Source organism: Ascidiimonas meishanensis, assembly GCF_037782385.1.
Taxonomy (GTDB): domain Bacteria; phylum Bacteroidota; class Bacteroidia; order Flavobacteriales; family Flavobacteriaceae; genus Ascidiimonas; species Ascidiimonas meishanensis.
The window spans coordinates 115,343-173,013 of the sequence record NZ_JBBEXD010000003.1; the positions used below are offsets into that span (position 1 = coordinate 115,343).

General features: G+C 34.7%; 54 protein-coding genes (2 of these 54 running past the window's edge). 32 read left to right on the forward strand and 22 right to left on the reverse strand.

All coding sequences use genetic code 11. The features are described 5' to 3' along the window. From WBG07_RS05570 to WBG07_RS05615, 10 genes are all read left to right on the forward strand, one after another. Positions 1-2,930, forward strand: the 3' portion of a protein-coding gene (locus WBG07_RS05570) for an FG-GAP-like repeat-containing protein (RefSeq protein ID WP_340199531.1). Its footprint begins 3,454 nt before the window's first position; only the last 2,930 of its 6,384 coding nucleotides appear in the window; its start codon lies beyond the left edge, outside the window; it ends in the stop codon at positions 2,928-2,930. A 14-nt stretch (positions 2,931-2,944) separates the two neighbouring features. Beyond that, the gene (locus WBG07_RS05575; protein WP_340199532.1) at positions 2,945-3,145 is read left to right on the forward strand and encodes a hypothetical protein; all 201 of its coding nucleotides are present in this window, start codon (positions 2,945-2,947) and stop codon (positions 3,143-3,145) included. 232 nt (positions 3,146-3,377) lie between these two features. Beyond that, positions 3,378-3,590 (forward strand): hypothetical protein, encoded by a 213-nt coding sequence (locus tag WBG07_RS05580; RefSeq protein WP_340199533.1) that lies wholly within the window; start codon positions 3,378-3,380, stop codon positions 3,588-3,590. Positions 3,591-3,699: 109 nt separating this feature from the next. After that, a complete protein-coding gene (locus tag WBG07_RS05585; RefSeq protein ID WP_340199534.1) occupies positions 3,700-4,344 on the forward strand; it encodes a hypothetical protein in 645 nt (214 codons plus the stop codon). 172 nt (positions 4,345-4,516) lie between these two features. Then, positions 4,517-5,608 (forward strand): RHS repeat-associated core domain-containing protein, encoded by a 1,092-nt coding sequence (locus WBG07_RS05590; RefSeq protein WP_461781913.1) that lies wholly within the window; start codon positions 4,517-4,519, stop codon positions 5,606-5,608. Between the two features lie 7 nt (positions 5,609-5,615). Beyond that, positions 5,616-5,981, forward strand: coding sequence for a hypothetical protein (locus WBG07_RS05595; RefSeq protein ID WP_340199536.1), 366 nt, complete (start codon positions 5,616-5,618; stop codon positions 5,979-5,981). A 90-nt stretch (positions 5,982-6,071) separates the two neighbouring features. Beyond that, positions 6,072-6,437, forward strand: a complete 366-nt coding sequence (locus WBG07_RS05600) for a hypothetical protein (protein ID WP_340199537.1) — start codon at positions 6,072-6,074, stop codon at positions 6,435-6,437. Further along, a complete protein-coding gene (locus WBG07_RS05605) occupies positions 6,424-6,624 on the forward strand; it encodes a hypothetical protein (protein WP_340199538.1) in 201 nt (66 codons plus the stop codon). Before WBG07_RS05600 ends, WBG07_RS05605 begins: the two co-directional genes overlap by 14 nt. Before the next feature lie 79 nt (positions 6,625-6,703). Further along, positions 6,704-7,294 carry a hypothetical protein gene (locus WBG07_RS05610; RefSeq protein WP_340199539.1) on the forward strand — a complete coding sequence of 197 codons (591 nt, stop codon included), beginning with the start codon at positions 6,704-6,706 and terminating at the stop codon, positions 7,292-7,294. Positions 7,295-7,299: 5 nt separating this feature from the next. Continuing rightward, the gene (locus WBG07_RS05615) at positions 7,300-7,761 is read left to right on the forward strand and encodes a hypothetical protein (RefSeq protein ID WP_340199540.1); all 462 of its coding nucleotides are present in this window, start codon (positions 7,300-7,302) and stop codon (positions 7,759-7,761) included. Here the strand turns inward: WBG07_RS05615 and WBG07_RS05620 are convergent. The 10 genes from WBG07_RS05620 to WBG07_RS05665 all read right to left on the reverse strand — a co-directional run bounded on the left by WBG07_RS05620 (position 7,755) and on the right by WBG07_RS05665 (position 17,067). Further along, positions 7,755-8,915 (reverse strand): iron-containing alcohol dehydrogenase, encoded by a 1,161-nt coding sequence (locus tag WBG07_RS05620; protein ID WP_340199541.1) that lies wholly within the window; start codon positions 8,913-8,915, stop codon positions 7,755-7,757. The genes WBG07_RS05615 and WBG07_RS05620 overlap by 7 nt on opposite strands. Before the next feature lie 74 nt (positions 8,916-8,989). Further along, entirely contained in the window at positions 8,990-9,574 is a 585-nt protein-coding gene (nadD, locus tag WBG07_RS05625) for a nicotinate (nicotinamide) nucleotide adenylyltransferase (protein ID WP_340199542.1), read from the reverse strand. A gap of 3 nt (positions 9,575-9,577) precedes the next feature. Then, on the reverse strand, positions 9,578-10,180 hold the full coding sequence (gmk, locus tag WBG07_RS05630) for a guanylate kinase (protein WP_340199543.1): 603 nt from the start codon (positions 10,178-10,180) through the stop codon (positions 9,578-9,580). Between the two features lies 1 nt (position 10,181). Continuing rightward, positions 10,182-11,039, reverse strand: a complete 858-nt coding sequence (locus WBG07_RS05635; protein WP_340199544.1) for a YicC/YloC family endoribonuclease — start codon at positions 11,037-11,039, stop codon at positions 10,182-10,184. Positions 11,040-11,320: 281 nt separating this feature from the next. Next, the gene (locus WBG07_RS05640) at positions 11,321-12,127 is read right to left on the reverse strand and encodes a 3-keto-disaccharide hydrolase (RefSeq protein WP_340199545.1); all 807 of its coding nucleotides are present in this window, start codon (positions 12,125-12,127) and stop codon (positions 11,321-11,323) included. Between the two features lie 13 nt (positions 12,128-12,140). After that, positions 12,141-13,193 (reverse strand): sugar phosphate isomerase/epimerase family protein, encoded by a 1,053-nt coding sequence (locus WBG07_RS05645; RefSeq protein WP_340199546.1) that lies wholly within the window; start codon positions 13,191-13,193, stop codon positions 12,141-12,143. A gap of 17 nt (positions 13,194-13,210) precedes the next feature. Next, a complete protein-coding gene (locus WBG07_RS05650) occupies positions 13,211-14,353 on the reverse strand; it encodes a Gfo/Idh/MocA family protein (protein ID WP_340199547.1) in 1,143 nt (380 codons plus the stop codon). 5 nt (positions 14,354-14,358) lie between these two features. Continuing rightward, positions 14,359-15,582 carry a nucleoside permease gene (locus WBG07_RS05655; protein ID WP_340199548.1) on the reverse strand — a complete coding sequence of 408 codons (1,224 nt, stop codon included), beginning with the start codon at positions 15,580-15,582 and terminating at the stop codon, positions 14,359-14,361. 16 nt (positions 15,583-15,598) lie between these two features. Next, the gene (locus WBG07_RS05660; protein ID WP_340199549.1) at positions 15,599-16,042 is read right to left on the reverse strand and encodes a DinB family protein; all 444 of its coding nucleotides are present in this window, start codon (positions 16,040-16,042) and stop codon (positions 15,599-15,601) included. Between the two features lie 23 nt (positions 16,043-16,065). Continuing rightward, positions 16,066-17,067 carry a sugar phosphate isomerase/epimerase family protein gene (locus WBG07_RS05665; protein WP_340199550.1) on the reverse strand — a complete coding sequence of 334 codons (1,002 nt, stop codon included), beginning with the start codon at positions 17,065-17,067 and terminating at the stop codon, positions 16,066-16,068. Positions 17,068-17,215: 148 nt separating this feature from the next. On the opposite strand from WBG07_RS05665, the gene WBG07_RS05670 reads away from it, so the two are divergent. Then, positions 17,216-18,925 (forward strand): GMC oxidoreductase, encoded by a 1,710-nt coding sequence (locus tag WBG07_RS05670; protein WP_340199551.1) that lies wholly within the window; start codon positions 17,216-17,218, stop codon positions 18,923-18,925. A 9-nt stretch (positions 18,926-18,934) separates the two neighbouring features. Beyond that, positions 18,935-19,585: a gluconate 2-dehydrogenase subunit 3 family protein gene (locus tag WBG07_RS05675; protein WP_340199552.1), complete on the forward strand. Its 651-nt coding sequence runs from the start codon at positions 18,935-18,937 to the stop codon at positions 19,583-19,585. A 242-nt stretch (positions 19,586-19,827) separates the two neighbouring features. Here the strand turns inward: WBG07_RS05675 and WBG07_RS05680 are convergent, their stop codons facing one another. From WBG07_RS05680 to WBG07_RS05695, 4 genes are all read right to left on the reverse strand, one after another. Beyond that, positions 19,828-20,310, reverse strand: coding sequence for a c-type cytochrome (locus WBG07_RS05680; protein ID WP_340199553.1), 483 nt, complete (start codon positions 20,308-20,310; stop codon positions 19,828-19,830). Between the two features lie 40 nt (positions 20,311-20,350). Further along, positions 20,351-21,316: a YheT family hydrolase gene (locus tag WBG07_RS05685; RefSeq protein ID WP_340199554.1), complete on the reverse strand. Its 966-nt coding sequence runs from the start codon at positions 21,314-21,316 to the stop codon at positions 20,351-20,353. Between the two features lie 294 nt (positions 21,317-21,610). After that, positions 21,611-22,138, reverse strand: a complete 528-nt coding sequence (locus WBG07_RS05690; RefSeq protein WP_340199555.1) for a DUF1543 domain-containing protein — start codon at positions 22,136-22,138, stop codon at positions 21,611-21,613. 140 nt (positions 22,139-22,278) lie between these two features. Beyond that, on the reverse strand, positions 22,279-23,115 hold the full coding sequence (locus tag WBG07_RS05695; RefSeq protein ID WP_340199556.1) for a helix-turn-helix domain-containing protein: 837 nt from the start codon (positions 23,113-23,115) through the stop codon (positions 22,279-22,281). A gap of 364 nt (positions 23,116-23,479) precedes the next feature. Here WBG07_RS05695 and WBG07_RS05700 point away from each other — a divergent pair, with 364 nt between their 5' ends. Together WBG07_RS05700 and WBG07_RS05705 are read left to right on the forward strand one after the other, a co-directional pair. After that, positions 23,480-23,704 (forward strand): hypothetical protein, encoded by a 225-nt coding sequence (locus WBG07_RS05700; protein ID WP_340199557.1) that lies wholly within the window; start codon positions 23,480-23,482, stop codon positions 23,702-23,704. A gap of 72 nt (positions 23,705-23,776) precedes the next feature. Beyond that, positions 23,777-24,259: an acyl-CoA thioesterase gene (locus WBG07_RS05705; protein WP_340199558.1), complete on the forward strand. Its 483-nt coding sequence runs from the start codon at positions 23,777-23,779 to the stop codon at positions 24,257-24,259. A 259-nt stretch (positions 24,260-24,518) separates the two neighbouring features. On the opposite strand, the gene WBG07_RS05710 is transcribed toward WBG07_RS05705, so the two are convergent. Both WBG07_RS05710 and WBG07_RS05715 read right to left on the reverse strand, forming a co-directional pair. Beyond that, complete coding sequence (locus WBG07_RS05710; protein ID WP_340199559.1) at positions 24,519-25,430, reverse strand: DMT family transporter; 912 nt, start codon at positions 25,428-25,430, stop codon at positions 24,519-24,521. Continuing rightward, positions 25,423-25,776, reverse strand: a complete 354-nt coding sequence (locus WBG07_RS05715; RefSeq protein WP_340199560.1) for an arsenate reductase family protein — start codon at positions 25,774-25,776, stop codon at positions 25,423-25,425. Before WBG07_RS05715 ends, WBG07_RS05710 begins: the two co-directional genes overlap by 8 nt. Before the next feature lie 125 nt (positions 25,777-25,901). Between WBG07_RS05715 and WBG07_RS05720 the strand changes: the two genes are divergently transcribed. Beyond that, positions 25,902-26,378, forward strand: a complete 477-nt coding sequence (locus tag WBG07_RS05720) for a DinB family protein (protein WP_340199561.1) — start codon at positions 25,902-25,904, stop codon at positions 26,376-26,378. On the opposite strand, the gene WBG07_RS05725 is transcribed toward WBG07_RS05720, so the two are convergent. Continuing rightward, positions 26,362-27,093: a DUF3298 and DUF4163 domain-containing protein gene (locus WBG07_RS05725; protein ID WP_340199562.1), complete on the reverse strand. Its 732-nt coding sequence runs from the start codon at positions 27,091-27,093 to the stop codon at positions 26,362-26,364. The genes WBG07_RS05720 and WBG07_RS05725 overlap by 17 nt on opposite strands. A gap of 150 nt (positions 27,094-27,243) precedes the next feature. Between WBG07_RS05725 and WBG07_RS05730 the strand changes: the two genes are divergently transcribed. Then, complete coding sequence (locus WBG07_RS05730; RefSeq protein ID WP_340199563.1) at positions 27,244-28,386, forward strand: cystathionine gamma-synthase; 1,143 nt, start codon at positions 27,244-27,246, stop codon at positions 28,384-28,386. A 165-nt stretch (positions 28,387-28,551) separates the two neighbouring features. Here the strand turns inward: WBG07_RS05730 and WBG07_RS05735 are convergent, their stop codons facing one another. Then, complete coding sequence (locus WBG07_RS05735) at positions 28,552-29,328, reverse strand: THC0290_0291 family protein (protein ID WP_340199564.1); 777 nt, start codon at positions 29,326-29,328, stop codon at positions 28,552-28,554. A gap of 243 nt (positions 29,329-29,571) precedes the next feature. Here WBG07_RS05735 and gdhA point away from each other — a divergent pair, with 243 nt between their 5' ends. The 6 genes from gdhA (at position 29,572) to WBG07_RS05765 (ending at position 38,887) form a co-directional block, all read left to right on the forward strand. After that, entirely contained in the window at positions 29,572-30,912 is a 1,341-nt protein-coding gene (gdhA, locus tag WBG07_RS05740; RefSeq protein WP_340199565.1) for an NADP-specific glutamate dehydrogenase, read from the forward strand. Positions 30,913-31,040: 128 nt separating this feature from the next. Next, entirely contained in the window at positions 31,041-31,757 is a 717-nt protein-coding gene (recO, locus tag WBG07_RS05745; protein WP_340199566.1) for a DNA repair protein RecO, read from the forward strand. Positions 31,758-31,761: 4 nt separating this feature from the next. Further along, positions 31,762-34,164 (forward strand): TonB-dependent receptor plug domain-containing protein, encoded by a 2,403-nt coding sequence (locus WBG07_RS05750; RefSeq protein WP_340199567.1) that lies wholly within the window; start codon positions 31,762-31,764, stop codon positions 34,162-34,164. A gap of 120 nt (positions 34,165-34,284) precedes the next feature. After that, positions 34,285-37,710 carry an isoleucine--tRNA ligase gene (gene ileS, locus WBG07_RS05755; protein WP_340199568.1) on the forward strand — a complete coding sequence of 1,142 codons (3,426 nt, stop codon included), beginning with the start codon at positions 34,285-34,287 and terminating at the stop codon, positions 37,708-37,710. Positions 37,711-37,714: 4 nt separating this feature from the next. Next, a complete protein-coding gene (locus WBG07_RS05760) occupies positions 37,715-38,095 on the forward strand; it encodes a TraR/DksA family transcriptional regulator (RefSeq protein WP_340199569.1) in 381 nt (126 codons plus the stop codon). Positions 38,096-38,257: 162 nt separating this feature from the next. Then, complete coding sequence (locus tag WBG07_RS05765) at positions 38,258-38,887, forward strand: lipoprotein signal peptidase (RefSeq protein ID WP_340199570.1); 630 nt, start codon at positions 38,258-38,260, stop codon at positions 38,885-38,887. Here WBG07_RS05765 and WBG07_RS05770 read toward each other — a convergent pair whose 3' ends face one another. The 4 genes from WBG07_RS05770 to WBG07_RS05785 form a co-directional block, all read right to left on the reverse strand. Next, positions 38,888-39,310, reverse strand: coding sequence for a response regulator (locus WBG07_RS05770; RefSeq protein WP_340199571.1), 423 nt, complete (start codon positions 39,308-39,310; stop codon positions 38,888-38,890). Beyond that, positions 39,310-39,933 carry a hypothetical protein gene (locus WBG07_RS05775; protein ID WP_340199572.1) on the reverse strand — a complete coding sequence of 208 codons (624 nt, stop codon included), beginning with the start codon at positions 39,931-39,933 and terminating at the stop codon, positions 39,310-39,312. Before WBG07_RS05775 ends, WBG07_RS05770 begins: the two co-directional genes overlap by 1 nt. 191 nt (positions 39,934-40,124) lie before the next feature. Beyond that, on the reverse strand, positions 40,125-40,688 hold the full coding sequence (locus tag WBG07_RS05780; protein ID WP_340199573.1) for a 5-formyltetrahydrofolate cyclo-ligase: 564 nt from the start codon (positions 40,686-40,688) through the stop codon (positions 40,125-40,127). A gap of 2 nt (positions 40,689-40,690) precedes the next feature. Beyond that, a complete protein-coding gene (locus WBG07_RS05785; RefSeq protein WP_340199574.1) occupies positions 40,691-40,870 on the reverse strand; it encodes a hypothetical protein in 180 nt (59 codons plus the stop codon). Between the two features lie 285 nt (positions 40,871-41,155). Here WBG07_RS05785 and uvrC point away from each other — a divergent pair, with 285 nt between their 5' ends. The 10 genes from uvrC to WBG07_RS05835 all read left to right on the forward strand — a co-directional run. Continuing rightward, a complete protein-coding gene (uvrC, locus tag WBG07_RS05790; RefSeq protein WP_340199575.1) occupies positions 41,156-42,943 on the forward strand; it encodes an excinuclease ABC subunit UvrC in 1,788 nt (595 codons plus the stop codon). 13 nt (positions 42,944-42,956) lie between these two features. After that, the gene (locus WBG07_RS05795) at positions 42,957-45,179 is read left to right on the forward strand and encodes a patatin-like phospholipase family protein (RefSeq protein WP_340199576.1); all 2,223 of its coding nucleotides are present in this window, start codon (positions 42,957-42,959) and stop codon (positions 45,177-45,179) included. A gap of 188 nt (positions 45,180-45,367) precedes the next feature. Next, complete coding sequence (locus WBG07_RS05800) at positions 45,368-46,528, forward strand: homogentisate 1,2-dioxygenase (RefSeq protein ID WP_340199577.1); 1,161 nt, start codon at positions 45,368-45,370, stop codon at positions 46,526-46,528. A gap of 30 nt (positions 46,529-46,558) precedes the next feature. Then, on the forward strand, positions 46,559-47,698 hold the full coding sequence (gene hppD / locus WBG07_RS05805) for a 4-hydroxyphenylpyruvate dioxygenase (RefSeq protein WP_340199578.1): 1,140 nt from the start codon (positions 46,559-46,561) through the stop codon (positions 47,696-47,698). A 310-nt stretch (positions 47,699-48,008) separates the two neighbouring features. Next, positions 48,009-48,791 (forward strand): DUF3108 domain-containing protein, encoded by a 783-nt coding sequence (locus WBG07_RS05810; RefSeq protein WP_340200070.1) that lies wholly within the window; start codon positions 48,009-48,011, stop codon positions 48,789-48,791. Beyond that, positions 48,791-49,759: a tryptophan 2,3-dioxygenase family protein gene (locus tag WBG07_RS05815; protein WP_340199579.1), complete on the forward strand. Its 969-nt coding sequence runs from the start codon at positions 48,791-48,793 to the stop codon at positions 49,757-49,759. Before WBG07_RS05810 ends, WBG07_RS05815 begins: the two co-directional genes overlap by 1 nt. A gap of 3 nt (positions 49,760-49,762) precedes the next feature. Beyond that, entirely contained in the window at positions 49,763-51,025 is a 1,263-nt protein-coding gene (locus WBG07_RS05820) for a M23 family metallopeptidase (RefSeq protein ID WP_340199580.1), read from the forward strand. A gap of 4 nt (positions 51,026-51,029) precedes the next feature. Next, entirely contained in the window at positions 51,030-52,676 is a 1,647-nt protein-coding gene (pgi, locus tag WBG07_RS05825) for a glucose-6-phosphate isomerase (RefSeq protein WP_340199581.1), read from the forward strand. A 154-nt stretch (positions 52,677-52,830) separates the two neighbouring features. Next, positions 52,831-56,046, forward strand: a complete 3,216-nt coding sequence (locus WBG07_RS05830; RefSeq protein ID WP_340199582.1) for a TonB-dependent receptor — start codon at positions 52,831-52,833, stop codon at positions 56,044-56,046. A 146-nt stretch (positions 56,047-56,192) separates the two neighbouring features. Further along, positions 56,193-57,671, forward strand: partial view of a M61 family metallopeptidase gene (locus tag WBG07_RS05835; RefSeq protein WP_340199583.1) — the 5' portion only. Its footprint extends 327 nt past the window's final position; only the first 1,479 of its 1,806 coding nucleotides appear in the window; its start codon is at positions 56,193-56,195; its stop codon lies off the right edge, out of view.

Here is a 57,671-nt window from a genome sequence, read left to right on the forward strand (position 1 = left end):
CCATATATTCACCCGATGGAGGAATGAGTACCGAAACCTTTAACGCTTTTGGGTGGACCTTAGAAACCACTGGATTAAGTCTGCATCAAAAACAGATCAAGCAACAATTTAACTATGATATTCAAGGAAAAGTATTAGAAGAAAGTGAACCCTATTTTAGCAATGGAAGTGCCAGTCAATGGAACCGGAATACCTATGATTTGTATGGACGATTAATTTCCCATCAAAGCTATACCGGTAAAATAATAACCACTACCTATAATGAAAAAACGGTTACCGTAGATGATGGCACCAAAGTAAAAAGTACTACGGTAGACGCTATAGGGAATGTGGTACATGCCACCGACCCCGGCGGCACCATCAATTACACCTACCATCCCAATAACCAATTAAAAACCGCCAGTTACAACGGAAATGTGGTGTCGATTTTAATTGACGGTTGGGGACGTAAAACCCAGTTAAACGATCCTTCCGCAGGCATCTATACCTATCAATACAATGCCTATGGCGAGTTGATACAAGAAACCACCCCCACCGGAGTCACTGATTATACCCTAGACCCCAACGGGAAAACCCTCCAAAAGAAAATCATCGGGAATGAAACCCACATGACCCTCAACTATACCTACGATGGCAGCACCAAAATGCTGAGCCAAATCTCCGGTACCGATGCCCATTTCGGAAAAAGTTATCAATATACCTATGGCTATGATTCCTATCAGCGTCCCATTTCCATTATAGAAAATAACGATGCTGCTATTTTTGAAACCCACACCACCTTTGATGCCTTAGGCAGAGCCCAAAGCACCGAATACAAAACCCTGCACAAGGCCACCAACACCCAGAACAACGTGCGAATTCGCAATGTGTACAGTACCGAAGGAATACTTCACGAACTCAAAGACTGGAGCAGTGGCACCAGCCTCTGGAAGCTTACCGATCAAAATCATCGAGGCCAACCCTTAACGATTCAGCTGGGCAACGGATATACCAAGACCAGACAGTACGACGCCTTTGGCTTGCCTACCCAAATATGGGATCATAAACCCAATACCGCTTTGCGAGCCTTAAAAATGACCTATGACTTTAATGCACAACGAGGCATTTTAAACAGTCGTACCAATCACGGGTTTAGCTGGAATGAAGGATTCACTTACGACAGTCAGGATCGGCTTACCCAGATCAGCGGTTCCATTACTCTAAATCAGCAGTACGATGCTGAAGGTCGCTTTACCAACAAATCCAATGTAGGCGGGTATAGCTACGATCAAGCAAAAAAATACCGCATTGCAGCACTAGACCTCAACACCACCGGAGACGCCTGGTTTCAAAACCACCCGTTACAACAAATCACCTACAACGCCTTTAAAAACCCCGTAGAAATACAAGAAGAAGGACATGGCAGGGTAAGTTTTGAATACCACCCCATGATGGGCAGAAGCCATGCCTACTATGGCGGTAATCAAACCGACAAACACCAAAGAACCTATCACAAACACTATTCCTCCATTTCCCCCGTAGAAATAACCACAAACACCCAAACCAATACCACAAAAATTACTACTTTTATTGGCGGAGATGCCTACACCGCACCCATCATGCACATCCGGCAAGTAGGGAACGGTGCGTTTAACGCCTACCATTACCTACACCGCGACTATCTGGGGAGTATTCTGGCGATAACAGACTCGTCTGGAACCCTAAGAGAACAGCGGCAGTTTGGCGCTTGGGGTACGGCAGACCAATTTGTAAACAACAACAACAATACCCAGTTTGGGTATGAAAGTTCTTTGATAAACCGTGGCTTTACAGGGCACGAACATTTCTTCGGGGTAAACCTCATCCACATGAACGGACGTATGTACGACGCTGTTTTGGGCAGGTTTTTATCGCCCGATAACTATGTACAAGACCCCTACAATACCCAAAGTTTTAATAGGTATGGGTATGTTTGGAATAATCCCTTAAGTTATAATGACCCGAGCGGGGAGTTTTTACTAGGCGCAATTTTAGTGGGAGCAATCATAGGGGGCACAGCGGCAGCTTTCAAAAGTGGCGCGAATTTTGGTAGTATTCTTATAGGAGCTTTTATTGGAGGTGTTGCTTCAGGAGTAGGAGCTGGATTTAGTAATGTAGCTTTGGGAGGCTCTTTTTTTGGGAGTGCTGCCTTATCAGCTACAGGTTTTACAGCAGGTTTTACTGCGGGCGCTATAGGTGGGCTTACAGCTGGTTTTGTTAGTGCGTCTTTAACAGCTTGGACGCAGGGCAGTAGTTTTTTAGGTGGAATACGTGCTGGTATTTACGGGGGTGCTATTGGAAGTATAAGTGGTGGAATTATTGGCGGAATTAGTGGAGGTTTGAGAGCACAAAGACAGGGTTTGGACTTTTTCCATAATTCTAGCTTGGGTGTCAAGTCAGCAATTGTAGATTCAGATATACTAAAAAGGAAATTGGAAGCTTCCATACTTCAAAAGATGAAACCTTTGAAAGCTTCAGCATATGCAGAAGGCACCTATGACGATTGGGTGAAGCCAAGAACAGCTACTATTACTTTATATAGAAGAGTATTTGATGCCAGAACTACCTTTTTTGAAAATGCAATTACTTTTTCAAGATTTGCACAAAAGGCAGGAGATGGAATGTCCTATGCTGGATATGCCTTGACTTTAAGTGTAGTTGGGGCTGAAGTTGGAGTGCCTTTGGCACAAGTAGGTGGTTGGACATCATTTGGAGGTTCAGTAACGGAGAGCATATTAACTGATCAGTACAACAGAACTTCCACTTCACTTGCTGTTAAAACTATAGATATTGCAACCGACGTATTAATAAAAAAAGTTCCGGGAAGTACTCAATTAGGACAAACTATTCTTAGACAAAATAAATCTTTAAAATTGTCTTTAATAGAGAAAGCTATTAACAATGATTTTTAACTAAATTATGTAATATGGAAATATTTAAGGGAATAGGCTTAATAACTTTAGGAATTTTATATTTTATTTTTTTCAATAAAAAACTACATGAAGATTCTGATCCTCAATATATTAAATTTGATCATAAATCAAGAAGAATTATGGGTTTTGTGGCCGCATCTGGTTGTATTTTGATGGGGCTGTTTTTTATTTTCATGGAATTAAAGTTGTTATAAGATATTTGAATTGAATGGAAATTATAAAAAGGAGTTGCCTTATTAGGCATAAGTATTTCATATTTTATTGATTTTAAGTTGGATAGGGAGATTTTTATTGAAAAACATAAATGAAAGAATTAATTACAATTGGAAAAGCATTCTTGTAGTTCTCTCAGTATAATTTGCTGATAAAGTAATAAATGGGGAGAATTATAATATTGAATTTTTATCATAGGGCATTTTATGCTTATTGACAGGACTTGGTGCATCTACTCTAAAAGAACATTATGGGATAAGAAGATGGGAATACTATCAGGCAGACGCATGGAATTGGAATGCAAGAAAGTTTTATGATATTTGGGTAGGTTCTTCTTATCGATATTATAGTCCAAGCCTTCACCATGAAAATTTCACTAATAATGTTTTTAGGATTATCAAAAATCGTCCTGTTTTACCAAGATGAAAAATTTTTGGAAATAGATATAACTTGGTTTAATTCTTAACATATTGCAAATAATTTTATTAATAAAATAGTTATGATTATAAAAAAATGCTTTTTCCTTCTAACATTTTTGTTCATAGTTTATACTTATGGCCAAGATAAGAGTTATAGAGGATACCTTGCCTTTCAGAATTATGACAACAAGAAATTTCCAGTCAATAAATTAAATCAATTATACGGAGAGGCGCTACATTTTTTCTCTGATAAAATTGTTTTAAAATACAACAAGTTTCCAGGAACCTGCTTAAGTCCTACTTCTCGTTTATACAATTTTCTTATTGAGGAAGATGTAATTTCTGGATACGTAGATATTTATGAAAAAGAAAAAATCCCAAATAGCAAAGGGTATCTAAGTAGAGAAGATTTTGTTAAAGATCTAAAAAAGGAGGTAAAACTTTATTTTGTAGGCAGCGTAGCTCACGATACACGATATAAAGCATACATTTTTAAATATTATAAAAAAATTGGAGGTTTAACTATTTTAAAAGAATTGATGGTTAATATTAAAGATAATCATGTTACGTCTATTTTAGTTTTTGCAAAAACTTGTCTTTCAGATTTTGGTTATAAACAATTTACAATCTTTTTAGGAGAAAATGAGTTTATTCACAAAGTAAAAACATTGTATTCAGATGTTATTGGTGTCGAAGAAGTAGAAGAAGAACCTATATATTTTAGAATTAATTCGGAAGGTTTTGTTATCGTACAGGAATAGTTTAAGGCAAAAAACATTTAACGAATAAAAAGAAGTACAAATATTTGTTGAAAGAAAAAATTAATATTTTCATTAAACTAGAATAAACGATACCCAGTTTGGGTATGAAAGTTCTTTGATAAACCGTGGCTTTACAGGGCACGAACATTTCTTCGGGGTAAACCTCATCCATATGAACGGCAGAATGTACGATGCTGTTTTGGGCAGGTTTTTATCGCCCGATAATTATGTACAAGACCCCTACAATACCCAAAGTTTTAACAGGTATGGATATGTTTGGAATAATCCGTTAAATAACTCAGATCCTAGTGGTGAATTTTTGGTTTCTGCATTGATAGGAGCAGCTATTGGTGTAATTACTAATGGTATAAGTAATTTAGTCAATAACCGTGCATTTTTTGAAGGGGCTGGTTCCGCTGCATTGTATGGAGCAATTGGAGGAGCAGTATCATTTGGTATTGGAGAAATTACAAAAGGTATATCCAATGCATTTCTAAGTGGAGTTTTTCAGATTTCTGCTCATGGATTAAGTGGCGGTATTTTGGCTAATGTTCAAGGAGGTAAATTTGGTGCAGGATTTTTAAGTGGATCTATAAGCTCTATTATATCTACAAGTGTAAGTTCTGTGAAGCTAAATTCTAATTTTTGGTCTGTGAGTGTAAAAATTACCTCCTCTGGACTTTCTGGTGGATTGGGAAGCTTACTGGGAGGAGGTAAGTTTTTAGATGGTGTTAGACAAGGATTAATTTCAGGCATTCTAAACCATGGTGTGCACAGCGGTTGGTTTGGTATAAACATGCAAGCTGCAGTTATAACAGGAAGAATAAGGCATCTATTTGGACCAGATGCAACAATTTTATCTGGCTCTGCTGCTGCTGGTTTTGGTTTAGGTCTTAAAGGAGAAAAGGGAGCTTTGTTTATAGAACGTGGTAAAGATAAATATCAGATATTTGAAGTAGATGATGTTGGTGTTGGTGGATCTACACCTTCTGCTTCTGCTGGTGTCAGTATTACTAGGTTATATTATTCAGGCAACGCTAATTTTGATCATACAGTTTTTCTGGGAAATAGGTGGGAAACAAATATAGGTGTTGATGCTTTAATCGGAGTTGGTGTTTCTGCTATATATTCGGAAGTTCCAAATTCTGGAGGTAATTTTGTTATAGGGGTTGGTATAACAGGTGGAGTAGGAATAAGCTTGACAATCTTGGACATTAATATTAATTTAGGAAAAACAACAAGAACTAATCCTTGGAAAAAGTAACACAAGAATGAAGTATAGAATAATTTTGATCCTGTTTTGTTACAGCTGTTTTAATTGTCAAAGAAATGATATTTATACATCCATAGATTTCCATTTTGAAAAAAAGATAGAAGTAAAGAAATATACTAATGAAAGAGGAACGTCTATTCTTAATAACAAATACGCTTTGCATTCAGCTTCTCCTCTCCTTAATAAAAAGCCAGATTGGTTGATAGAAAGAAATCCTGCTGAATACAGTTTTCGGAAAACACCGTTTCAGCCTACAATACATGACATTGAGCCTCCATATCTGTTTATCAAGAAAGCAGAATCTGATAAATTTTGGGTAATCAAAAATAGTGATACTCTTGTATTTCATCTGGAGAAATATTAACTTTTGGATGGGCATATGTACAAAATGAACCGTTATATTGCACTAAAAACAGAGCGCATAGACCAGATTATATGCTTTAAATGGATCTACATGGTAGTTAAAAAAGCTTTTAATGATACCATAATAATCATTAAAAACACAGATACTTTAAATTTACATCCATTGAATAAAAAAATAGGCGGCCTACGTGTCGGAATAAAAAATGCTACTTGGCCTTTTGCAAGTCTAAGTGCTTCAGGCGGTCAACTTGTAATTAGCAGCATTTATGGCACTTATAAATTTAATGAAAATGAAATCTTAGATTTATCTGAATATGTGCTAATCCCACTGCTTGGTCAGGGAATTAAAATATCACATACCAAAAAAGAATACCCTTCACAAATTATTTTTTGGTATTTTGGAAAACTTGAAAAATTAATCAAAGAAATAAAGACGCATCTCAATGAAACTAAATAAAACCCTAACGTTTCTCCTTATTTGTAATCTGGGCATATTTTGTGTTTGTAGTGCTCAGAATTTTGGAGCCTTTAAAAATGAAAAATTTCCAGTAAATGCAATTTCAGAAAAGATCATTGAAAAAAGAAACCTGAAAGAAAAAATGGAAACGCTGTCAACTTGTGATTGGAGAAATATTGAGTTTTAAACCTTGGTAAACGCAGGCAATATAATGCTAATAAAATACTAGTAACAATTAAATTAAAGTAAAGTAAAGTATGAGAAGTATGATCACTAACACCCAATTTTTATTGCTTTTTTTCCTACTATCGCTGCCTTTATGGAGCGTTGCACAAGACACCATACCTTCTAGTAATGAGGAAAACAAAAATGCCATTATCTATATAGTGAGAACTTCTCCTATGGCTTCTGCCATTAACTTTCGGTTTTTTGTAGATGGAAATTATGTGGGAAAGTTTCATCATAATGGATATCTTAAACTCTATGTGTCTCCTGGGAGACATGTGATAAGTGCAAAAGCAGAAAATCTTTTTGTTATGGAAGCTCAATTAGAACCTGGTAAGGTGTACGCCATTGATGCGGCAGTACAGATGGGTGCATTCTATGCAGCGGTTCAGCTTGTTCCCGTAAAGGTAGAAAGAGAACGTCATTTTACGAGAGTACAAAAAAGACTAGCAAAGAGTTCCAGAAAGACGTTTAATAATGATGAACTCAAAAAGAAAACGCTTGAATATACAGAAATCATTAAAAAAGCATCGCATAAATATTATAAGAAAAAGAAAAAAGGAAAAGACATTCCTGTTTTAAGCGAAGCAATTGATGAGGAATTATTACTAAGTTACCGAACTAAATCCTGATAATTATGGCATTTTATCGCCGCTCCATTACTTCTTGGGAACTGAGAATCTTAAAAACAGTAATACCTTTAATGTTATTACTATTTATAGGTCTAATGGGTTATAGTATGCTTAAGCCATCACCTTACATACGTTTAACGTACTCATCTGAAGTTACTATGAAAGTCATAAAGATGACCCACTATAAAGGGACGGTGATTTTAAATGATTCCATTGTGATACCCTACAACTGTCCAGAAATAGTGCTGGAAAATCAAAAGGTACCCAATTCTTATCGGTTAGATACCATAAGAAAATTTAAAATTGGTGCAAACTTTAGACCGCCCTTTCAAATAATTAAACCAAAAGATTCTGAGATGCTCTGCACTATAGATGGATGGGATACCGCATACTTTAGACTTAATGGCGCCAAAGAACCTTTAAATTGGCTTCAACTCCTTCGCAAATCCCTATACGATTCTCAATAACTCATCTCTACTATTTCTTTTACCTTTTCTGGGCTTACACTTTGGTTTTCGCCCAATCCTTTCCAGCCGCGTTTTTCAAAACGGGTTTTAATAAAATCTGCGGTAGTGTGGTAGTCTTCAGTATATTCAGAAAGTTTGGTTTGTACGCCTAAGTAATGAAAGAAATCTACGGTTTTTTCAATGGCTTGTCTGGCAATTTCTTCATCAGTATCGCCTTGTAAATTCCAAACCTCACGGCCATATTGTGCCAGCTTCTCTTTTTTCTCGTTAAACATCACCTTATAAAGGTTAGGGCCAACAATGGCAAGTGTTCTTGCATGGTCTATTTCGTAAAGCGCGGTGAGTTCATGCCCTATCATATGCGTAGCCCAATCAGACGGGACACCTTTTTGTATGAGTCCGTTAAGTGCCATAGTGCAGCACCACATAAAATTACTGGCAGCCGTGTAATCGTCTGGTTTTAAGATCACATCTGGCCCAATCTGGATTAATGTTTTAAGGATACTCTCACTAAAGCGATCTTGTAAATACGCATCGTGTTTATAGGTAAGGTATTGTTCCATTACATGCGTAAAGGCATCAATTACTCCGTTTTGTAATTGTCTTTTAGGCAAGGAAGCAATAACAGTAGGGTCGCAAACCGAGAATTTAGGAAAAAGTGCACCACCACCAAAGGGTAATTTTTCTTTAGTGGCCTCAATGGTCACTACGGCGCCTGAGTTCATTTCACTTCCAGTGGCGGGCAGTGTAAGCACTGTGCCAAAAGGAATGGCGTTTGCCTTGATACTTTTTCTCTTGAGCAGGATCTCCATGGGAATACCAGCATAATTAACCGCAGCACTTATAAACTTTACGCCATCAATCACACTACCACCACCTACGGCTAGAATAAAATCTACTTTTTTCTCTTTTACCAGCGCCACTGCTTTTATTAAAGTTTCGTATCGCGGATTGGGTTCTATCCCTGCAAATTCAAAGACTTTGTTATTTTTCAGAGCGTTTTTTACCTGATTGTAGATGCCATTTTTCTTGATGCTACCGCCTCCGTAGCAAAGGAGAACACGAGATTTTTCAGGGATTTCACCTTCAATTGCGGAAATCTGACCCTTGCCAAAAATCAGTTTTACAGGATTATATAATTCAAAATTATTCATAACACTAGTTTGTTTAGCAAAGGTACGAATGTGCCTACGGCTTCTGTATTAAGGGAATATTAAAGCTTCGCTTTTTATTTGTAAAAATTCATTTCGTCCAGATATTTCCAGACTGCTTCGGGAAGCATGGGGCGGATATTTTTACCTTCAGAGATTGCCTTTCTGATAAAGGTAGAAGAAAGTTCCATTATAGGAGCATTAATAGCATGTATTTTTGGATGCCCTTTAAACTGATGTTCTACTTGACCTTCAGATTTTCGGGGATATACATAGATGGAATGATTCTCTAGGATCACCTCATAATTTTTCCACTTGTGAAAGCTTTTTAGATTGTCCTCCCCCATGATAAGGGCAAATTCCGTATCCGGATATTCTTCTTGAAGATGTGCAAGTGTTTTTACGGTGTAATTAGGCTGCGGTAATTTAAACTCTACATTGCTAGGTTTAAGTTTAGGATAGTCTTTGGTAGCTTCAAAAACCATTTGATACCGGTGGTGATCGTCTAATAACGTACGCTTATTTTTATGTGGGTTATGGGGTGTAACTACTAGCCAAATAGCATCAAGATCACTGTATTCTGCCAGATGGTTAGCAATAATAAGGTGTCCCACATGAATGGGATTGAAAGTTCCAAAATAGAGACCCACCTTTTTCTGCATGGCTTAGGATTCTTTTTGCAGTCCTATAAAATCAGCAACCAAATCATAGGCTTCCTGTTTGGCAGTAGCCAAATCATAATTTTTTATGATTTTATCAAACTGAGGCGCTGTAGCCAATTCAACAGAAGCTTTTGCAATGCGCATATTGATCTTGTCTTCACTTTCTGTTTTACGCTGCTTTAAACGTATTTTAAGTTCGTCTACACTAGGCGGCTTCACAAACACTGCCAATGTTTGTTCTGGAAATTTCTTCTTAATTCGGAGTCCCCCAGAAACATCAATATCAAAGATTACGTTTTTGCCTTTAGCCCAAATACGTTCTACTTCACTGTTGAGGGTACCGTAGAAGTTATCTCTATACACCTCTTCCCATTCTACAAAATCTCCATCTTTAATATGCTGTTTAAAGTCTTTGAGGGATAAAAAATAGTAATGCTGCCCGTCTTTTTCTTCTCCTCTGGGTTCTCTTGTAGTGCAGGATACGGAGAATTCAAGATTTAATTCAGGATATTTAAGCAAGTGCTTTACGATGGTTGTTTTACCACTGCCAGAAGGTGCAGAAAAAATGAGTAATTTACCTCCAAAGTTTTGTTTTGGACTTTCCATCTTATAATACGTTGAGGCTTTGTTCTTTTATTTTTTCAAGCTCGTCTTTCATTTGAACCACAAGCTGCTGCATAGGCGCATAATTGGCTTTGGAACCTAAGGTATTAATTTCACGACCAATTTCCTGAGTGATAAAAGCCAGTTTTTTACCATTAGAATCATTAGATTTTAGGGTCTCAAGGAAATAGTTGAGGTGATTCTCCAACCGAACTTTCTCTTCCGTCACATCAAATTTTTCTAGATAATAGATGAGTTCCTGTTCAAAACGATTGGCATCTACATTTTCTTTAATTTCAGTAACTGCTCTTTCTAAACGTTCACGTACCTGCTGCATCCGTTCAGGATCAATTTTTTTTACCTCTTCTAACAGCTGTCCTATATTTTGAATACGTAGTATCATATCTTTTTCCAATACCAATCCTTCCGTACTTCGAAACGTATTGATAGCAGTTAAAGCTTCTTCCAAACCTTCAAGAATAGACTTGTACTCTTCTTCATCTATTTCATCCCTTTCGGTTTTTAAAGCATCTGGAAGACGCAGCGCCATTTGCAATAACTCGGCATCAGAAGCATCTGCAAGGCTATTTAATTGTTTCATATAAGCTTTAAGAACGCTTTCATTTAGTTGAGTTGAGGTCTCTTCACCGTTCATTTCAATATAGAGGCTGAAGTCAATTTTTCCTCTGGTAAGCGACTTTGCGATGATATTTCTAAGTGCCAGTTCCTTCTCTCTGTAAGCAGATGGCATACGGGCATTAAGATCAAGTCCTTTGCTATTTAGGGACTTAAGTTCGATTGTTATTTTTTTGGAGGGAAGTTGAATAATCTTTTTCCCAAAACCAGTCATCGAATGTATCATTTGTGCATATTAAAGTTGTGCAAATGTACATAAAACCCAAGGTTCTTAAAAGATACTATTTTAAACCTGGTTAAGAACTATAATTTGTGGGTTATGGTGTTGATTTGTATGAGACACTACAATATAGTTTAGTAAAAAAAGGAGTATTGAAAAATCCCTTTCAAAATATATGCTGAAAGGGATTTTAGTTATTCAAAGTTTTGATAAAGATAGTATACCTCTTAATGTTAAATACGATTAGTAAGGAACAAGACGTGTTTAATTTTTCTTTAAAACAAACACTATAGGTTTCTAATCCAGATATTTCTAAAGCTTACCCCGCTATTGTCATTATGATCTTGAAGTTTTAAAGGGGCTTTTCCATGTGCTTTGTTTTTAGGCCAACCAATGTATTCTGTGCTGCCTAAGAGTTCCACATGGTCTTGAACTAATATTCCATTATGCAAAACAGTAAGTGTTCCTGATTTTATTTTAGTACCCTCTGCATCAAATTCAGGTGCATGAAAAATGATGTCATAGGCTTGCCATTCACCAGAGGGTTTTCCAGCATTTACTAGCGGAATATGCTGTTTATAAACAGAAGCTGCTTGTCCGTTAGCATACGTTCGATTGTCATAGGTATCCAATACTTGCACTTCATAAAGCTCTTGTAAAAAAACACCACTATTTCCTCTGTTTTGACCATCGGCTCTAGGTGTTTCAGGATTTCGCCATTCAATATGAAGTTGAACGCTTCCAAAATCTTCTTTGGTTTTGATATCACCAGATCCGCTCTTCACCGTCATGCTGCCATCCTCATTAATAATCCATGGGGCTTCTTCACCTTCTTCTTTTGCACTTTCCCAAGCGTTTAAATTACTTCCATCAAATAATACAATTGCATCTGAGGGAATGCTATTTTCATTTAAACTTACTTTGGATGGAATGGGTTCCCAAACCTCTGTTTCTTCAGGCGTGGTAGGTTCTTCTGGTTGTGGTTTTGGCGAATAGGCCATTTTTGTTTCAGTCTTTTTTTCCTGAACAGGTGTGGTTTTATTGCAGCTAACCATTAATGTTAGCACGCAGAAAAGTATGCTGGAGGGCTTCATAAAATTGAGTTTATTATAATCCTAGTATTTGTTTTAGTTTTTCTTTGTCAATATCTGCTCCTGCAAAGTCGTCAAAGGCTCTTTCCGTAGCTTCAATGATGTGATTTTTAATAAAGGGGGCACCTTCTCTGGCTCCTTGTTCTGGACTTTTAATACAGCATTCCCATTCCATTACTGCCCAAACATCGCAGCCGTATTGTGTGAGTTTAGAAAAGATAGTTTTAAAGTCTATTTGGCCGTCACCTGGGGAACGGTATCTTCCTGCCCTGTCTCCCCAATTATTATACCCTCCAAAGGCACCTTTTTTGCCCGTAGGATTGAATTCAGAATCTTTTACGTGAAAGGCTTTAATAAACTCATGATAGTGATCTATATATTCAATATAATCCAATTGTTGCAATACAAAATGGGAGGGATCATATAAAATATTAACACGTTTATGATTGCCTGTGGCTTCTAAAAAGCGTTCAAATGTATCTCCGTCATGAATATCTTCACCTGGATGCACTTCATAACATACATCTACTCCCTGCTCATCAAAAACGTTGAGAATGGGCATCCATCTTTTGGCCAATTCTTCAAATCCCATTTCTACTAATCCGGGAGGACGTTGAGGCCAGGGGTGAAACGTATGCCAAAGTAGCGCACCAGAAAAAGTAGCATGCACATCTAGCCCCAATCTTCTGCTGGCGATGGCTGCTTTTTTAACGGTATCTACTGCCCATTCTGTACGGGCTTTTGGGTTATTCTTTACCTTGTCTGGAGCAAAATTATCAAACATGATATCATAAGCAGGGTGTACAGCTACTAATTGCCCCTGTAAATGTGTGGAAAGCTCTGTAATTTCTAGTCCGTATGAATTAATTTTCCCTTTAAGTTCATCACAATAATCTTGACTCTCTGCCGCCTTATCCAGATCAATAAGAAAATGCTCCCAGGTAGGAATTTGAATGCCCTTATAACCTAAGTCTGCTGCCCACTTGCAGAGTCCGTCAAGGCTATTAAAAGGCGGTTTATTATCTATAAATTGAGCTAGAAACACCGCGGGTCCTTTAATGGTTTTCATGTTATTTTTATTTTAATTTATAAGGTAGTCCAGGCAGCATTATTTGCATCACTCTTTACAGCCTGATGAATAAACCTAACCCCTCTTACCCCATCTGAAACTGTAGGGAAGTCTTGATTTTCTGGTGTTTTTCCTTCTAATCTTGCTTGTAAACTTTCTGCAAATGCTTTGTAAATATTCGCAAATGCTTCTAGGTATCCTTCTGGATGTCCTGATGGAATTCTGGAAGCCGTCATTGCTTCTGAGTATAAGTTGTTACCACCAGGGGTATATACTTTCTTGGTTTTATCTAACCAGCGGGTAGTAAGCTCATTTGGATTTTCCTGATGCCATTCTAAGCTTCCTTTTTCACCGTACACACGAATGGCAAGATTGTTTTCTTCTCCAGTTGCAATTTGAGAAAAAGATAGGGTGCCTTTTGCACCATTTTCCATTCGTAATAAAACGTTTCCATCATCATCTAAAACTCTGCCTTCTCCAAATCTACCAAGATCTGCTGCTAGTTCTTTTATTTTGAGTCCAGTGATATATTCAGTAAGATTCTCTGCATGCGTACCAATGTCTCCCAAGGCACCGCCAACGCCTGATTTTTTAGGATCTATTCTCCAAGCCGCTTGTTTTTGTCCGGTTTTCTCAATTTCTGTAGCTAGCCATCCCTGTAGATACTGGATTTGTACTTTTCTGATTTTACCAAGGTCTCCTTTAGCAATCATAGTGCGAGCCTGTTTTACCATGGGGTATCCCGTATAATTATGGGTAAGCGCAAATTCAAGACGCGTTTCTGTAACGAGTTTTTCTAAAATTTCTCCCTCCTCAACCGTAAGCGTCATAGGTTTATCACATACCACGTGAAATCCGTTTTCTAAAGCTAATTTTGCGGGTTCAAAATGCATATGATTAGGCGTAACTATAGCTACAAAATCCATACGTTTATCTGCGGGTAACTCTTTTTCTGCCGCAATCATTTCTTTAAAATTACCGTAACAGCGTTCTTCTGGCAGATAAAGATCTCGTCCAGATTGTTTTGATTTTTCTGGGGTACTGCTAAAAGCCCCACATACTAATTCTATTTGGCCGTCAATAAAGGCAGCTTTTCTATGCACATCTCCAATAAAAGATCCGGCACCACCGCCTATCATTCCCATTCTAAGTTTTCTCATGAATGTTATGCTTTGTATTCTACTTTTTCGTTTTTGAAAAAAATAAGGAAAAGAACCATCACCAATAAGGCAAAACCTGCTGGGTATACCCATATAGCCTTCCAGAGATGTGTTCCATCTGGTCTTGCAAACTGATCTGTGATTTTTCCGGCAATCCAAAAACCTATAAGCATCCCTACACCATATGTAGCTAAGGTTATAAGTCCTTGTGCTGCACTTTTATATTTTTCACCTGCTTTGCTATCGGTATAAATCTGGCCAGAAACAAAAAAGAAATCGTAACAAATACCGTGTAATGCAATGCCTATAATAAGCATAAAGGCCATTTCACCAGAATTTCCGTAGGTAAACAAAAGATATCTTACGGCCCAGGCAAGCATTCCTACCAACAAGGTCTTTTTAAAGCCAAACTTCTTAAAGAACCAAGGTAATAGTAGCATAAAAATAACCTCTGAAGCCTGACCTATCGTCATTTTTCCAGCAGGTTCTTCTACTCCTATTTCGCCCAAAAATTGTCCCGCATGTTGATAATAAAATGCAAGAGGGATACAAATAAGTACTGATGCTATAAAGAAAACTAAAAAGTTCCTGTTTTTAAGTAAACCAAGTGCTTCAAGCCCTAAGATATCTGAAATGGTTATTTTTTCATCTTTGCTGACTTTAGGCGGTGTTTTGGGTAAAGTAAAGCTAAATAACCCTAAGATAGCTGAGGCCACTGCCGTCATTAAAAATGTGTTTTTAAGTAACATTCCGGAGGCATCTGCATCCCATTTAAAAATATAACTAATGGCAAGTCCTGCAGCAATCCACCCAATGGTTCCCCATACTCTTATAAATGAAAATTCTTTGGCAGGGTCTTTCAATTGATTAAAAGAAACTGAATTTACCAATGCCAGTGTAGGCATATATAAAATCATATATCCTAAAATATAAGGATAAAAGACTTCAAAATCTGTAGCGTTCGCCATTTGATACATAAAAAATGCGCCTGCAAGGTGTAAAAAGCCTAAAATTCGCTCTGCATTAAAAAATCTATCTGCAATTAAACCAATAATAAAAGGAGCAATAATAGCTCCCCACGATTGTGTAGAATATGCCATAGCGGTTTCGGCTCCAGATGTTTTCAAAGCACTGGGAAGATAGATTCCTAAAGTGACAAACCAGCCGCCCCAGATAAAGAACTCTAGGAACATCATAAACGACAATTGAATTTGTATTTTTCTGTTCATGTAAGGTTAGTTATTGTTAGTTTTTATAATAAGTATAATCGGTTGCAATAGGTTCTATATTTTGAGTTCTCATTAAAGTAGCAATTTGCCCTCTGTGATAAGTAGAATGATTAATGATATGAAACAGTATTTTTTTTAAAGAACTTTGAAGCACCTCATTTTCCGTATTTGTAAATACAATTTCTTCTTCAAAATCATTCTTGTCTGTAAGAATTCCAAAAGTGGTTCTTTGGTTGTCATAGTGTATTTCTTCCCAGTTTATGGGTTCATTACGTTGCCAGAAATTAGAAGGTGTTTCTGTATGGAGAATTCTTGCATTCCAAATTTGATGTGCATTTAATATGTGATTAAATAAAACCGCTGCTTTATCTGGAAATTTAGGATGTTCCAAAGCGGCTTCAATAATAAGTTTGTTGCAATAATAATTATAGTCAAATAAATCATTAAAAAATGAATTCATGGTTGTTTTTTAGATTTCTAACGCTACTTTATTGCTTTTGAAGCTTTAATCAGTAGATCTTTGGTTGCAATAATACCCATTTCTTCGTTAAGTCTGCTTCCTTCATATTCTACACCAATATAGCCATTATAGCCAGCATTTTTTACAATTTGGAGCATTTTTACATAGTCAATAGTTGTTTCATTGCCATTTTCGTCAAAATCATAAGATTTTGCGCTTACTGCTTTTGCAAAAGGCATGAGTTCTTTAACCCCCAGATATTTGTCGTATTCTTTTACACAAGGTGCCTGCCATCTTTCGCCCCCTTCTCGCTCCAAGCAAAAGTTTCCAAAATCAGGGAGTGTTCCGCAATTTGGTTTGTTTACTTCTTGCATAACTTCTACTAATAATTTTGCATTTGAAGATAACCAACCATGATTTTCTACTAATACATTTATATTAGACTTTACACTGTATTCCGAAAGACGATTTAGTGCATCTATGGAGGCCGCTTTCCAAACTTCAGCATCTTTGGAACCAAAAAGATTAACCCTAATAGAATGACATCCTAGTGCTGCTGCCGCATCTACCCATTTATAATGATTTTCTACCGCTTGTATTCGCGATGCTTCATCTGGAAATCCAAAGTCACCTTGGCCATCTATCATAATGATAAGGTTTTCAAGGCCATTGTCTTCACTTCGTTTTTTCAATTCTTTTACCAAATTGTCCATAGCCATAGCACTATTGGTGTTTTTTTCCAATTCTTTACTGTATAAATGATTTACATATTCCAACCCTTCAAAACCCCAGTTTTTAGCTTTGGCTGCAAATTCAAAAGGACTCAATCCTCCATCCAGAATCATTTTATGAATAGACCATTGTGCTAACGATAATTTAAAGAAAGAGGCATGAGAGGTGTTTGGGATAGCATCTTTTTGTGTTTCTTCTTTATTGTTTTGTTCTTTTTTACAGGATGCAAGTCCCAAAAGAGAGAGTGCAAAAGTGGCTTGAGCGGTATTCCAAATAAAGTTTCTACGATGCATATTCTTACGGTTACGAGTTGATTTTATTACGTTTTTATTATTTTAAAGTCTTTTTGTTACGATATTCTTATTTAAGAAGCTTTAAATTTATAAAAAATTAATTTCTATATTTGAAAATACGTTAACTTAATTCCAACTATTCTCAAAAATGTTATACTACAACAAACCTCCTGAGGAATTTGATGCTATTGTAATTGGTACAGGCATCAGTGGTGGCTGGGCTGCCAAAGAGCTTTGTGAAAAAGGCCTAAAAACACTCGTGTTAGAACGCGGGCGCATGGTAAATCATATTGAAGATTATATTACCGCACATTTAGATCCATGGGATTTTAAATACAAGGGTGAAATACCACAAGAAGAGCTCGTAAAGCAATTTAAGCAGCATAGAACTGGATATACGACTGATGAACCTCATAGACATTTCTTTGTAAATGATTTAGAACATCCATATAATGAAGAGAAGCGTTTTGATTGGATGAGAGGGTATCATGTTGGTGGGCGTTCTCTAATGTGGGGAAGACAAAGCTATCGGGTAGGAGATGTAGATTTTGAAGCAAATGCAAAAGAAGGTATAGCAGTAGATTGGCCTATTAGATATAAGGATTTAAAACCTTGGTATGATTATGTAGAAAATTATATTGGTGTAAGTGGGGAAAATTTAGGACTTCCACAGTTACCAGATGGGCAGTTTTTAAAGCCTATGGAATTAAATTGTGTAGAAGATCATTTAAAAAATTCCATTGCTAAAAACTATACAGACCGTTTGTTGACTATAGGGCGTACCGCTCATATAACGGAAGGCACAAAACCTGGACTTGGCAGATCTACCTGTCAATATAGAAACAGATGTATGAGAGGTTGTCCTTTTGGAGCTTATTTTAGTAGTAATTCTTCTACACTTCCTGCCGCGGAAGCTACTGGAAATATGACCTTAAGGCCGTATTCAATAGTTCATGAAATAGTATATGATAAGGATGCAAAAAGAGCAACTGGAGTAAGGGTTATTGATGCAGAAAGTAAAGAAACCATTGAATTTAAGGCTAAGGTGATTTTTGTTTGTGCTTCAACAATTGGCACAACCTCCATTCTGATGCAATCAAAATCAGATCGTTTCCCTAATGGTTTGGGGAATGATTCTGGTGAATTGGGGCATAACCTAATGGATCATCATTTTAAAGCAGGCGCTTTTGGAAAGTATGACGGGTTTGATGACAAATATTATATAGGAAGAAGGCCTAATGGCATTTATATTCCTCGATTTAGAAATTTAGGAGGGGAAACAAATTCAAAAGATTTTCTTAGAGGATATGGTTATCAAGGAGGTGCAAGTCGTCAAGACTGGAGTGAAAGTATTAGGGAATTAAGTTATGGGAAAGACCTAAAAGAAGCCATTTTGACTCCCGGTGGTTGGCAAGCCGGATTAATGGGCTTTGGTGAAACCCTTCCGTACCATGAAAACAAAATGTACTTAGATTATAATAAACCAGACCAATGGGGTTTACCTACGGTTACCTTTGATGCAGAGTTCAAGGAAAATGAACTAAACATGCGTAAAGATATGATTGCACAGGCTATGGACATGTTAGAGAAGGCTGGTTTTAAAGAAGTAGAAGAATGGGATGATATTGGAGCTCCTGGTCTTGGAATTCATGAAATGGGAACAGCGCGAATGGGCCGAGACCGTAAGACTTCCGTATTAAATGGGAATAACCAAATCCACGATGTTCCTAACGTATATGTTACTGATGGCGCTGCAATGACCTCTGCCGCTTGTCAGAATCCTTCATTAACGTATATGGCCTTAACCGCAAGAGCTGCTAATCACGCAGTGGAAGAACTCAAAAAAATGAATATTTAAAGTCATACCATGGAAAGAAGAGATGCCTTAAAAAGAATAGGATTATCAATGGGGTATGTGGTAGCTACCCCTACTATTTTAAGTATATTACAAAGTTGTAAAAATGAACCTAAATGGGTTCCTATTAATTTTTCACAGGAAGAAGGAAATATAATATATGATCTGGTTGATATTATTATTCCAAAAACAGATACTCCAGGAGCTACGGAATTAAATGTACCCCAATTTATAGATATTTTTATACATGACGTATTTAGAGAAAATGGGTTAAAAGTTTTTAACGATAGTAAAAATGCTTTTATGAAAAAAATCAGAGAAGCAACCAAGCAGGAAGAAATAACGGAAGTTGCTCCAGACGTACTAACCTCCATGTTGGATAAATATCTTAAAATAAGTAAGGAACAGGAAATTGAATTAGGTCTTAAGATAGGATTGCATACCAATGAAGAGGATAGAACTTCTTCACTAGAAAAACCTGCTCTTACAGAAGAGGATTTGACATATAATTTTCTGTCCACTATAAGAGGGTTAGCTATATGGGGCTTTAAGGAAAGTGAATATATAGGGGAAGAAGTATTAGCATATAAACCTATCCCAGGGGAGCAAAAAGGATGCGTAGACCTTAAGGAAACCACAGGAGGAAAAGCTTGGTCTATTTAATACAAGACTTACAAAAGAAGAAACGTTAGTAATAAGTCGGCTTTTATGAATAATAACAGGCACCAATTTACTGTATTTAAATGCCTTTTTATTTTCAGTAGCTGAGATTAATTACAGCTATCCTTTTAAGTAGATACACTTAAAAGGATCCCTAGGTAAACTGTGTAGAAATACAGTAACTCCCTTCCTAAAGAAAAGGAGCGCAAGTTGTTATTGATCCTTATAAGAAAGTAGGTGATTTTTTATAATGTTCTTAAATATTCTGCTAGAGACCTTGCCTCTTCTTGCGTTAAATTCTGATTGAGCATAATCGCATTATTATAGGCTGCCATCAATGCTTTAGCAATAGGATCTTTTTTAAGCATTTCATCTGGATTCAGCATTATATTCATTACCCACTCCGGACTTCTTCTTTCATATATTCCAGTCATAGCAGGTCCAATAAGGCGTTGATTAACTAGATGACATTGTGTGCACTTTTGTTTGAATAGGCGCTCTCCTGCACTTGCCATTTCTTCATTAATAGCTGCGTCAAAAGTGATTTCTTTGATTGGCCCAATACCTTTATTTGAAAGATCTACTGGCACTTCTTTTTTATTCTCTTTAGTAGTGGTTTTTTCTTTTGTACGGTTGTATTCAAATCCCTTTTTTTCTTCTTTTTTATCACCGCAGCTGCACATAATGGCCACCAGCATGCTGCTGCCCAGAACTATTAATTTTTTCATGAAAGGTTTATTTATGGCATTAAAGATACTAAATCGATACTTATATATTCAAAGAATTTACAAATTCTAAAGCCCGTTTTTCGTTGTAATAAATATTGTTAGTATCATAGAAACCAACATGGCCGCCATATTTTGAAATTTCCAAATGTATATAAGGGTTTTCTTTGGCTTCTTTAACAGGAAAACACTCCTTAGATAGGAAAGAATCATTTTTTGCATTCAATATAAAAGCAGGTGTTTTTATCTCATGAAGAAACTGTAGAGAACTGCACTTTTCGTAATAATCTAAGGCGTTTTTGAAACCATGAGCTTTAGACGTATAAAAGTCATCAAAATCTTTTAATGTATGTATATTTTTAATGTCTTGATCGCTTACTAATTCGGGAAATTTTTTTTGTTTCCATCTCAGCTTTTCAAGAAGATGTTTTTTAAATCTTTGTGCATATAATATGTTATTAGAACTATGTAATCTCAGCATAGAACCATATAAATAACAAGGCACAGATATGGCAATACCTGCTTTTATTTGAGAGGGTATTTTAGTGCGTTCTCCAAGATATTTGAGTGTGACATTTCCACCCAAACTAAATCCTTTAATAACGATAGCATTATAATTGTAATGAGATAAGATATGCTCAATAATTGCTTCTAAATCTTCTGAAGCACCAGAATGATAAGACTTATAAAGTAGATTAGGCTCTCCACTACAGCTTCTGAAATTTATAATTACAGCATCGTAGCCAGCCTGATTGAATGTTTTTGCGGAGCCTTGAACATAAGGGCGGTCAGAATTTCCTTCAAGACCATGAAGCAAAATAATGAGTTTATGTGTTTTGGAAGAAGTATAGCACCAATCCATATCTATAAAATCTCCATCTAAAAGCTTTAGTCGTTCTCGCTTTGGATTAAGCCCATTCACACGTCTAACCAGTCCTGCATAGATGGTTGAAAAATGACCATTTTTAAAAAGAAGAGGAGGATTATATTGAGAAGCTAATAACGGCATTGATAGAGTATATTACATTTGAATTACATATCTCCTAGTAAGTTTTGCTCTTTTAAAATAACTCTTATATCAATTTTGTGGTTATCAAAAACAGTATACAGCATAAGAACTAGGGATTTAAGTTTAAAATGATGCCAACTAAAAAAACGAGCATGTTAAAAACAAAGGAAAGTAGTTTTAGTGGGAAAATTTATAAATGGGATTACGATTTTTACTTTTAATTTATGTAAAAATTGTTTAGGTTCAACACTTAAAAGTAATGATAGTTACCACATTTTCAAACTAATTTTCTTTTTACTTGTTCATAAATTCTTTTACAATGCTTCTTGGAAGCACATGATATCCGTTATTAGGAACTAATTTCTTTATTTCTTCTGTAGGTTCTAGATGGACGTATAATTGATTTACTTGGTTTATTTCAATGCAATCGTCTACATCATAGAGATCGTCTTTATGTACTTGTTCATACCCAGTTAACAATTGCTTTAAAGCTCTATCCTTAACATTAACTGCTTTTTCATCTACCAGAAAAGTAATTGCGTGATGTTCTGTAAATTCTCCTGGTCTATACGCTCCCAAATTTATAAAGAATAACTTTTTATCAGTTTCTGAGGGCGTGTTGGAAAGAGTTACTTTATAACCGTCTACCACATTTAATTCCATAAAAGAATCAATATGCATTTTGTTAGGCAATCCAAACCATTTAGATAAGAGTTGTTGATAGGTATCTTCAATTTTTATACCAGTGGCAAAGACCACATCATGTAATTCAATATTACTTTTAGGAGCCCTACCACCCAAATACACTGCAAACAATTTCATCTTCCTGAGTTAGGGTATAAAATTAAAAGAATCTCTAAAGAATTCTAACTAATTCTGTAACTTTTCTTCTTTTGTGCTGCTTTTATTTGAATGTGTTATGTTTTTACTTTACTATTTGAGCAATCTAAAAGATGGATGGTTTAAGAGGCAATAGCGGCTCTTTTCTTTTTGATGAATTCTACCACCATATATAGCATGATAATCCCTGAAATTTGCGCCATATTGAGAAAAAAGAGACCAATAAAAGCAAGAACAACAGTTACTGAAAATATACCAGTAATAATTTCAAGAGCACCTGTAATTGGTGCAATTATACCTAATTGACGTCTTAATTTTAGAATGGCAATACCTAACAATATTCCTATAGTTCCAAAGCAAAATGATTTCATAGCCATACTGAGTTCTACATTGTCTTGAATAAAATAAATAGAAGAGATATCATAAATGGTAGAAAGTACATAGGCAAAAAGCATCATAAAGGCAGTAGTGCGTAATAAATGGTTTTTAAAAATAGCGCCTGTTGCAATATAGCCTCGGAAAAAAATTATATAAAAAACAGTACTCGCCAGTTTCACTATGGTATATGTGGTGGTTGAAAAGATAAACTCATTCTCAAAGAAGCGAAAGTAGTCGGCTATATATTCAATAAAACTGAATATAAAATAGATCACACCAAAAATCCATGCAATATTAAGGTTTCTAATAAGAGACTGTACAGATGCATCGTCTTTTAAGTCTAACATCATAAAATTGCGTAGATTAGACTCTAAGTGAGTTATGGATGTTATTTGATCAAAGTCTACTTCTAGCGCATTTAAGATAGTTTTGATTGTATAACTCCTGGGCATTACTTCACCAGCTTCAATTCTTTGAATGGTGCGTACATTAATATTACATTTTTCTACAAGTTCTTCTTGTGTAAACCCCTTTTGCTTTCTGATTTCTGATATTCTAAGTCCAAGTTCCGGCTGTTTCATAAGATGTTGTTTTTTGTTGATGGTACAATAGTAACCATGATCTTTAAATCCTGCAAAAACATATACCCGTCATTTACCCGACATTTTTTCTAAGGCGCATTGTTTAATGAAACTGCACAGGTTTTGTTCATTTTTAAATGTAAAAAGTTAAGGACATTTTTAAACTTATAAACATGATATATGGAAAAAACTAGTGAGCTAGCTATTTTTCTTATAGATTCATTTATAAATATAGCGTTCTAATTTGCTTCTTATTCCTACACTAAAGGTGTTATAAGTATAGAATTTAACCCTGTTTTAACTTTTTGTTTATTGATTTTTTAACCGGTATTCATTATTTTTAAGTAATCTAAATTAATTTAATATGGAATCACAATTAGTATTAGAAGCTACCGCATATGAGCAACAAAAACTGCGTTTTAGAACTACAGATGATCGCATCATGGCAGCACGTAAATTGCGTAAATTTATTTTAGACCTTAATGAAATTTATAAAAATACCAAGGATGCTGCTTTAATGGATTTAATGAAAAAGCTTACCGAAAAGAAGCGAAAAGTAGAGAAAAGACTCAAAGGGAGGGCTACTTAAAATCTTTTATATAAATCTCAATAAAATTATGCACGCATAGCATGTCTTCCTTATTTTTGTAAAAAAGAAGGAATGTACCTTAAAGACTTTGAAATTAGATGGAACGATTTAGATGCGAATAGACACTTGGCAAATGCATCTTATATAAGTTTCGCCGCCCATACGCGAATGTCTTTCTTAATGGAATGCGGTTTTGATCATACCATGTTAGGGAAGCACAATATAGGCCCTGTGGTATTTTATGAACATATTTATTACTTTAAAGAGGTGTTTTCAGGAAAACCAGTTAGAGTATCGCTAGAACTTACTGGTTTAAGCGCAGATGGAATGTTTTTTGAATTCAGACATAATTATTATGATTACAAAGGCCAAAATTTTGCGCATTGCGAGATAATGGGTGCTTGGATTGATTTAAAGGATCGTAAACTAATATCGTTACCAACAGAGCTTTCAGAACTATTTGACAAGGTAGAAAAGCCTTCAGATTTTAAAATTCTTACCAAGGCAGATACTCGTAAATATCAAAAATCACCCGTGAATCTTGAAGAGGTTTGAAATCTTAGTAATCTTAAATAACGTGAGTTCGATCTAATTTCAGTATTTATATTTTAATGTAAAATAGGGTTTTTGAATTATTAAAAACACGGTATATAAGTCACTTACGTTCATTTTCTTTGCTTGTCCAGGACCGAACGTAAAAAAAACAGCTAGTAGCTGTTTTTAGTGAAGCAGCCAGATGGCTTGGGGAAACCAAAAGAAAAGACAATTTCGAACTCGATTTTAATTCTTATTTACGTCGAACTGACTTTAAATATTAATTTCCAATTTTATGATTAACTTGAGATTTTTCTTTTTTGGTAACCATGTAAACTCCGGTAAAAACTAATATAGCTGCTACAATTTTAACACTATTAAGTGCGTCTGCACCTAAGAATGCTGCAAAAATTATAGTAAGCAATGGTTGTAAATAGATAAAAGTACCTATGGTAGTAGCGGGAAGCTCTTTTAAAGCAAACAGATTTAGTAAGTAGGTAAGAAAGGTGGTTCCTACCACTACAAAAGTCATTTTCCAAATTGCTTCAAATGGTAATTCTTTCCAGTTTACTTCACTAAACTCTCCAATTGTAATTGGAAAGTTGATTACAACCGCAATTAGAAATAACCACTTCATAAGTGTAAACGTGTGATATTTAGTAGTTAGAGGCCTTACCATAATTAAATAAATACTATAAGATGTGGCATTCACTAAAAAAAGCATATTACCCAAAGGAATATTGGGTGCATCTTCTCTAATTTCGGCTCCAAATAACACTAGAGTTAATGCTCCTGCAAGCCCTACTAAAACGCCTATAATTTTTATAAAAGTAATGCGTTCTTTGATCCAGATTGCCGAAAGTATTAATAAAATAATAGGAGAGATGGTAATGATTACAGCACTATTAATAGGAGTAGATAGGCTTAGACCTTTAAAAAAGAATAGCATATTGATTACCATTCCAAAAATTGCACATAAAATAAGCCTTAACCAGTCCTTTTTGGCGATTTTTTCTCTGGGTCCCCAAAAACTAATAATCAAAAATAAAAGGAATGCTCCTGTAACTCTAAGCAAAATAAAGCCAAAGGGTTTAATAAAAAGGGGCATCACATCTTTGGCAATTACATGATTTAAGGCATAAATAGCACTAGCACCAAAGGCTGCTAAAATGGCAAGCGTTCTTTTATCCATGAATTGCTTTAAAAGCTGCTTCAACATTTTTTTTACTGTTCCCAATAAATAATTGATTTTCCAGTAAAATAACAGGTCGTTTTAAAAAAGTATAATGCTCAAGAATCAATTCTCTTATAGCTTTTTCAGAAAGTACTTGATCTTTATAACCTCTTTCTTTATATAATCTGGCTCTCTTACTAAAAAGAGCCTCATAATTTCCAGAAATCTTATACAATTCCGCTAATTGTGAATCAGTTAATGGATCACTTTTTATGTCTTGCAGTTTAAATTCTGGGGGAAGGTCTAATTCCTTTAAAATACGTTTGCAAGTATCACAAGTATTTAAATAATACACTTTTTTCATTTGATAAATGATGCTTTAAGTGCTGCAAAATTGAGAATAAATATGCAAAGCACCACACTGATTTTTAAAGAATAAAAAAATTATATAAGTAATGTAAGAAAAATGTATTTTTATAAAAAAATAAAATGTCAGAATCAGTAAATGAGTTACTTAATACCTCTTTAGCAAACAGAGAAATACTTTCTAAGTATCTGGATGAATTTACGTTAGTAAATCTATTTAAAATTCCAGAGGGTTATAATAACAATATCATATGGCAAATTGGTCATATGATTGGTGTTCAACAACAATTGGTTTATGGTTTATCTGGATTATCCTTAATGGTAAATGAGGATTTTATGAAGCGCTATGGAAGAGGGAGTGTTCCTGAAGAAATTATTGACGAGAATGCGGTAGATGAAATAAAATCTTTATTAATGGTAACGCTCATGAAAACCAAAGAAGATTTGTCAAAAAATATGTTTAAGAACTATAAACCTTTTAATACCGCAATAGGAATGGAGCTTAAGAACGTAGAAGATGCAATAAAATTTAATAACTTTCATGATAAAATTCATTTAGAGAGAATTCAAGCTTTGGTTGGAGCTATTGAATCTTCATAAGCGGTTTTACTTCATCAATAGGAATTTCTACTATAATCTGTCCATGTGCATAAGAAGCAATCTCGTATTGATTATAAATCAATACGATTTCTCCTTCTTGAAATCCAATATTTTCAGCAAGTTCAAAAACTTCATTTTCAAACATGAATCCAGTGCTATTAATTACTGCGGTCTCTGGGATTCCTTCTTGTACTCTGAATTTTTTCTCGGCAATTTTTTTAAAGGCATCTAAGTCTTTAAAAATATCTTCAATTCCTATGAGTTGTCCTGTTTTGGCCTCAAATAAGAGAAAACTATTTGAATTATAACCATGAGCCCCTCCTGTAAATATATACGCAGCAATTTCTACACAAATAAGATCGGAAGTCTGATAAGTAACCTCTCCATCAGCTGTAAACTCCCAATCTGGAGACTCCCCAAACTCATTTTTTAGTGTTTGAAACGAATTTTTGAAGTCGTTAATTGCTGCTTCTAAGTTTTCTGGATCTTCTTTTTCAGAGAAACTTAATAATTCAATGAGCATTCCATCAATAGCAGTATTTATTTGGTTACTGATATCTGAAACAGGAAAAGCCTTCGGAATATTTAAGGAAACCATAGCACAAGAAGAGCATTCTTTAGCGGTAATCTCAAAGGTGTTAAATGTGATTTTTTCATCTTTACTGCAACCAATTATAAAGACCGTAACAATAAAATAAAGACTCCAGTTTTTCATGAAAATTATTCTTAAGAATATTTATAAAGATAATAGCTGCATTGAAATCCCCAAAAGGAAATAATACATTTGTAAAAATTTACGAATCGAATAAAGGTTCTTAACAGTAAGAAGACCTATACAAGATAAAGTTTAAAATAAAACTCAAGGATGAAATTTAATACAAAAACAATCCATGGAGGGCAAGAGCACGACAAGGCTTACGGAGCTGTCATGCCACCCATCTATCAAACATCTACCTATGCACAAACTACGCCTGGAGGACACAAAGGATATGAATATTCCAGAACACACAATCCTACACGGAATGCTCTGGAAAGTTGTTTGGCAAGTATTGAAAATGGAACTTACGGATTAGCTTTTGGGAGTGGTCTTGCAGCCATTGATGCTGTTATTAAGCTTTTAAAACCTGGCGATGAGGTTATTTCTACCAATGATCTTTATGGAGGTTCTTATAGATTGTTCACAAAAATATTTCAAGACTTTGGTATTAAATTCCATTTTGTTGGAATGGAGAATGCTTCTACTATTGAAAGCTATATTAGTGAACATACAAAACTTATTTGGGCAGAGACTCCTACCAATCCAATGATGAATGTAATTGATATTGAAGCGTTAAGCAAGCTAGCCAAAAAGCATCAAATAATATTTGCGGTAGATAATACTTTTGCCACTCCTTATTTACAACAACCATTAGACTTAGGTGCAGATATTGTAATGCATTCCGCTACTAAGTATCTAGGAGGGCATAGTGATGTGGTAATGGGCGCATTAGTTGTAAAAGATGAAAAATTAGCAGAAAAACTTTATTTTATTCAAAATGCAAGTGGTGCCATCTGCGGTCCTATGGATAGTTTTCTGGTTTTAAGAGGTATTAAAACATTACATATAAGAATGCAACGCCATTGTGAAAATGGAAGAGCGATTGCAGAATTTCTTGCTTCAAACCCTAAAATAGAAAAAGTATATTGGCCGGGTTTTGAAGACCATCCCAATCATGATATAGCAAAAAAGCAGATGCGAGATTTTGGAGGGATGATCTCCTTTGTGCCAAAAGGGAGTAGTTATAAAGATGCTATTAAAATTGTAGAGAACCTACAAGTATTTACATTGGCAGAATCTTTAGGTGGGGTTGAATCTTTAGCAGGTCATCCAGCAAGCATGACCCATGCAAGTATCCCCAAAGAAGAACGAGAAAAATCTGGTATAGTTGATTCGTTAATTAGACTAAGCGTGGGAATTGAAGACGTAGAAGATCTAATAGAAGATCTTAAGAATGCCATTGGTTTGTAAAATAGAGAAGAACAACATCAAAATATAAAATCCGTCACAGAAAAACAGTTTTTTTAGGGTTACTAACCATACTTTTTATTATTCATTTTAAACAAATATATGAAGGTTGAAAACGATAAAAGCACCTTATAAAAAGAATTAGGAAATTTGGAAAGAGACCTAGAATTATTCCAAGTAAAAGATATATGCTAAATTGATTGAAAACATCCAATCATTTGCTTTGTTTTCTGGATATAAATTTTCATCTGGATTCAATCCATCTACCCAATTTGAAAAGAAAAATTGCCATCTTAAACTAAGAGAGAGATCTTCGAAAGGGGAAATTTTATAACGGGTACCCATTGTGCCAATCAGTGCAAATGTAGAGCCTGCATCATTGCTAAATGCATCTTGATACTTCACTGGAGTTATTGCGGGATCTCCTAAAACACCTAATGTTGAGGATGCTTTTGGAGTGTAAAGACTATAATTAATACCTAAACCTATACTAGGAGCAAACTTTGGACCTCCACTTTCAAAAGCTCTAATACTTAATAAATGATATTCAAGATTAGTTCCAACACTAAAAACACTACTCTCACCTCTCATACCTCGTAGTTGTTGAGCTGTTAAAGTTGTTCTACTTGGATCTACATATTCTCCATAGTGTTGAAGATTCACTTTAGTGTATAAAATTTCATTTCTTATTTTAAAATGGTCTTCAAAAAATGGAATATTAACACCACTGTATCCTCCGGAAGTAGAGAAATTCATATAATGAAGGAGTCCAATTCCAAAACCAACGTTTCCAAAATTTGTTCCGCTATCATTCCGCTCGCCATAGTCAGAATACATGGCTACAGGACCTGCAAAAGCACCTATCTCGTTAGAAAAAAGTTGAGCTTTGCCAATGTTGGCAACAAGTAAGAAAATAAAGATAAAAAATGTTTTTTTCAGTGACATAGGTCATTAATTGGGGCTACACCGCATAAGCAAATATATGCAAAAACTTAAACAAGCAAAAACTAATCGCTTGCTAAAAAATAGTTTGAAGCAATTATGCTTTACATAGAACGTAACATCTATATCTTTTGGTATAAAAAAATATTATGAAATTGAAAAAATTACATACTTGTTTTTGCATAAAACGTATATTTGTTTGAGATTTTTAAAAATAATTCAATCACTCTATTTTTAAACCCAATTATGGAAGATAAAATTAACGGATTTCTGGAACTCGTAATGTCCAGAAACCAGCACGAGCCAGAATTTCTTCAGGCGGTAAGGGAGGTAGCAGAAACCGTAATTCCTTATATTGTTGAAAATGATATATACCACGGTAATAATGTTTTATTGCGAATGGTAGAGCCTGAAAGGGTATTGATGTTTCGGGTTGCCTGGGTAGATGATTCTGGTGAAATTCAAGTAAACAGAGGTTTTAGAATTGAAATGAATTCTGCAATTGGTCCTTACAAAGGTGGATTGCGTTTTCATCCATCAGTGAACTTAAGTATTCTTAAATTTCTGGCGTTTGAGCAGGTGTTTAAGAACAGTCTAACTACGCTTCCAATGGGTGGTGGCAAAGGGGGCTCTGATTTTGATCCTAAAGGAAAATCTGACGACGAAGTAATGCGTTTTTGTCAAAGTTTTATGTCTGAATTGTTTAGACATATTGGTCCTAACACAGATATACCCGCGGGAGATATTGGTGTTGGAAGCAGAGAGATTGGATATATGTTTGGACAGTATAAAAGACTTAGAAATGAGTTTACCGGTGTACTCACGGGTAAAGGAATTTCTTGGGGAGGATCTTTAATTAGACCCGAAGCGACAGGTTATGGTAACGTTTACTTTGCGAATAACATGCTCGCTGTGGGCAACGATAGTATGGCAGACAAAAAGGTGATTATCTCAGGTTCTGGAAATGTGGCACAATATGCAGCAGAAAAAACGATTCATTTAGGAGGTAAGGTGTTAACGTTATCAGATTCTGGCGGATATATTTATGATAAAGATGGGATTGATGAGGAAAAGCTTGCTCATGTAATGTATATTAAAAATGAGAAACGAGGTAGAATCTCTGAATTTGTAGAAAAATATCCAGACGTCACCTATGTAGAAGGAAAAGCACCATGGGAAGTGCCTTGTGACATTGCTTTGCCATGTGCAACCCAAAACGAATTAAACGGGGATGATGCTAAGATGCTTTTAGCAAATAATTGTATGTGTGTAAGTGAAGGTGCCAATATGCCTTGTACGCCAGAAGCAGTTGAAGCATTCCACAAAGCTAAAATTTTGTTTGCTCCTGGTAAAGCATCTAATGCAGGTGGTGTAGCTGTTTCTGGATTAGAAATGGCGCAGAATTCTTTACGCTATAGCTGGACAAGAGAAGAGGTAGATGAAAGACTTAAAGAAATTATGAAGAACATCCACAAATCTTGTTTACAATACGGGAATGACAATGGGTATGTTAATTATGTAAAAGGTGCAAACATAGCAGGTTTTGTAAAAGTAGCAGATGCAATGCTTGCGCAAGGTGTAGTATAATCTGTTTAAATAAGTGTTAATAGGAGCCTCCTGTGTTTACAGGAGGTTTTTCTTTTCAAAAAAGTATTTGATTAACGTACCTTTGAATGGTTATTCAAATTAAATATAAAAAACACCTGTAATTAAAGATGATTGTGGTTACCAAGGCAATTGTTATATCAGTTATTAAGTATGGAGATTCAAGCTTAATTGTCAAATGCCTTACCGCTGCTGCCGGAATGAAGTCTTATTTATTAAAGGGAGTTCGAAACGCAAAAAAGGGGAAGTTAAAAGTGGGGTATTTTCAACCATTAACGCAGCTGGAAATTATAGCCAATCATAAAGACAAAGGTACTCTAGATACTATTAGAGATGTCAAAGTAAGCTATCCATATCAAAGCTTGCATATAGATGTAAGAAAAAATGCGATTGCGTTTTTTTTAGCAGAAGTGCTTTCTCTTTCCATTTATGAAGAAGAGGACACCCAAATGATGTTTCGTTTTATTGAATCAGCTTTGCAATGGTTAGATGTTCATAATGAGGTTTCCAATTTTCACATTGCCTTTTTATTAATGCTAACCAGATATCTAGGATTTTATCCAGATGATTCTCATAAAGAACTTCCCTTTTTTGATCTGGAGGAAGGGGCCTTTACTGCTAATGCAACCTCTACGGCAATTACAGATGAGAACTTAGAGTGTTTTAAATCCTTTTTAGGAATAGTTTTTGATGATATTCCTTTAATCAAATTGAGCAGAGCTAGACGTAGAGAGCTAGTTAAAATTTTGATTACTTATTTTGAATTACATTTACAGGGTTTTAGAAAACCCAAATCGATGGTTGTGTTAAATGAAGTTTTTAATTAAAACAATGAAAAGGACTATACTGCTATTGTTATTACTGGTTAATAGTATAAGTTATGGGCAAATTATTAGAATACTGGACAGAGAAACTTCTGAACCTCTGGGGAATGTTGCAGTTTATAATCAGATTAAAACCAAAACATTAATTTCGGGAATTGACGGTACTGTTGATATTTCAATATTTAATGAAAATGAACGTATTTATTTCAGATTATATGGTTATGCCAATGAGTATATCTCCAAAAAAGTAGCCTCTCAGAAAAAAAATATATATCTCCATTCCAAATCTGAGGTGTTAGACGAGATTGTTGTTTCTATATCAAAATGGCAACAGCAGAAAAGAGATATTCCTCAAAAAATTTCAACAATTAGATCGGAGAGTGTCACTTTTGCCAATCCTCAAACTGCTGCCGATTTTCTCCAAAATAGCGGGCAGGTTTTTGTCCAGAAGAGTCAACTGGGCGGGGGAAGCCCTATAATAAGAGGTTTCTCAACCAATAGATTATTGTTAACAGTAGACGGTGTTCGTATGAATACTGCGATTTTTAGAGGAGGAAATTTACAAAATGTAATTTCTATAGATCCTTTTGTTATAGATAGAACCGAAGTAATCTTTGGAGCAGGTTCTGTAATTTACGGGAGTGATGCGGTGGGTGGTGTCATGAATTTTTATACCAAGGCGCCCTCATTGAGTTTGTATGAAGACGCAGAGTGGCGTGGTGCTGCTGTAAGTCGCTATTCTACTGCCAACAATGAAAAGACAATTCATGCAGACATTAAATATGCTGCAAAAAAATGGGGTCTTTTGAGCAGTGTTAGCTTTTCAGATTTTGAAGATTTAAGAATGGGAAGTCATGGCCCAAAAGAATATTTAAGAGAAAGTTTTGTGAAGCGAGAGAATGGTGAAGATATTATTGTTGAAAATGAGAACCCTAAAGTTCAAGTGCCTACTGGATATAGTCAAATAAACTTTATGCAAAAAGTAGTTTTTGAACCTAATGATACTTGGAAGTACGATTTAGGATTTTATTATTCTACAACTTCAGATTATGCTAGATATGATAGGCTACTGAGAACACGAGACGACAATCCAAGGTCTGCGGAATGGTTTTATGGCCCACAACGATGGTTAATGGCTAATTTTCAGATTAATAAAAAGGGTAATGGCAAATGGTATGATAGATTAAGAGCAACTGTTGCCTATCAACATTTTGAAGAAAGTAGAAATAATCGAGATTTTCAATCTATTGTTAAGAATTCAACAGAAGAAAAAGTAGATGCATACTCCTTTAACTTGGATATGGAGAAAAAAATGAGTGAAAAGTTTAGTATCTATTATGGATTAGAGTATATTTTTAATGCCGTTGACTCTGAGGGTAGCACTCTAGACATAGACACAAGAGAAAAAAATGATGCCGCTTCAAGATATCCTGACGGCTCTACTTGGCAATCCATAGCTTCTTATATTAATATGGAGTATAAACCAAACACTAAAGTTTCATTTTTAGCAGGTCTTAGGTATAATCATATCTTGCTGGATGCAAATTTTAATAATCGTTTTTTTGACTTCCCTTTTAGTAATACAAGTTTAAGTTCAGGTGCAGTAACCGGTAGTTTGGGACTTAGTTGGTTGCCTGTAGAAAGCTGGCAAATTACTTTGAATGGTACTACTGCTTTTAGAGCACCCAACATAGATGATATTGGCAAAATATTTGACTCAGAACCTGGCTCAGTGGTAGTGCCTAATCCAGATTTAAATCCAGAATATGCGTATAATGCAGAATTTGGTATTAGGAAAAATGTAAATGATAAAGTATCACTTAGTTTTTCAACTTTTTTTACCTTTTTGGATAATGCCTTAGTGCGAAGAGATTTTCTGTTGAATGGAGAAAGTGTTATTGACTTTCAAGGAGAAGCTAGTAACGTTCAGGCTGTTCAAAATGCAGCAAAGGCAAAAGCATACGGATTTGAGTTTGGCTTAGATGCTTTTTTAAGTGATAGACTATCTTTTAATTCAAACCTCACTATCACTAATGGAGAAGAAGAAATAGACAATGGCGAGACTGCTCCTTTAAGACATGCACCACCATTATTTGCCGATATGCATTTTATTTGGACCAACAATACCGTAAAGTTTGATTTTTTTGCGAACTATAATGGAGAAACTGATTTTGAAGATTTAGCACCTTCAGAGCAAAACAAACCATTTATTTATGCGGTTGATAAGAATGGTAACCCTTACTCACCTTCTTGGTATACCCTTAATTTTAGGTCTCAGTATAAAATTTCTAAGCATTTAGAAACTAATATTTCTTTAGAAAACATTACAGATCAACGATTTCGTTCATATTCCTCAGGTATAACTGCTCCTGGAAGAAATTTTATTGTAGGAGTTCGATATTTATTTTAAAATCTTTTTACACTTATAATCTTGATTTCTTTCAAGATGAATTTTGAATCTATTCACCAATTCAATTCATTGAAATTTAGTAGTTTTGCAAACTTAATTTAGCGTTGTAATTAGCATACTATGAGGTTTGCAGAATATAAAGAACTTGAACTACCCAAGATTGCAGAAGAAATACTCAATTACTGGGAAGAGAATGAAATTTTTGAAAAAAGTATAACAGGTAGGGAAGGTAACCAACCTTTTGTCTTTTTTGAAGGACCTCCTTCTGCAAATGGATTACCTGGTATTCATCATGTAATGGCCAGAGCAATTAAAGATATATTTTGTAGGTATAAAACTCAAAAAGGTTTTCAGGTAAAAAGAAAAGCAGGCTGGGATACCCATGGATTGCCAATAGAATTAGGCGTAGAGAAAGAATTGGGAATTACCAAAGAAGATATTGGAAAAAAAATAACCGTAGAAGAGTATAATCAAGCGTGTAAAACGGCGGTAATGCGGTATACCGATATCTGGAATGATATGACACGTAAGATTGGATATTGGGTAGATATGGAAGATCCGTATATTACCTATAAGCCAAAGTACATGGAGACCGTTTGGTGGTTGTTAAAGCAAATTTATGATAAGGGACTGCTTTACAAGGGCTATACAATACAACCTTATTCTCCTAAAGCAGGTACTGGGCTAAGTTCTCATGAACTTAATCAACCAGGAACTTATCAAGATGTGACAGATACTACGGTAACTGCTCAATTCAAAACACTGCCAGAAACTTTACCAGAAGTTCTTAAAGCATATAAGGATATTTATGTGCTTGCCTGGACTACTACACCTTGGACATTACCTTCTAATACTGCATTAACAGTAGGCCCTAAAATAGATTATGTATTGGTTAAAACATTTAATCAATACACCTTTGAACCATCTCATTTAATACTAGCCAAAACACTAGTAGAGAAACAGTTTACGGGTAAATTTGAAAGGGTAGAAAATGAAGAAAGTTTTATCACTTTTTCTTCGGCTTCTAAGAAAATACCTTTTAAAATAATTGAAGAATTTAAAGGCAAAGACCTAGTAGGTATTAGATACGAACAATTAATGCCTTATGTGCTGCCTTATAAAAATGCTGTTGATGCTTTTAGAGTAATTGGCGGCGATTTTGTGACTACTGAAGACGGTACAGGTATCGTACATACAGCGCCTACCTTTGGGGCAGATGACGCCAAGGTAGCAAAAGAAGCTATACCAGAAGTCCCACCAATGCTTATTTTAGATGAAAATGGCAATCCGGTTCCTTTGGTAGATCTTCAAGGGAAATTTCGCTCTGAATTAGGAGATTTAGCTGGTAAATATGTAAAAAATGAATATTATGCAGACAACAATGCACCAGAGCGTTCTGTAGATGTAGAAATAGCCATTAAACTTAAAGAAGAAAATAAAGCATTTAAGGTGGAGAAGTATCTTCACAGCTATCCTAACTGTTGGCGGACGGATAAACCTATCTTATATTATCCTTTAGATTCATGGTTCATTAAGGCTACAGAGGTAAAAGATAGAATGTTTGAACTTAACGAAACAATCAATTGGAAACCTAAGGCTACGGGAGAAGGCCGATTTGGGAATTGGCTTGCCAATGCAAATGATTGGAATCTATCAAGATCTCGTTTTTGGGGAATACCCTTGCCTATATGGAGGACAGAGGATGGAACAGAAGAAATAATTATAGGTTCTTTGGAAGAATTAAAAATAGAAATGAAAAATGCAGTGAAAGCAGGATTCATGGAGGAAGATATTTTTATAGATTTCAAGGTTGGTGATATGAGTGAAGAGAACTATGATAAAATAGATCTTCATAAAAATATTGTAGACAAAATTACACTAGTTTCATCCAGCGGGCAACCTATGAAAAGAGAATCAGATTTAATTGATGTTTGGTTTGATTCTGGCTCTATGCCCTATGCACAATGGCATTATCCTTTTGAAAATAAGGACAAAATTGATTCAGGAGAAGCATTTCCAGCAGATTATATTGCAGAAGGTGTAGATCAAACCAGAGGGTGGTTCTATACCCTACACGCCATAGGCACTATGGTTTTTGATTCTGTTGCTTATAAAAATGTGGTTTCAAATGGTCTTGTATTAGATAAGAATGGACAAAAGATGTCTAAAAGACTAGGGAACGCAGTAGATCCTTTTGAAGTGCTTCAAAAATACGGGCCTGATGCAACCAGATGGTATATGATAAGTAATGCCAACCCATGGGATAATCTGAAATTTAATGAAGAGGGTATTGCAGAAGTAAGAAGAAAGTTTTTTGGAACCCTCTACAATACGTATTCTTTCTTTAGTTTGTATGCTAATTTAGACAGATTTGACTATGCAGAGAATGATATACCAATCAATGAACGTCCAGAAATTGACCGTTGGATATTATCTGAATTAAATACCCTTATAAAAAATGTTGATTTGGCTTTTGCCGATTATGAGCCTACGAAAGCAACCAGAGCAATTTCAGAATTTGTACAGGAAAACTTGAGTAATTGGTTTGTGAGATTGAGTAGAAGAAGATTCTGGAAACCTATTAATCTTGACGATACTTTAAATTCAGAATCTGAAAAAGATAAGATTTCTGCATATCAGACGTTATATACGTGTCTTTTTACTGTAGCAAAATTAGGAGCACCTGTAGCCCCTTTTTATATGGATCGTCTTTATAAAGACTTAACAAAAGCAACGCAAAAAGAAAGTTTTGAAAGTGTACACTTGGCTAAATTCCCTGTATGTGATGAAGCAATTATAGACAAGTCTTTAGAACATAAAATGCAAAAGGCACAAACCATATGTTCATTGGTTCTTTCGTTGCGAAGAAAAGAAAAAATACGAGTAAGGCAGCCATTAAAACGCATCATGATACCAGTATTGAATGAGGGAGAAAGACAGGAGATTTTGGCAGTCTCAGACCTAATCAAAGCTGAGGTAAATGTAAAAGAAATAGAATTACTAGACGATGCTTCTGGTATTCTTGTAAAGAAAATAAAGCCTAATTTTAAGGTTTTAGGGCCTAAATTTGGAAAAGATATGGGATTAATTTCAAAGGCTATACAGCAATTGGAAGCGTCTGATATAAATAAAATAGAAGAAATGGGGAATTTAACCCTAGATATTAACGGAAAAAATATTAATTTAGGATTGGATGAAGTAGAAATTTCATCACAAGACATTGAAGGATGGTTAGTAGCCAATTCAGGCACGCTTACTGTTGCGTTAGATGTTATCATGACCAATGATTTGAAAGAAGAGGGAATTGCCAGAGAACTGGTGAATAGAATTCAAAACCTTCGCAAGGATTCGGGTTTCTTGGTAACAGATAAAATAAACGTGAGGCTTCAAAAAGACGGGTTAATAGATACAGCTGTAAAAAATAACTTAGCGTATATTAAGACAGAGACATTAACATCAGAACTCGTACTAGAAGATCACATGGCTAATGGACAGGAGATCGTGTTTGACGACGTAAAAACTAAATTGTATATTCAAAAACAATAAAATTATGAGTTCAGATATTAAAATAAGGTATTCAGACAAAGACCTGGAGGAGTTTAGAGTTTTAATTGAAGCTAAAATTGAAAAGGCAAAACAAGATTTGCAGCTCTTGAAAAGCGCCTATATGAATGATGGAAATAACGGTACAGATGATACCTCTCCAACATTTAAAGCTTTTGAGGAGGGCTCACTCACTATGAGTAAAGAGGCAAATACTGCATTGGCTATAAGGCAGGAAAAATTTATTAGAGACCTTAAAAATGCCGTTGCAAGAATTGAGAATAAAACATATGGTATTTGTCGTGTAACAGGTAAGCTTATTAATAAAGAGCGATTAAAGCTTGTTCCACATGCTACTCTTAGTATTGAGGCAAAAAATATGCAGTAGCACCCATTGCAAAATAGACCAAAAACATCCTTAGTGAGGGTGTTTTTTTGTTTAGTAGATAGGTTCGTAACGTCCAGTATTAGATATTTAGTTCTCGAATAAGATAATATTCTTATTTTTGGCCTTCGCTTAAACCAGAAAAGCGATTATAATGAATAAAATATGTCTTTAAAAAAAGCAGCGCTAATTATTTTTTTGGTTTTATTAGTAGATCAAATTGTTAAGATTTATATTAAAACCAATTTTGTGTATGGTAGTAACGGGATGATAGATGTAACAGGATGGTTCAAATTGTTGTTGATTGAAAATGAGGGAGCAGCCTGGGGAACTAGATTGAGTGATATTTTCCCCATTTCCAATAGTTCTGGTAAGTTAATCCTAACTATTTTTAGGCTGTTTGCAATTGGAGGAATAGGTTATTGGTTGTATACTACGGTTCAAAAAAAGAATCCTAAAATTCTAGTTGTTTCTATTTCCCTTATTTTTGCTGGTGCTTTAGGTAATATCATTGACTCTGTTTTTTACGGAGTAATTTTTAGTGAAAGCACTTACAATCAAGTAGCTACTATATTCGCAGATAAAACATATGGAAATCTGTTTCATGGAAAAGTGGTAGATATGCTTTACTTTCCAATGATAGATACTATTTGGCCAGATTGGATGCCTATTTTGGGAGGTCAAAAATTTCGTTTTTTTGAACCTGTATTCAATATTGCAGACACTGCAATAAGTACAGGAGTTGGAATTTTACTCGTTTTTAATAAAAAGGCTTTTCCAAAAAAAGAAGATTAATCAATTTGGAATTTTTCTAAATAAAACCTCCAAATCCTTGGGTTTTACCGGTTTTATGATGTAACCAGAAATAGACTCTAATTCATTGGCTTTTTCTATATCTTTCGGGTTAATAGAAGAGCTCACAATGTATAATGTGATACTCTTTTTTAGGGGTTTTCTAAATTGAACAAAATGTTCTAAAAATTGCCATCCGTCCATAATAGGCATATTGATGTCTAGAAAAATAATATTAGGAATCTTTTCTGAATCTTGATTTAAAAATGCTTTTTCAAAGTATTCTAAAGCCTCCTTGCCGTTTCCAAAGACAAGGAGTTCTTTGCTTAAATTTCTTGACTCAATGACTTTGCGAATAAGATTTACGTATATCTTATCGTCATCAATAATACAAGCAAGATCAATACATTCTTGTTCACTAATCATTAGCCATTATTAAATAGTATATCAAAACAGATTCCTTTTTCTAACCTTACTTTAAAGCTATAGGCTTCTGTAAAATAAAAAAGGGGAAATCTAATTGAGGATCTAAACTCCTTCAAGTTTTCTAGTAATATTCTAGCTCTCTTGTTCCAGTAAGTTTTGGTATGAATAAAGCTTGCAAACCAACCACCAGTTCTTATCATTTCTATTGCTTCTTGATAGAAGAAATTATTGTTATCATATTTTATCTGACACTTATTTTTATCCATAAAATCAAAAAACCATGCACAATGGGTATTTGCCAAAATTATATCTCCTAGCAATCTTGGTGACTTACATGATAACAAATGATATTCGTAATTATGCTTTCTTAGTTTTAATTCAATTTCCGAGTGTACTCTAGTATTTAGATAAGTATGAATGCTACTCAAGATTTCGTTCTGATGGCTCTTATGAATGAAACCATCAATTAGTTTCTCTAAAGTATCGTAAGGAAACGAATTATGAGACTCTTTAATTCTAAATAAACGTGATGCGCAGGTCCCAGAACCATTTTCTTTTTCCTGAATCCAGAATTGCAGATTCAGCGCCACGAAAAGTCGCTGTATGCTAAGATTTTGGGACATTATTAATTCGATTTCTTTTTTTGTAATGAATAAAAATCTAATATAGAAAAATCTAAATTATATAAGCTTATTACTTCAAAAAATAAGCTAGGGTATCCAGAGAAGGCGTATTTGTTTTACGGTTATACCATAAATAAATGAAGATAGATTGGTCATACTACGATTAATTCTCTTGAAATACTTGTTGATTTCTAAAATGAGTAGATTTTCTTTGGAGTTATGCAATAATTAAGTTTTATATCGTATTCAGATACTTCGGTAAATTCTTCTTCTGGTTCAAAGAAAGAAAGCCCAATCTTCAGGGTGTTGGTAGAACATCTACTTAAAAATTTATCATAAAATCCTTTTCCATAACCTATTCTATTTCCTCTATTATCATAGGCTAGTAAGGGAATAAAAACTACTTCAATATCACTTTCTGGAATTAAAATACCTTTTTCCGGTTCAGGTATTCCAAATTCTGATAATTTTAATTTGGTATTATCCGTAAGTAAAATATGCTGGAGGCTATGATGGTTAAAATCACTTTTTGGAACTATCACCTCTTTGTCTTTTCCTTGAAGAATACTCAAAAGATAAGAAGTATCAACTTCTTTTTGCTGCGCTATGGGTAAAAATATATGATAGTAAGTAAATTTCCAGATAGGTAATTGGAGTGATGTATTGGCAATTTGAATACTTAACGAAGCAATTACGTCAGGGTTTAAAGAGGCACGTAATTTTTTATATTTATTTCTGAAATGGGATTTAACCATTTCTATTTGGCAGCAACAATTTCTGGATTCACAATGATGGTCTCCTTAATTAATTCATTATCAATTGAAGCATTTTTAAATGATAAGGTAGGAAGGGACTTTAATTTAGCATTATTAGAAGCTATTGTTGAAACAATAAATAAAACAAAATAAATTACTAAAGCGATAATATACATTTCCATACCTAATTTTTTTCGACGCTCTAATATAAAAATCATTTTTTAAACAATCGATTAAAAGCTTGATAATTTCGACGAAATACACGATTGGTTAACAAATGTTTAAGAATTACGGTAGATTTCCCATACTATTTGTATAATAGTTAAGTTTTTAAGACTTTTTTATCCCCGTATTTAGTAACGGACTTATTTTTTTAGGAAATGATGGTTTGTATTTACTCTTTAATTGTTAAATATTTAAATTACAAAGTGTACATTTTTATCTTTACCTAACAATTAATAATTAAAATGGCTCATATTTCTATTACACTTAAATTACAAACTTTACCAGAGAGTGCGGGAGTGTATCAATTCTATGATAAAGCGGGTGTCATTTTATATGTAGGTAAGGCGAAAAATTTAAAAAAAAGAGTTTCATCATATTTTCAAAAAAATCACGATACTGGTAAGACTCGTGTTTTAGTCAAAAAGATTAGCAGTATAAATCATATTGTGGTTCCATCAGAAACAGATGCATTATTACTGGAGAACAATCTAATTAAAAAATATAAACCAAGATATAATGTATTGCTTAAAGATGATAAATCCTACCCATGGATTTGCATTAAGAATGAACGTTTTCCTCGTGTATTTCCTACAAGAAAGCTAATAAAAGATGGTTCTGAGTATTATGGGCCCTATACGAGTATGAAAACGGTAAGAACCCTTCTAGACCTAATTAAAGGGCTTTATTCTTTAAGAACATGCAACTATGACCTTGCTGAGGAGAAAGTAAAAAATGGTAAATACAAAATTTGCTTAGAGTATCATCTGGGAAATTGTAAAGGTCCTTGTGAAGATTTACAATCATTTGAGGAATATGAGGATCAAATTAGCCATATTCGTGATATTGTTAAAGGAAATTTTAAAAATTCATTAGTTCGTTTTAAAATGCAAATGAAAGTTTTGGCAAATGAAATGCATTTTGAGGAGGCACAAAGAATCAAAGAAAAAATTGAAATTCTTGAAAACTATCAATCAAAATCTACCGTAGTCAATCCAAAAATTAATAATGTAGATGTTTTTTCTATTATCTCTGATGAGAGTTATGGTTATGTTAATTTTCTTCAGCTTTCTTATGGATCTATTGTAAGATCACATACCATAGAGCTAAAAAAGAAGCTAGATGAGTCTAACAAAGAACTTTTGGAGCTGGCAATTACCGAGATAAGACAGCGGTTTCATTCGCAATCAAAAGAGATCTATGCACCTATTAAAGTGGAAGTTGTAGAAGGTATTAAAGTAACAGTCCCAAAGCTTGGTGATAAAAAAAGAATTTTGGAGCTTTCAGAAAGAAATGCAAAGTTTTATAGACAAGAAAGATTCAAACAAGCTAGAATTGTAGATCCAGATAGGCATACCAATCGCCTTATGGCACAAATGAAAAAAGACCTTAGGCTTTCTAGAGAGCCAAGACATATAGAATGTTTTGATAATTCTAATATACAAGGTACTAATCCTGTTGCTGCTTGTGTGGTTTTCAAAGATGGCAAACCAAATAAAAAGGAATATAGACATTACAACATTAAAACTGTTGAAGGGCCAGATGACTTTGCCTCTATGGAAGAAGTGGTATTTAGAAGATATAAACGTTTGCTAGAAGAAGCTGCAGAATTGCCGCAGTTGATTGTTATAGATGGGGGAAAAGGGCAGCTTTCATCTGCCCTGAAGAGTTTAGATTTATTAGGGCTAAGAGGTAAGATTGCCATTATTGGAATTGCCAAGAGGCTAGAAGAAATTTATTACCCAGATGATCCTGTACCTTTATATCTCGATAAAAAATCAGAAACCTTAAAAATTATTCAACAATTACGTAATGAAGCACATAGGTTTGGGATTACTTTTCATAGAAAAAAGAGGAGTAAAGCGGCTATTAATTCGGAATTGGAAACAATTGATGGAATAGGAGAAAAAACGGTGCAAGAATTATTAAAACAATTTAAATCAGTAAAAAGGGTAAAAGAAGCTTCCCTGGAAATGTTAGTGAATGCCATTGGTCGTTCAAAAGGAGCAAAAGTTTATAAAAGTTTACATTAATTGAATTATAATTTTGAAAAAAATAGTCTTCATACTCATTTTAATTCTTTTGAACTTTCCGGTTTTAGCGCAGGAATTAGATAATTCAGATGTTAAAGTAGGCTTAGTGCTTAGTGGTGGCGGTGCCAAAGGATTTGCTCATATAGGCGCATTAAAAGTCATAGAGGAAGCAGGTGTTCGTATAGATTATATTGGAGGCACTAGTATGGGTGCTATCATAGGCGCTTTATATGCATCTGGCTATTCTGCGCATGAGTTAGACTCTATTTTTAGTAATACCAACTTCAATAAACTTATTCAAGATGAGATTCCAAGAAGTGCTAAAACCTTTTATGAAAAAGAAGATCAAGAAAGATATTCCCTTACACTACCTTTTGATAATTTCAAAGTAAAGTTTCCTTCTGCAATTTCTAGGGGTCAAAATGTGTATAATCTATTAACCAGATTACTGCAGCATGTTAGAGATGTAGAAGATTTTAACCAATTACCAATCCCCTTCTTTTGCATTGCTACCAATATAGAAACTGGGGAAGCAGTAGTTTTGAATAAAGGTTATTTACCTGAGGCTATTAGCGCTAGTGGAGCTTTTCCTTCACTTTTTGAACCTGTTGAGATTGATGGTAAATTATTATTAGATGGAGGAATTGTTAATAATTACCCGATTTTTAAAGTGAAGAAAATGGGTGCCGATGTGATTATTGGTGTTGATGTACAAGATGCGCTGTCTGATCGTAAGCGACTTACTTCAGCCACAGATATTCTCTTTCAGATCAATAATTATAGAACGGTGAATGATATGAAAATAAAGGCTAAAGAAACCGATGTTTATATCAAACCTAATATAGAACCTTTTTCTGTAATCTCTTTTGAGGAGGGAGCTAAGATTATAGAAAGAGGAGAGCTTGCAGGAGCAGAAAAAATGGAAGAATTACGCATTTTGGCTGCAAGGCAGTCCAAAAAGAATATGCCTAAAGATATTCACAAGATTAAAGAAGACAGCCTTCTCATCAATAAAGTCTCTTTTGTTGGCAATGAAAGATATACACGGGCATATTTAAAAGGAAAATTGAGGTTAAAACTGGATGAAAAAATCAGTTACAAAAAATTTAATCAAGGAATAAATAATCTTTCCGCTACCAATAACTTTTCAGCAATTAGATATCGTTTAATGCCAAAAGAAGATGGTAATGAACTTATGGTAAAAATAAAAGAAAAAGACAATCGTACATTCTTAAGAATGGGAGTGCATTATGATGACCTTTACAAAAGCGCAGCACTACTAAATATTACTCAAAAGCAGCTTTTATTTGATGATGATGTAGCTTCTTTAGATTTGATTTTGGGTGACAACCTTCGGTATAATTTTGAATATTATTTAGACAAAGGCTTTTATTGGAGTTTTGGAATGAACTCTAGGTTTAATGGGTTTAGTAAAGATGTTTCCTTTGCATTATTGCAACAGGAAACAGGAATTGAAGATGTAGAAGTAGATAGATTAGAAGTAGAAATAAAAGATTTCACCAATCAAATTTATTTACAAACTTTGGTAAGAGAAGAGTTTGCTTTAGGAATTGGACTGGAGCATAAATACCTTAAATACGAGTCGGAAACCTTACAACAGAATTCTGAAAATATAGTTTTTGAAAATAGTAATATATACAGCTCTTTTGGCTTTTTAAGGTTAGATACGTATGATAATAAATATTTCCCCAAAAGAGGAGTCTTTTTTGATGGTGATTTTCATCTATACCTTTATTCAACAGATTTTATAAGTGCTTTTGATCAGTTTTCAATTGGTAAAGCCAGATTTGGTTTTGCCACCCCAATAGTGAAAAAAGTAGCATTTAATTTTCAGACAGAAGGAGGATTCACACTTGGTAATGCAGAGTATAATTCTTTAGATTTCTTATTGGGAGGTTATGGGAACAATTTGATAAATAATTTTATTCCATTTTATGGGTATGATTTTATAAGCTTTGGAGGAGATAGTTACGTAAAGGCATTGTTCACTTTAGATTATGAGTTTTTTAATAAAAATCATATTGTTTTTGCCGCAAACTACTCCAATGCAGCCAACGATATTTTTGAAAGCGGTGAGTGGTTCACCAGTCCAGATTATTCCGGATATGCTTTTGGTTATAGTTTGGAGACGCTATTAGGCCCTATAGAAATAAAATATACGTGGTCTCCAGAAAATAAATCTCGTTGGTTTTTTAATGTAGGTTTTTGGTTTTAAGAAGAATCATCTATTAAAAGACACAAATATTTACGATATTTGTATTAATGACACTTTTTTGGCCCTCATTGTTAGAACATCTTCAATATCTCATGAAGCGAAACCCTGAATGAGAGGTATGCCATGCATGGTTTTAAATCAGATTTTCGTCTAAATAAACAACTAAGTTTAATATAAAACTTTTAAGAATGCCTTTCTATCATAAATTAGGTGAAATTCCGCCTAAACGGCATACAATTTTTAGAAAACCCGATGGTAGCTTATATTACGAGCAACTTTTTGGAACTATTGGGTTTGATGGAATGTATTGCAACAGCTATCATGAAAACAGACCAACACAGGTAAAAGAAATTATTAAGAGCTATAGTGTGGCTCCTCAAGTAGCAATTCATAATCATATAAAATCATATCGCTTTCACGGTTTTAAAATTAAACCAGAAGATGATTATTTAAAAAGTAGAAAAGCGGTACTTACCAATTCAGACTGTACCATCATTCTTGCGGCGCCCAAACATTCATTAAAAGATTACTTTTATAAGAATGCAGATGCAGATGAGTTAATTTTTATCCATAAAGGTTCGGGTAAATTACGCACGCACCTTGGTAATATTGATTTTAAATATGGTGATTATTTATTAATACCCAGAGGCGTTATTTACCAAATGAATTTTGATTCTGAAGAAAATCGTTTATTCATTGTAGAGTCACGTAGGCCAATTTATACTCCTAAACGATACAGAAATTGGTTTGGGCAACTATTAGAGCATTCCCCTTTTTGTGAGCGGGATATAAGAAAGCCTTATGAACTAGAAACCAACAATGAAAAAGGAGATTTTTTAATGAAGATTAAAAAACAGGATGAAATTTTTGAGATGGTCTATGCTACACACCCTTTTGATGTTATAGGCTATGACGGGTATAATTTTCCATATGCATTCTCTATTCATGATTTTGAACCTATTACTGGGCGTATTCATCAGCCACCACCAGTACATCAAACTTTTGAGACCGATGCATTTGTAGTATGTAGCTTTGTGCCCAGACTGTATGATTATCATCCAAATAGTATTCCTGCACCTTATAATCATAGCAATATAGATAGTGATGAGGTCTTGTATTACGTGGATGGGGATTTTATGAGCAGAAATGATATTGATGCAGGACATATTTCTTTACATCCGGCAGGAATTCCACATGGGCCGCATCCTGGTGCTGTTGAACGAAGTATTGGTAAAGTAAAAACAGATGAGCTTGCGGTGATGGTAGATACCTTTAAGCCTTTAAAAGTTACTAAAGAGGCTATATTAATAGCAGATGAAGATTATCATAAATCTTGGCTAGAAGATTAAGCAAGACAATAATTTTTAAAACAGAATACAATGAAAAATCAAAATACATCTTTAGAATTACAAAAAATAGTGCCCGATGCGGAAGATTTTCTTCCTTTGTTGGGAACAGACTATATAGAATTATATGTAGGGAATGCCAAGCAGGCAGCTCACTATTATCAGTCAGCATGGGGTTTTCAACCCGTCGCATATGCAGGTCTGGAAACGGGTATTCAAGATCGTGTTTCTTATGTTTTAAGACAAGGTAAAATCACAATAGTACTTACATCTCCTTTACAATCTGGGGGTGATATAAATAGGCATATTGATGCACATGGAGATGGTGTGAAGTTTGTTGCGCTCTGGGTAGATGATGCATCCAAGAGTTATCAAGAAACGGTAAGAAGAGGCGCTAAAAGCTATATGGTGCCTAAAAAATTACAAGATGAGCATGGAGAAGTGCTTCTATCAGGAATCCATACCTATGGGGAAACCATTCATATTTTTGTGGAAAGAAAAAACTACCAAGGAGTTTTTATGCCTGGGTATAAACCCTGGAATACTTCTTACAAACCGGAAACAGTTGGATTGAAATTTGTAGATCACATGGTGGGTAATGTAGGCTGGAATGAAATGAATAAATGGTGTGAATTTTACGCAAAAACAATGGGTTTCGCACAGTTAGTTTCTTTTGATGATAAAGACATCTCAACAGAGTATACCGCTCTTATGAGTAAGGTGATGAGTAATGGGAATGGAAGAATTAAATTTCCTATAAACGAGCCTGCTGAGGGGAAGAAGAAATCGCAAATTGAAGAGTATATTCAATTTTATAATGGAGCAGGTGTTCAACATATTGCGCTTGCTACAGACAACATCATTGAAACGGTTAGGGCATTGCAAAGCCGTGGAGTGGAGTTTCTATTTGTTCCAGAGTCCTATTATGATACGGTATTAGAAAGGGTAGGTGAAATAGATGAAAATCTAGAGCCATTAAAGGAATTGGGTATTTTAATAGATCGGGATGATGAAGGTTATCTATTACAAATCTTCACCAAACCCGTGCTTGATAGGCCTACAATGTTTTTTGAAATAATACAAAGAAGGGGAGCGCAATCTTTTGGTAAAGGAAATTTTAAAGCACTTTTTGAAGCTATAGAAAGAGAGCAGCAAATGCGGGGAACATTGTAAACAAAATACATGCTAAGAAAATCTGTAAGTTTTTGATTTTAAGTTTTAAAAGTTGAAACAACTAATGTTAAAGCAGTTAAAAAGGCATTCTTAGATTAGAGTGACTCCCTATTTTTGCATTTTCAAAAGAGGAGGCTTTTTGCGAATTTAGCAAATTTCCATAATTAAAGTTTTGGTTGATAAGAAAAATAGCCCGGTTTTAAGCCGGGCTATTTTTGTTTTGATAATTTTTGGAACAGAAATTGTTTAACACAATATTAAAATCAATAATGTAATTGATTTTAGTATTTTTACAAACAATATAAGCATGATGAAAAAACTGTTCACCATATTTATTATTTGCTTCCTTTGCAGCTTTAAAACTGCAGACTTAGGAACTAGTTCTTCTTTTAAGGCAGGAGAATGGTTTAAATTTAGAATTCATTATGGCATATTTAATGCTAGCTATGCAACCCTTCATTTAAAGAATGATTATCTAGATGGTAAGGAAATGTTCCATGTCATAGGGAAGGGAAGAACTACAGGTCTGGCAAGGCTTTTTTTTAAAGTAGATGACAATTATGAAAGTTATTTTGATAAAATAGAAGGAAAACCTTATCGATTTATTAGACAGATTGATGAAGGCGGTTATACCAAAAATCTTGAGATTAACTTTGATCATTTAGCGAATAAAGCGATTGTACTTGATAAAAAGAAAAATAGAAAAACTGTTCTCTCCACACCAGAAGATGTACAAGACCTTTTATCTGCTTTTTATTACCTTAGAAATAATTACGATGCAGATGATCTCGTATTAGGAAAATCCATAGATTTGAACATGCTTTTTGACGATGAAGAAGCATTTGTTTTTAAACTTAAGTATATAGGTAAAGAAGTAGTGCGAACAAAGTTTGGTAAAGTGAAATGTGTTAAGTTTCGTCCTTATGTGCAATCTGGGAGAGTTTTTAAAGAGAAAGAAAGCCTTACGCTATGGGTTTCAGACGATAAAAATAAAATTCCTATCCGTATCAAAGCAGATTTAGCCGTTGGTTCATTAAAGGCAGATTTGGAAGCTTTTAAAGGACTAAAACATCAGTTTAAAATAGAAATGTAATGGCCGATTTAGACCCGAAGCTGGCTGATAAGATTGTAAGACTCGAAGAGAAATATAGAAATTCTGGCCAAGACCTAGGTTCTTATTTAGATGGCTTGCTTCATGAAAGATATCTTACTTATTGGGACTATATTCATTTAGATACGTTATTAAGTCTTCAAATCCCAAGAACCCATTTCCCCGATGAGGAGATATTTATTATGTATCATCAAATAACGGAGCTTTATTTTAAGCTTATTATTCATGAACAAAAGCAAATTATTGATGATAAATTACAGCGATCTAGTTTTTTTACTCAACGCGTCAATCGCATCAATAATTATTATAAGGCACTAATCTCATCATTTGAAATTATGATCAATGGGATGGAGAGGGAGCAATTTCTCCAATATAGAATGTCATTACTTCCGGCAAGTGGTTTCCAGTCTGCACAATACAGAATGATTGAATTTTATGCTACTCCCCTTGAAAACTTAGTGCATCATTCAGTAAGAGAAAAGTTTTCATCAAAAAGTAGTCAGGAAAAATTGTATGATAATATTTATTGGAAAAAAGGCGCCACAGATACCAAAACAGGAGAAAAAACGTTGACCCTAAAACAATTTGAATATAGATATACTCCTAGATTTATCAGAATCACTAAAGAAGTTAAAAATAGTACTATTTATCATAGGTATTTACAGCTTCCAGATAATGAGAAGAAATCAACAGAATTAATTAAAGCATTAAAACAACTGGATACAAACGCAAATGTAAACTGGCCGCTCATGCATATGGGTTCTGCGTATAGGTATTTAAGAAAAGACAAAACAGCTATAGATGCCACTGGAGGAACCAATTGGGAACAATATTTACCTCCAAGTTTTCAGAAAATCATCTTTTTTCCTGAAATTTGGTCCATAGAAGAGAAAAAGAATTGGGGAAAGCAATGGGTAAACCATGAGTTTAATCCGGAAAAAGCAGACTAATATATGAAAAAAGTAATTTTGTTTTTAACTACGATGATTTTAATCATTGCTTGTAAAGACGAAAAGAAGCCTGAGAAAGTGGTTGTTGAAGAGCCTAAGGTTGAGGTAGAAGAACCAATAGAGTTTGGTTTTAATCTAAATGAATACGATGTACAAAAGGATACTGTAAAATCTGGAGATAGTTTTGGTGAAATTTTGTTAGGACATAGTGTGGGTTATCCCAAAATTGCAGAAATTACAGATCTTGTTAAAGATACTTTTGATGTTCGTAAAATAAGAGCTGGTAAAACGTATACGTTGCTTAAATCAAAAGACACTGCAGGACAGGCACAGGTTTTTATATACAAACATGATAATATCAACTACACTATTGTTGATTTTAGGGATTCAATCATACAAGCATATAATCACAAAAAACCAGTAACTTACATAGAAAGAGAAGCGTCTGGAACTATAACAACAACGCTTTCAGAAGCTATTCTAGAGCAGGGAATAGATTATAACGTCATTAATGATCTTTCAAGCATTTATGCATGGACAGTTGATTTTTTTAAATTACAAAAGGGAGATAAGTTTAAAGTAATATACAAAGAGCGTTTTATAGAAGATACTATCTATGCGGGTGCCGAAAATATAGAAGCTGCATATTTTGAACATAATGGAAGACCCTTTTATGCCTTTTTATTTGAGACAGATAGTGTTAAAGGAACTGTTGATTATTATGATGATGAGGCAAATACACTAAGAAGAGCCTTCTTAAAAGCACCGCTTAAATTTAGTAGAATTTCCTCAAGATTTTCACCAAGGCGTTTTCATCCGGTTCAGAAAAGATGGAAGGCCCACAAAGGCACAGATTATGCTGCACCAAGAGGAACACCTATTATGGCTACGGCAAATGGGTATATTACAAAATCAGGATACACAGGTGGTAATGGAAATTATGTAAAAATCCGGCATAATAGCACCTATGAAACGCAATACCTGCATATGACCAAAAGAGCAGTGCGCGCGGGTCAATTTGTTAAGCAAGGAGATATTATAGGGTATGTTGGAAGTACAGGTCTTGCAACTGGCCCCCATGTTTGTTACAGATTCTGGAAGAATGGAAGACAGGTAGATCCGTATCGTCAAGACCTTCCAGCAGCAGAGCCTATTAAACCAGAGCTTAAAGAAACTTATTTAAAATTTATTGCACCTAAAATAGAGCAAATAGATTGCATTCCTCTCTACGAAGCTCAGGAAGAGTTCGTAACCGACTTAAATTAGAAATATGTCATTAAAAAACATAAATCCAACGAGCACAAACTCTTGGAAGAAACTCCACAAACATTATTTAGAGACAAAAGATCTACATGTAAAGAATCTTTTTGAAAAAGATTTAGAAAGAGCTAATCATCTTACCATTAAATGGGAAGATTTTTATGTAGACTACTCAAAGAATAGAATTACCAATGAAACGATGAAATTACTTTTTTCATTGGCAGAGGAAGTTGAACTAAAAGATGCCATAGAAAAATACTTTTCTGGAGACCTTATTAATAAAACAGAAAATAGAGCGGTTTTGCATACTGCATTAAGAGCAAATGTTTCAGACAAAGTTAAGGTAGACAATGAGAATGTTATACCTGAGGTTTTTGAAGTAAAAGAACATATCAAAAGGTTTACGAATGCTATTGTGTCTGGAGAAAATAAAGGATATACAGGTAAAAATTTCACAGATGTTGTAAATATAGGTATTGGAGGTTCAGATTTGGGCCCGGCAATGGTAACAGAGGCGCTTCAGTTTTATAAAAATCATTTGAACTTACATTTTATAAGTAACGTAGATGGAGATCATGTACTGGAAACGCTTAGAAACTTAAATCCAGAAACTACTTTATTTGTAATTGTATCAAAAACTTTTACAACTCAAGAAACTTTAAGTAATGCCACTACTGTAAAAAAGTGGTTTTTGAAAACCGCAAGTCAGGCAGATGTTGCCAGGCACTTTGTAGCGGTTTCAACAAATCTTGAGAAAATAGCGGAGTTTGGTATAGCAGACGAAAATGTATTTCCTATGTGGGATTGGGTTGGCGGTAGATTTTCCCTATGGAGTGCAGTAGGTCTTTCTATAAGTCTTGCGGTAGGTTTTGATAATTTTGATAAATTATTAAAAGGGGCCAATAAAATGGATGTACATTTTAGAACCACTCCTTTTGAGAAAAATATTCCCGTTACATTAGCGCTGTTAAGCGTATGGTACAATAATTTTTATAAAGCCGAAAGTCACGCAATTATTCCATATACTCAATATTTAAATAGGTTTTCTGCTTATTTGCAACAAGGTATAATGGAAAGTAATGGTAAATCTGTAGATCGCATTGGAAATAGAGTAGATTATCAAACTGGAACTATTATTTGGGGAGAACCGGGTACAAATTCGCAGCATGCATTTTTTCAACTAATTCATCAAGGAACAAAGTTAATCCCTACAGATTTTATAGGGTATGTGCATCCTCTTCATGGAGAAAAATCACATCATCAAAAGTTGATGGCAAACTTTTTTGCCCAGACGGAAGCCTTATTGAATGGTAAAAGCGAAAATCAAGTACGTGCAGAGCTATCGGAAAAAGGAATGCAGAACGATGCTATTGCTAAATTATTGCCCTTTAAAATATTTAAAGGTAACCAACCTACCAATACTATTCTTATTAATAAGCTTACACCAGAGAGTCTAGGAGCTCTTATTTCTATGTACGAACACAAGATCTTTGTGGAAGGTGTTATTTGGAATATTTATAGTTTTGATCAATGGGGTGTAGAACTGGGAAAAGAATTGGCAACTACTATTTTAAAAGACATCCAAGGTGCTAAAATTGTCAATCACGACAATTCGACGTTAAATCTTTTGGAATACTTCAAAGAACAATATAAATAATTAATAATATACTATTTTATTAGTTAATCAACTGTGAAACAATGTTATAAGTTTCACAGTTTTTTGGTTTTTTTGTTAAAATATTTAACATTAATTTAATATTCAATCATGCAAATAATCTCAATTTTGCAGCACAAACAAATTTAACTTTCATATGAAAACAATTTACAATTGGTTTTTAACGGTTGCAGTTGCACTTATTGCTACTACAGCGTTTTCACAAGGGGTAACAACATCTTCTCTAGGTGGTAAGGTTACCGACAATGCTGGTGAGCCTCTTCCAGGAGCAAATGTAGTAGCCATTCACCTTCCTTCAGGTACTACCTATGGTGCGGTGACTGATTTTGATGGGTTTTATAGAATTTCTAACATGCGTGTTGGAGGTCCTTATAAAGTAACCATAAGCTACATTGGATTTACTGAGTTTGTTAGAGATAATGAATTTCTTCAGTTAGGTCAAGGTTCAAGAATTAGTACTTCGTTATCTGAATCTGCTACAGCTTTAGATGAAATTGTAGTAACAGCTCAAAGTACTGGGGTATTTAACTCTAATAGAACTGGAGCTGAAACAAACATTAGCCAAAGAGATATTCAAACATTACCTCAGGCTTCAAGATCTATTGCAGATTTTGTAAGGGTAACACCTCAGGTGCAGCTTTCTGAAGGAGATGATGGATTCTCTATTTCCATTGCAGGACAAAATAATCGTTACAACGCTATCTATATTGATGGTGCCGTAAATAATGATGTATTTGGTTTGTCAGGATCAGGAACTAATGGTGGACAAACCGGTGTAAGTCCGTTTTCTGTTGATGCAATTCAATCTTTTCAGGTGCAATTAGCTCCATTTGATGTTAAAATTGCAGGATTTGCAGGGGGTGCTATTAGTGCGATTACTCGCTCAGGTACCAACAAATGGGAAGGGTCTGCATATTATTTCCTAAGAAATGAAAGCTTAGCAGGTAAAACACCTCCAGATTTAGTAGGTGATGGTGAGGAAAGAGAAAAGTTAGATGAGTTTTCATCAAAGACTTTTGGTGTTAGAATTGGAGGGCCAATTATTAAAGATAAGTTGTTTGTTTTCTTTAATTATGAGAATGAAAATAATGAGACTCCACAACCATTCAACTTTAGTAACTATCGTGGTTCTAGTAGAGCAGATATTGATAACCTGGTAAATTTTGTAAGCAATACCTATGGTTATGATATGGGTGGTTTTGAAAATAATACCCGTACTTTAGAAAGTGATAAGTTTACTGCTAAAGTGGATTGGAATATTAACGATAAGAATAAAATTATTTGGAGTACACGTTTGGTACAAGCAGATAACTTAGAATCAAGAAGTTCTTCTAATAGCTTTCTTGGTTTCAGCAATGGTTCTGAATCTTTCAAATCTGAAACAATTTCTTCTTCTTTAGAGTGGAACTATCAAGGAAATAATATAGCCAACAGTCTTATTGTTGGTTATACGAATGTAAGTGACGACAGAGATCCATTAGGAGATCCTTTCCCAACTGTATTTATTGATGATAATGATGGAGGTCTTCAGTTTGGTGCAGAGCGTTTCTCTACAGCGAATTTATTAGATCAAGAAATACTTACTATTACCAATAATTTTGAGATTTATAGTGGTGCTCATACAATAACAATAGGTACACACAATGAGTTTTCAAGTGTTAAAAACCTATTCCTTGCATCCAACTTTGGCTACTATCAGTACAATACCATTGCAGATTTCATCAATGGGGTAGCTGCCAGAGATTATGAGAAAGGATATTCTTTAGTAGGGGGTACTGCTGTAGGTGATGAATCTACAGGTGCATCAGAATTTGATGTTAACCAGTATGGTGTGTATTTTCAAGATGCAGTGCAGTTTTCAGATAATTTTAAAGTAACTGCTGGTGTACGTTTTGACCTTCCAGTTTGGGCAGATGGGCCTAATAATGATGATTTTAATGACAGAACAGTACCCATTTTACAAGCTGCAGGAAAACAGTTAAGAGGTGCTAGAGTTGGTAAACCAGTAAGTTCTATTCTTCATGTTTCTCCAAGAGTTGGATTCAACTGGGATGTTAATGGAGATAAAAGCACCCAAATTCGTGGTGGTTTCGGAGTATTTACTTCAAGACTTCCTTTAGTATGGCCGGGGGCTACTTACAACAATAATGGTGTTACTGGAGGATTTAGTGATGAGGGTGATTTTAGTGATCCAATCTTCTTTAATCCTGATGTAAACAACCAACCAGTTCATATTCAGCCAGGTTCTGGAGCAACAGGAGGAAACATAGATCTATTTGCTTCAGGATTTAAATTGCCACAGCGTTTTAGAACCAATATTGCAGTAGATCAAAAACTTCCTTTCTGGGGCTTAGTAGCTAGCGCAGATTTCATCTATAACGAAAACATTCAGGATATTTACTACGAGAACCTTAATATAGGTGGCCCAGTGGGTAATTTGAATGGAGCAGATAACAGACCTTTCTATTCTAGAAGCAGAATTGATCCTACCTATGGAGGTGTATATCTTGCTTATAATAACGGTGGTGGTAACTCTTGGAATGGTGCTTTAACTATAAGAAAGCCAATTGAAAATGGTTTCCAGGGTCAAATTACATACTCTTATGGAGAATCAAGAAATATCTTTGATGGTACTTCCTCTCAAAACAGTTCTCAATGGAGAAACCAACAAACCGTTAATGGTAAGAACTCTGCACTACCTGTTACAAGATCAGACTTCTCACAAGGGCACAGATTTGTGAGTAATATGTCTTACCAGATAGATTGGAATAAAAACCTTAAAACCACTATTGGTTTATTCTATGAAGGTGCACAAGGAAGCCCTCACTCATTTATTTATGGAGAGAGAAGAGATTTATTAGGGGATGATTCTCGTGATAATGCACTTATCTATATACCTGCTGACCAAAGTGAGATTACTCTTCAAGACAGCAATAGTAGTGGTAGTACAGATGATGAGTGGCAACTACTAGATAACTTCATTAGTAATAATGATTATTTAAGTGAAAGAAGAGGTAAATATGCAGAACGTAATGGAGCTAGAGGTCCTTGGAGTCATATAGTAGATCTTAGATTAGCACAAGATTTCGCACTTAACTTTGGTAGCACTAAGCATGCTTTTCAATTTACAGTAGATGTATTCAACTTCACAAACTTGATTAACAAGGATTGGGGTAAGCGTAAATTTATTCCAAGTGAGGTTTCTATACTTCAAACAGAGGTTGCTGGTCCAGATCCTGTCTTCAGTGTAAGAACAAATACTATAGAGCAAGGTCTTGAATTATTAGACGACTCTGGTATAGCTAGTTCAAGATGGCAAATGCAAATAGGTATTAGATATCTATTTAACTAGATACTAAAAATTATATATTTATTCATGAAAGACCGTCTGAAAGGACGGTCTTTTTTAGTTATCGGTATTCTTAGAAAGGATTTGAAAGTAGTTTTCTATACATAATATTAGATTATTGAGTTATATTGGTTAAAATTTTTCATTGCATGAAACAGCTTCTTTTTCTTCTTCTTTTTTCTAGCCTTTATTTGAATGCCCAAAATACCAATAGCTATGAAATATCATTTGAAAATGCCGTTCATCATGAGGCAAAAGTTCAAATAGAATTCCGTAATCTAAAGTCAGATACCATTTTTCTTAGAATGAGTAGAACTTCTCCTGGCAGATATGCATTACATGAGTTTGCCAAAAATGTATATGATGTAAAAGTCTACGATAGCAAGGGAAATTCATTGAAAGTAGAAAGACCAGATCCCTATCAATGGAAAATTGTAGGGCATGATGGTATTATCAGAGTGTCTTATATTCTCTATGCTAACCATGGTGACGGCACCTATTCACAGATAGATGAGACCCATGCGCATTTGAATATGCCTGCCACATTTATGTATATTCCAGAATTGAGACAAAGACCCATACAAATTGAATTCAAAATAAGAGAAGACCTAAACTGGAAAGTAGCTACACAACTAAAGCCTCTGGAAGATGGTACTTATTTTGCACCTAATCTGGATTATTTTATGGATAGCCCCACTGAGATTAGTGACCATGAGATACGCTCATTTACGGAGAACTCCAATAATGAAGGGTACCAGATTAATTTTGTATTACATCATAATGGTGCCAAAAAAGAATTGGACACCTATTTTGAAAAAGTAAAATCTATCGTAAAACAAGAAAAAGCAGTATTTGGGGAGCTTCCAGATTTTGATTATGGGAGTTATTATTTTCTTGCATGTTACCTTCCAAATGTTGATGGAGATGGTATGGAACATCGTAACTCTACTATATTAACCAGCACCCTAGGTTTAAGTGAAGGCGGCATGGAGAGAAATATTGGAACGGTTTCTCACGAATTCTTTCATGCTTGGAATGTAGAGCGTATAAGACCCAAATCATTAGAACCTTTTGATTACGAAGCTGTTAATATGAGCGGAGCGCTTTGGTTTGCGGAAGGATTTACTAGTTATTATACAGCGCTGATCCTTTGTAGAGCTGGAATTATTTCATCAAACGCTTATATTGAAGGTCTTTCCCGTACTTTTAATTACGTATGGAACTCACCCGCAAGAAACTTTTTTAACCCAATTGAAATGAGCTATCAGGCCCCTTTTGTAGACGCTGCAACATCAGTAGACGATACCAACCGGGATAATACATTTATCTCCTATTATTCTTATGGGAGCATGCTTGGTTTGGCATTAGACCTTTCACTAAGAGATCTGGAGAAAAGCCTCACTATAGATGGTTATATGAAATTAGTATGGAACAAATATGGAAAACAGGAGATTGGCTACACTATAAAAGATTTACAGAATACCTTAAACGAATATGCAGGAAGTGAGTTTGGCAATCACTTCTTTGAAAGCTATATCTTTCAAAGTAATATGCCAGACTATACAAATCTCTTTCAAAGTGTTGGGGTAGTCTTAACAATGAATAATACTCCTTTTTGGGGATTTGAA

Excerpts from the sequence above, each read along its gene's own strand:
- WBG07_RS05670 (WP_340199551.1), top strand. The coding sequence starts at position 17,216 with ATGTTATACTACAACAAACCTCCTGAGGAATTTGATGCTATTGTAATT.
- WBG07_RS05600 (WP_340199537.1), top strand. The coding sequence starts at position 6,072 with ATGGTAGTTAAAAAAGCTTTTAATGATACCATAATAATCATTAAAAAC.
- WBG07_RS05640 (WP_340199545.1), bottom strand. The coding sequence starts at position 12,127 with ATGAAGCCCTCCAGCATACTTTTCTGCGTGCTAACATTAATGGTTAGC.
- WBG07_RS05665 (WP_340199550.1), bottom strand. The coding sequence starts at position 17,067 with ATGCATCGTAGAAACTTTATTTGGAATACCGCTCAAGCCACTTTTGCA.
- WBG07_RS05650 (WP_340199547.1), bottom strand. The coding sequence starts at position 14,353 with ATGAGAAAACTTAGAATGGGAATGATAGGCGGTGGTGCCGGATCTTTT.
- ileS (WP_340199568.1), top strand. The coding sequence starts at position 34,285 with ATGAGGTTTGCAGAATATAAAGAACTTGAACTACCCAAGATTGCAGAA.
- WBG07_RS05775 (WP_340199572.1), bottom strand. The coding sequence starts at position 39,933 with ATGTCCCAAAATCTTAGCATACAGCGACTTTTCGTGGCGCTGAATCTG.
- WBG07_RS05815 (WP_340199579.1), top strand. The coding sequence starts at position 48,791 with ATGGCCGATTTAGACCCGAAGCTGGCTGATAAGATTGTAAGACTCGAA.
- WBG07_RS05610 (WP_340199539.1), top strand. The coding sequence starts at position 6,704 with ATGATCACTAACACCCAATTTTTATTGCTTTTTTTCCTACTATCGCTG.
- WBG07_RS05595 (WP_340199536.1), top strand. The coding sequence starts at position 5,616 with ATGAAGTATAGAATAATTTTGATCCTGTTTTGTTACAGCTGTTTTAAT.
- WBG07_RS05590 (WP_461781913.1), top strand. The coding sequence starts at position 4,517 with ATGAACGGCAGAATGTACGATGCTGTTTTGGGCAGGTTTTTATCGCCC.
- WBG07_RS05725 (WP_340199562.1), bottom strand. The coding sequence starts at position 27,093 with ATGAAAAACTGGAGTCTTTATTTTATTGTTACGGTCTTTATAATTGGT.
- WBG07_RS05780 (WP_340199573.1), bottom strand. The coding sequence starts at position 40,688 with ATGGTTAAATCCCATTTCAGAAATAAATATAAAAAATTACGTGCCTCT.
- WBG07_RS05605 (WP_340199538.1), top strand. The coding sequence starts at position 6,424 with ATGAAACTAAATAAAACCCTAACGTTTCTCCTTATTTGTAATCTGGGC.
- WBG07_RS05810 (WP_340200070.1), top strand. The coding sequence starts at position 48,009 with ATGAAAAAACTGTTCACCATATTTATTATTTGCTTCCTTTGCAGCTTT.
- WBG07_RS05770 (WP_340199571.1), bottom strand. The coding sequence starts at position 39,310 with ATGATTAGTGAACAAGAATGTATTGATCTTGCTTGTATTATTGATGAC.
- WBG07_RS05760 (WP_340199569.1), top strand. The coding sequence starts at position 37,715 with ATGAGTTCAGATATTAAAATAAGGTATTCAGACAAAGACCTGGAGGAG.
- WBG07_RS05700 (WP_340199557.1), top strand. The coding sequence starts at position 23,480 with ATGGAATCACAATTAGTATTAGAAGCTACCGCATATGAGCAACAAAAA.
- WBG07_RS05615 (WP_340199540.1), top strand. The coding sequence starts at position 7,300 with ATGGCATTTTATCGCCGCTCCATTACTTCTTGGGAACTGAGAATCTTA.
- gdhA (WP_340199565.1), top strand. The coding sequence starts at position 29,572 with ATGGAAGATAAAATTAACGGATTTCTGGAACTCGTAATGTCCAGAAAC.
- WBG07_RS05680 (WP_340199553.1), bottom strand. The coding sequence starts at position 20,310 with ATGAAAAAATTAATAGTTCTGGGCAGCAGCATGCTGGTGGCCATTATG.
- WBG07_RS05710 (WP_340199559.1), bottom strand. The coding sequence starts at position 25,430 with ATGGATAAAAGAACGCTTGCCATTTTAGCAGCCTTTGGTGCTAGTGCT.
- gmk (WP_340199543.1), bottom strand. The coding sequence starts at position 10,180 with ATGGAAAGTCCAAAACAAAACTTTGGAGGTAAATTACTCATTTTTTCT.
- WBG07_RS05765 (WP_340199570.1), top strand. The coding sequence starts at position 38,258 with ATGTCTTTAAAAAAAGCAGCGCTAATTATTTTTTTGGTTTTATTAGTA.
- WBG07_RS05820 (WP_340199580.1), top strand. The coding sequence starts at position 49,763 with ATGAAAAAAGTAATTTTGTTTTTAACTACGATGATTTTAATCATTGCT.
- WBG07_RS05620 (WP_340199541.1), bottom strand. The coding sequence starts at position 8,915 with ATGAATAATTTTGAATTATATAATCCTGTAAAACTGATTTTTGGCAAG.
- WBG07_RS05785 (WP_340199574.1), bottom strand. The coding sequence starts at position 40,870 with ATGGAAATGTATATTATCGCTTTAGTAATTTATTTTGTTTTATTTATT.
- uvrC (WP_340199575.1), top strand. The coding sequence starts at position 41,156 with ATGGCTCATATTTCTATTACACTTAAATTACAAACTTTACCAGAGAGT.
- WBG07_RS05730 (WP_340199563.1), top strand. The coding sequence starts at position 27,244 with ATGAAATTTAATACAAAAACAATCCATGGAGGGCAAGAGCACGACAAG.
- WBG07_RS05750 (WP_340199567.1), top strand. The coding sequence starts at position 31,762 with ATGAAAAGGACTATACTGCTATTGTTATTACTGGTTAATAGTATAAGT.
- recO (WP_340199566.1), top strand. The coding sequence starts at position 31,041 with ATGATTGTGGTTACCAAGGCAATTGTTATATCAGTTATTAAGTATGGA.
- WBG07_RS05655 (WP_340199548.1), bottom strand. The coding sequence starts at position 15,582 with ATGAACAGAAAAATACAAATTCAATTGTCGTTTATGATGTTCCTAGAG.
- WBG07_RS05800 (WP_340199577.1), top strand. The coding sequence starts at position 45,368 with ATGCCTTTCTATCATAAATTAGGTGAAATTCCGCCTAAACGGCATACA.
- WBG07_RS05690 (WP_340199555.1), bottom strand. The coding sequence starts at position 22,138 with ATGAAATTGTTTGCAGTGTATTTGGGTGGTAGGGCTCCTAAAAGTAAT.
- WBG07_RS05695 (WP_340199556.1), bottom strand. The coding sequence starts at position 23,115 with ATGAAACAGCCGGAACTTGGACTTAGAATATCAGAAATCAGAAAGCAA.
- WBG07_RS05830 (WP_340199582.1), top strand. The coding sequence starts at position 52,831 with ATGAAAACAATTTACAATTGGTTTTTAACGGTTGCAGTTGCACTTATT.
- nadD (WP_340199542.1), bottom strand. The coding sequence starts at position 9,574 with ATGCAGAAAAAGGTGGGTCTCTATTTTGGAACTTTCAATCCCATTCAT.
- WBG07_RS05685 (WP_340199554.1), bottom strand. The coding sequence starts at position 21,316 with ATGCCGTTATTAGCTTCTCAATATAATCCTCCTCTTCTTTTTAAAAAT.
- WBG07_RS05660 (WP_340199549.1), bottom strand. The coding sequence starts at position 16,042 with ATGAATTCATTTTTTAATGATTTATTTGACTATAATTATTATTGCAAC.
- WBG07_RS05575 (WP_340199532.1), top strand. The coding sequence starts at position 2,945 with ATGGAAATATTTAAGGGAATAGGCTTAATAACTTTAGGAATTTTATAT.
- WBG07_RS05705 (WP_340199558.1), top strand. The coding sequence starts at position 23,777 with ATGTACCTTAAAGACTTTGAAATTAGATGGAACGATTTAGATGCGAAT.
- WBG07_RS05635 (WP_340199544.1), bottom strand. The coding sequence starts at position 11,039 with ATGATACATTCGATGACTGGTTTTGGGAAAAAGATTATTCAACTTCCC.
- WBG07_RS05720 (WP_340199561.1), top strand. The coding sequence starts at position 25,902 with ATGTCAGAATCAGTAAATGAGTTACTTAATACCTCTTTAGCAAACAGA.
- WBG07_RS05735 (WP_340199564.1), bottom strand. The coding sequence starts at position 29,328 with ATGTCACTGAAAAAAACATTTTTTATCTTTATTTTCTTACTTGTTGCC.
- WBG07_RS05715 (WP_340199560.1), bottom strand. The coding sequence starts at position 25,776 with ATGAAAAAAGTGTATTATTTAAATACTTGTGATACTTGCAAACGTATT.
- WBG07_RS05645 (WP_340199546.1), bottom strand. The coding sequence starts at position 13,193 with ATGAAAACCATTAAAGGACCCGCGGTGTTTCTAGCTCAATTTATAGAT.
- hppD (WP_340199578.1), top strand. The coding sequence starts at position 46,559 with ATGAAAAATCAAAATACATCTTTAGAATTACAAAAAATAGTGCCCGAT.
- pgi (WP_340199581.1), top strand. The coding sequence starts at position 51,030 with ATGTCATTAAAAAACATAAATCCAACGAGCACAAACTCTTGGAAGAAA.
- WBG07_RS05675 (WP_340199552.1), top strand. The coding sequence starts at position 18,935 with ATGGAAAGAAGAGATGCCTTAAAAAGAATAGGATTATCAATGGGGTAT.